We start from the raw sequence: 57,671 nt of genomic DNA on the forward strand, positions 1-57,671 counted from the left end.
GCTTTACATCGGAGCCGACCAGTTCCTTGGCATCGTCGCTCAACTCATATCGTTCCCGGCTGCCGTCCTCGTTTTCAAAATCATAAAACGCCGTACCTCTCGCAAACGCGCCGAAATGTTTACTCTTGAGCTCAAGGTCGGAAATAATCTTGAACATGTTATTGAAAATGCCCTTGTCATAGTTCAGATTGCCGTCATCAGCGTTGGGGTTGACATTGGTGCCGCCGGCCGTATTCGCAATGATGGATTCATCCTGATCCTGAACACGATACTGCAGGCTATAGGATAAGGTGGTGTCAAAGCTGGCGGTAAAATCTTCACTCTGATACAACTGCAGCGCACTGACCTGCGCGGGCTGGAAACAACAGCAAAGCATACCGGCGACAACAACAAGCAAGCGCAAGCGTTTTTTACAACTTGTCCCAAAGATAATAAAATTCATACTGTTTTCCTTTTCTTTGTCTCTGTACCTTCGTTAACGTCAATCATCGTGGATTATCTGCAAGCGAAATGAAGAACATTCTGCTATTCCGTTAAATAGGCCGGTACTTTCATCGGCATAAATTGGGCTACGGATACAGCAGCTTAAAGTTCATCGTACAAAGGGAACAGGAAGAAGGCAATCGGCGGCGGGGGGCCGGATTTTTCCTTCTCGTAACGTGATAATCGAAACATCTGCCCCTCATTATTATACGGTGGATTTAACCTCATCCCAAACGAATATTCATTCTTTTGCAGGTAAGGATGAGCAGTATCTAAATATTATCCCTGAAACTCAGCGTTCCTTTTTCAAACCGGTCGCATGTATATTCATAAACATTGGGAATCAATCTCAACCAGACCGCTCCGGATTTGGCTCTATTGGCGGTACATCGGCCCTGTATCGGGTTGGTTACATCAGCAGTACTCCAACGGCACTCTCTACAGGGCTTTTTCGTTCCAACTTCATGTCTCATGGTGATAGGTGATTTCGGAAATTCCATGTGCAAATACCTCCACTAATGTTGCCCGTCACCGGTTTTTCCCCCATCTTTGCTCAATGGAGGAAAACACCAAGCGGTGTTAAAGGGGACGCGCCGCTTAAAAGCGCACCCCCATTGGGCCGTTTTATTTTTCCGCCAATTCAACATCCAAATCATCAAATTGCGCCGCGCCAAACTTCTGATCGGTTCGGGCGATAATCGTGTTCTGACCATAGGTCGATACATCCACGAACCGCGCGCTGTAACCCGCCACCCTTACCAAAAGGTCTTCATGCTTCTCAGGCTCCACCTGCGCCGCTTTCATCTCCTCGGTGCTCACGCAGTTAAACTGCACATGGTCGATTTTCATATCATGCCAGGTCTTCATATACGCGTGCCAGATATCAAACCCGTGCTTGCTGCGCATCAGCGGCAGATTCAACCGCTGGTTCAACAGGTTGAACTTGAACTTCGAGGAATCAATCTTGCCAATAGATCTTAGCACCGCTGTCGGCCCCAGTTTATCTGTTCCCGCCATTGGAGACACCCCGCCGTCATCCAAGGCCTCGCCGCCAAACCGGCCGTCCGGTGTCGGGCCTGTGATCGAGCCCGTAATCATATACATGGCCACATGCTGGGTTCCTACCAGCGGATGCGTCCCGGAGAAAGTGACGATGCGTTTAAATTTACCCGCCATAATATCTTCAAAAACCGCTTTCACTATGGAATCCGCATAATCATCGTCATTGCCCCATTTGGGCGCATTGACGAAATCCAGCCGCATTTTTTCATAGCCCTCCCAATTCGCATGAAGGGCCTGAATCAACTGATCCATCGTGTATTTCTTGTCATCATAAATCAGCTTTTTAATGGCGATCAGAGAGTTACTCGCCGTAATACTGGCATGTGTCTGCATCCACGGATTCGGCAATTCCGTGATACTCACCGCGTCAATCCCGCGCTCCACGCACCCGTCATCCAGACTTGAAAGGAAAGGCAGCTGAAGATATTTCGTCTGAAGCTTCCGGGTGATATCTTTGGCACGCCAGAGGAGATCGTGCACATAATCATTTTGAATTCTAAATGCTTCCCACAGTTCTTCAAATGTCTTGAAAGTCCTTGGGTCGCCGGTTTTCGGCCCCATCTGCATGTTGGCATAAGACCAGTCAAATCCGTCGGCCATCGTGATCTCAAACACTTTTATCGTAAATGACCCACCCCCCCCCTCGGTTCTTACTTTCTGGGCTTTTCTCCGGCCGCAGTGCCCCGGAGACATGCATAGTACCAGCGCCCAGTCCCTTGCTTCCTCCGGAGTCGCTCCAAAATCATTCACCAATTGATTGATGCTCAACTCATCGTTCTTGATTGATGGATACCCCAAACCATCCCTGATACATTCGAACACCAGTCTTTTTGTTTTTTCCCGTCCCTGCTTGCTCCACCTGAAACCGATGGAGGGCTCGGTGGTCCGGATGTTTTTGGCAGCCTCCAAGATGGCATCGGTCATGTCGTTGCAGCCGTCCGATCCATCCGCGTTTGTACCGCCAACCGTCAAGATGAAAAGATCGTTTGATCCAGCAAAGGCCGCCCGGTACTGGCGGTTTTTGCCACATCCGTGCTCGGAAATTTTCAGTCGCTCACATTCCACCAGTTCTACGACCTCTGCATGGTTCATGGGCTGGGCCGATTTCTCGATCACACTCTTCTGATAATACGGCCAGAGCACCTTGTCTTCCTTGTGCGCGTATCCGGAGGCGTAACACTCGATGGAATGGCAGACGAGATAGGTGAACCACTTGGCCTGCATCGCGTCCCGAAGCCCTCTGGCCGGTTTCGCCGGTACATGCTGGCAAATATCCGCGATCATCAGCAGCTCTTCCTTGCGCTTGGCATCCGTCTCAAAGTTCTCCGCCACGATCTTGCACAACCGGCCATGACGCTGCGCCCAGTTGATCACCGCCTTGTCCACCGTGATCATCGCTTCCCAGTTGTCGATCTTATCGGTCAGCGGCAACCGCTCCGGACCGTTCCAGTCGGGAGCCGCCATCTCGGTCATCGCCCGCTGAATATTCTCCTCGCACATCGCGATGCGCTTCAACAATCCGTCTTCGTTCACCGTCTCGTACGGCGGCACCGTGCTGTTATACGCGTTGGCAAAGGTCGGCGCCTCCATCGTCGAAAACTGATACATCCGCTCCAGCTCTTCTTTCGTAAAATACCGCTCCCCATGCTGCGTCAGGCTGTATTTCGACCAATAATCCACAATCGCCATCGCCTCTTCTTTTTCCTCGGGGCAGTAGGGGCTGTTCACAAAATCCACAATATTCAAATGCGAGGTCTCCGGGAACAAGGGCACCTTCTCCGGATGCTCCGCATTAAAGCCCACGATCAACTCATCTTCCTGAAGCAATACCGTGCATTTATTCAATACGTTCGCGATCGCGTCCGCACGCCGCAGCACATACTCCTTGCCCGCTGACGCCTCAAACCCCTGCGTGAAATAACGCATCCGCTCAATGCCCGCCTTCAGGTTCGGGTTTACAAACTCGCCCGCGGCCGTGTGTTTGAGCCGACATCTGGCCTTTAACCGCCTGGTCCGCTCCGTGCTCGGACGCGCCAGCGTGCTCGTCAACCGGTCGTCCGGCACCTGAAGCTCTTCCGGGTTCTCCAAGGGAAATTCGATTGTCCGTCCTTTATACTCTACGGGGTCGGCTACTCTTGTCATACCTTACCTCCTGTTGCCCCCTGACCGGGGTTAGTTCTTGCTGAAGTTCCGGCACACCTCATCCCCCTCAAACACGGGCTTGGACTGCCAAAATTTGCCTTTTTCGTCCTTGTGCTCCGTTACACAGTCCCCTTTGCCTGGTTCATAGTCCTCGGCATCCTTAGGAACGCTAAAAAAAAACGCGCACTCCAAACATTTTCCCATTATTGTCTCCTTCCTTGTCGTATGTTGAGTACCGTGTTAGACAAAAGGCCTATCCCACTAATCAAAGTACCATTCAGGGGTGAATTACTTCTGCTGAAAATTTTCTTAAACGTGATGCCATACTGGCGATGCTGATAGACTGCAGGCAGTCCTTCCTCTACGTAACAGGAATGCCATTCGTTAAATTTGCTATCGGCTGACTAATGCAAGATATCTAATACCAATCAATGCTTTTTGGATTGACTCAAACTGCCATCATCCGACTCGTTTTAAGAAGGATCAAATTGGTGACGCCACTCTGCGGTTACGTCACACCGCAAGGGGTGGGCAAATATCCCAGGAAATAAACGATTAAAAAGCATTTGATTTTTTATTAAATTATAATTTATAAATTGAATTCATAATCTTAAATGCAATATACCTGCCAAAATCTATATCATTTTGTTTTTATTTAATTTATCTTAAATACAGGTATTCTAACGACTTAGATCCACAACAATTTGGGGATTTCCCCCAAAATTTTTTTGGCACCCCCAATATTGATAAACCTAAAAACCTGCCATCACTTAAACTGATCTTTGACAGTATTTCCCCATTTTCATGTTTTTAAGTAAGATAACTTGCTGATATTATTATAAGCGATGTTTTCTGAACCCAAAACGGTAGTGCCAACAACCTATACAGGGCAATCGCAAATGTTTTTTAACAGTTAAGTATTCTTAACAAGTAGCCATTTTCCCAAGCAGCTTTGAGTCTTTTGGATTTTATGCTGCCTTTGAACGATTTTTCCTGTTTGATCAGCTGTCAAAACCTTTGCAGTAGCGTTCGGCTTTGTGACGAAAGACCAAACTATGGAATTGTCCGCGATGAAATAAAGCAACCAATTGACTAAAAAGACTCGCATGTCGTACCATCGTGCTGCCTCCTTGTTTTTTGGCTAACGGTTTTGCTTGGCAGTTAAACCTGAGGGTGAAGACCTTCGTCGGGACTACCGAAAACGCCCTGTACATTCAGATTTGGACAGCATCAATCGCCATGCTGCTGATCAAGCTCCTTCAGTTCAAATCCAAGTTCAACTGGTCGTTGTCAAACCTGGTGGCATTTTTATGCTGGAATCTCCTTACCTATCGGGACTTAGGGGAATGGATCGATAATCCCTTTGATGTCCTTCCCATAACGCCCAGGCCTGTCCATGATACGCTTCCTTTTAAAGGACTTGGACAGCACATGTTAAAACCGACAACCTGATTTCTAAAATGCGCAGCAAGTGGCCATAACCTGCTGAAATTTATTTTAGCGGAAACCGTTTTTTAACTTATTTTGGACAGCAGTGTTACGCCAGTTTGATACCGTTTTTGGACAAGAGTGTAGTGAAAATTAATTTTCAGACTGTCAACGATCAGTTAAAACACAAGAAACCGAATGGTTATACCAAAAAGAAGCTTTCTCGGCATAAATTAACTGATTAAGGAAACAGCATTGATATTAGTATCTTTTTCAACGCGACTTAGAATAATCGGATAAAATTTATCTTCCAGCGGTTAATTTACTGCACGCACGTCAAGCGGCTGTTCCCGTTTTCCGGTAAAAAGCCCCCGAAAACTTTCCATCAGACCGGTCAATGCCGGCAATAAAAGGATGGCGCCGACCATGTTCACGATGAACATAAACGTGAGCAAAAGTCCCATATCCGCCTGAAACTTGATCGGCGAAAAGGCCCAGGTGGCGACACCGATGGCCAGCATCAATCCGATCAAAATGACAGGTTTGCCGGTCTCTCTCATGGCATGGCCATAGGCCACAAAGAGGGGCATTCCCGCTTGAAGATACTGCCGCATTTTAGCGTAAATATAGACGCCGTAGTCCACCCCGACGCCGACACCCAGCGAAATCACCGGAAGGGTTGCGACCTTGACGCCAATTCCCATCCGCACCATAACCAACTGGCAGAGCGCGGAGGTCAGCATCAACGGAATAATGATGGCAATCACGGCCCCCACCCTTCGGAAGGTCAGCGCCACCAGCCCGATCGTGGTGAGATAGACCAAAAACAGCATCGTATACTGGGCTTTGCCAATGACGATATTGGTCGCCGCCTCAATCCCGGACCCTCCAGCGGCCATTAAAAATTTTGAAATCTCGGTGTTGTTCTTGGCGGCAAAGTCTTCAACCAGGTCCACCACGGCTTGAAGGGTTTCCGCCTTATGATCTTTTAAGTAAATCACGACCGGTGAGAGGGTGCCTTCCCGATTGCTGGCGCTGGTGGGAACCTTGATGGCGGATGCGTTGAGCGTCTGCTGATTGCGCGGCAATCCTCTCCACTTGAGGTTTCCCTCATTATATCCAATCAGAAGTGCTTTCACGGCATCCACGACGGAACTGGTCGATTGTACCCCCGGAAGCTGATCGAGCCGCCACTGAAGATCTTCCATTGCGACTAAGTTTCCGTAATCACTGTTTTTTTCCGGCGGCGTGGTGACCATGAGAACAAAAATGTCCGAGCTCGCGGAGTAATTCTGCACCATGAACAGGTTATCCAAATTGTACCGGGAGTTGGGCCTGAGCTCGGGCGCACCGGGATCAAGATCCCCGATCTTCAAATCCTTGCTGCCGATAATCCCGAAGGCGAAAAGCCCGGCCGCCACCAATACCGCAACCTTGGAGACCGTTGGCCGGGTCATTTTGGCAAAGGTAGCCCAAATGCTATTTTGCTTCTCATCCGCGGCGGGAGGAGTGTGTCCGGCAGGCGCTTTTCGAACGCCCGCATACGACATCAGAATCGGCAACATCGTCAGGTTAGTGATGATCAGAATAATGACACCGATACTGGCGCCTGCCGCCAGTTGCTGAATCGCCGGAATTTGAATGACCGCCAGCACGGCGAACCCGAAGCCGTCGGTAATCAAGGCCGTGAGCCCCGGTATATAGACTTGGCGAAAGGCCCGTTTGACGACCAGAAGCTTGTCCACCCCATGCGCCGCTTCCCTGTGCATGGCCGAAATCACCTGCACGCCGTGGCTGACACCAATGGCAAATACCAGAAAAGGAACTAGCATGGAGTAGGGGTTCAGCCCCAGTTGCAATACACTTAACATCCCCATCTGCCACACCGCCGCAGTAACAGAACAGAAGATCAGAAGTAGCGTGCTCCGGATACACCGGGTATAGCCAAGCAAAATGATCAGGGTGATCAATACCGCCAAACCGAAAAACAAGACGATCTTGCCGGTGGCGTCCAGCATATCCCCCATTACCTTGGCAAAGCCGACGATGTGTATCTTGATGGTGTCGCTTTGATATTTATCCCGGACCAGCGTTTCCAGTTTGCCTGAAAACTCCTTGTAGCTTAACGGCTTTCCCGTATCGGGGTTTATTTCCATCAGGGGCACATTGACAACGGCGGATTTAAGATCATTTGCCACCAGCCTTCCGACGATTCTGGCCTTGAGGACATTGGCCTTCAGCAACTCAATTCTTGCCGGTGAGCCGTCATAGGTATCCGGAATCACGGCACCGCCCTCAAACCCCTGCTCGGTCACCTCAATCCATCGGGTATTAGGCGTCCAGAGGGATTCAATGGCGGAACGCTCCACACCGGGAATAAAAAATATTTCATCCGTAACCTTGCGCAGAACATCCAGAAACTCGCGCGTATAAATATCGCCTTGCGTGGTCTCCACCGCAATCCTAACGGTATTTCCGAATCCCTTCAAGTCCTCCTTGTGGGCAAAATAATTGACAATATAGGGATGTTTGGTTGGAATCATCTTTTCAAAATTGGCATCCAGATGAAGGCCTGTCGCCTTGTATCCAAAAAAACAGGTCGCCAATATGAAAACTACCAACAATGCCATACGATTTTTAAAAACGATCGTTTCCAACAAGGATGCTTCTTCATCCGTCGGTTTCAAAATCGCTTTTGCGTTGTCTTTTGCCACCATTTATTTGTCCCCTTGCTGATTATCGGCTATAGGTAAGCGTTGAGGCCCCCTCATTCCCACCATCACCACATTGCCATCCATTGCATCGGCCACGCCGATCCATCCGCCTCCGGATTTTTGCTGCGTAAACGTGGCGGTTTTCCCGGATCCGGTTAAAATCTCACCGGTATAGGAAACCATGATGAGTGTCCCGTCCGAACAGACCGCGGCGCCGCCAATGGTGCCGCCGGTTTTTGTTTGAATATGCCGCCAGTTTCCGCCTAAATCCGTGGAGTGAACCACATTACCGCCAAGCCCGTAGGCCAGCACATAAGGGTCATTGGGATACGCCACGATGCCGAAGAAGGTGCCTTCATAGGGGCATGACAGCTTTTCAAAATGCTCTCCCCCGTCCAACGAACGAAAGATGTTTCCAAATTCACCCGCGATAAAAAGGGATCCATTCGCCCCTGGAGTAATGGCGTTTAAATGATTTCGATCCGGATTGTCTATTCTATCCCAGCAGGCCGTCCACGTGTTGCCCCCGTCCACCGTGCGGCAAAATTGCCCATAAGCGCCGACGACCATTCCTTCCTTATCATTTTTAAACCAGACATCCATCAGCGGCTCGCAACAAATCTTTTTATCAAGGGACCGTTGAAAATCTTCAAGCGTATAACGAAGTGCTTCCAATTCGGTGTTTAATGCCGCTTGACTTTCCGGAACGGCAGCGGCCAACGCCGCTTCTTTTTCCGCCACCAGCGCCTTCGCCAGGGTCAAGCTGGCCTTGATAATCGCCATGCCTTCCAGTTGTACCGTCCAATTCAAGCCGCCGTCATTCGAGTGCAGCACCAGCCCGTCATGGCCGACGGCCCATCCGTTTTGCGCGGAAGGAAAATACACGGCGGTTAATGTCAGACTTGTCAGCACCTCAGCCTGCTGCCAATTAACGCCCTTGTCATCGGAATACACAATATGACCGCGTTCTCCCACGGCCACGATGCGGGTACCGGTATTGACCACGTCCGTGAGCATTGATGAAACGGACTTGCCGGTTTTCATGGCCGGCCGATGTAATAAATCCGTCACTGCAAAAAGCTGTCCGGAACCCAGAAGAGCGAATACGAATACTGCCGTAAAAAGCAGCCAACGGCGGTTAACAGGCCTTATGGTAAATGGAGTAGACTGGGTCATAGCACCCTCTTTTAAATTTTTCGAATAATGTTATCCGTCTCAATAAAAAAACAGTAGCGCTCTCTCGCGAAAGCTTAACAGCTTTCACGAGAGAGCCGCTTTAACATTACTGCCCCATTCTTCGAATTTGATCGGGCAGAAAGTAGGATTCATCTTCCCGCTGATCGGAAATAGGCATATTATCATAATCTGAATAATCATAATTGACGGAAGAGATACCACTGGGAAGATCAAAATGCAGATTCATAAAAATCTGAACTCCGGGAACCTCATACGCGTGAGCAGATACACACATATCGGAGCGCCAGAGCGCGCCACGAGCATCGTACACATCCTGGGTAACAATCCCCCAAAAGTCCTCATCGTATTGCAAAACCCGCTTAGCGTAACTTTGCCGGGCGCCCGGTTTTACGGTTGCTTCCACCAGGCATATCCGGTGAAGCTCAAAACGAAGATATTCCGGAGCAATGTGCCCCTTTTTGTACTTCGTGGTCGGCTCCACTTTGGCCATTGACTTGTAGGAGTTGTAGGGAATGATCATCTCTTTTGTCCCCCGAATTTTCAGTCGTATCGTTTCAGAGAGCCATTAGGGAATTAAGGGGCTATTCCGCTGTCTGATCGAGCTTCTTCCCCGATCTAAGCGCGTATGTTCCGATCAGGGCAATGCTGGCCAGGATCACCAGCCCGAGAATGAACAGGATGCGAAATCCAGTCCAGTCAATCAGGTATCCCCAGATAGTTGCGCCGAAAGCCGCCATGAGAGCTGAAAACATTGAAATGCGCGAGTAGATTTGGCTGTACTCGCGAACACCGAAAATGGACCGGGCCATCAGCGGCACCTGAACCACTGCGCACGCATAGAATGGGCCGAACAGGAATCCGGCGACCAGAACGATTGCAACAGACGTGGGCGCTACCCAGAGAAGCACCAAACCAGCCGCACCACAAATCAGAGCCGTCCACATGCCACCAGCGATACTCTTGTCGGCGATGGTACCCAGGCCGACTTTACCCAGGGCCTGCCCGGCCATCGCAGCCGAAGCCAGCAAGCCGGCAAGCCCGACAACCGTTGCGGCTAGCGGCAGAGAACTCGCATAGGAGGGCAGAAACTGATAGATAACGGAGTTAAATCCCACCAGCCCGGCAAAGGCCGCCGTCGCGAAAAACGGGCCGGACTTGAACGCCTTGGACGCTGAGACCCCCATCACGACGGGTGCGGCCGTCAAGTGGTCTTGACCGTTGTCACCGTAGGGAAGCAGCCCCTTGTCCTTAGGGAAGCTTCGAATCGCAAAGAGGGTGAACGGAAGGGCAATGGCAACGGCTAAAATTCCAAACACCCGATACCCCATCTGCCACCCATGGGTGGTGATAAGATAATCCCCGAGCGGATTGAAAAGCACCCCGCCGACGCCGGTAAACGCCATGCAAAGGCCGACAAAAAAGCCGACCCGCTGCTTGAACCATCGATTGATCAGTGTCGGCACGGCAAGGTAGAGTAAGATGGATTCCCCAAAACCGATGAAAGCGCCCGCAATGTAGAATTGCCACACGGCATTGAAAAATCCCATGGCAAAGAGCCCGCCGCCGACAAGGAGCACGGCCGTGGATAAAACGGCTCTCGCATCCCTTGCCGCCATGATTTTGCCCGCAAACGACAGGGCAAAAAACATCGTAAAACACAAGACCGTCATGTAAACGGCAAAGGTCCCCTTGCCGACGCCCAACGCCGTACTGACAGGGGTGTAAAAAATGCCGGCACAGCTGAACGCCAGCGCCGAGGGACCCATACACAACGCTATTCCGGTGGCTACTACGAGGTAGTGATTGATATTGGACTGCTTGTTGATTCCCACTGACACCTCCCCCAATCCTGTTAAGCGTTTAACCCTGTTACAAGGCGGCCTTTTGAAAAAAGCTTTCAGGTTATAAATACACTGCCGATTGACCCATCCCCACGTCCCTGTTAACAAAACGTTCGCGCAGCAGCGCATACCCTTGAAGAAAATTGATGTAGGAGAAAAACAATATTGGTACCACGTAGGTATGGTCCAAAAGGCTGCTCACCGTTATCTTTACGTCTATCAATACGTCGAGTTGTTGCTGAAGCATCGAAACATAAGGAGGAAGCTGCAAGCTGATATAATAAGTTTTCACATCCCACTTTGCGCTTCACGCAGCAATTTCTTAATGACCTTCCCGCTGGGCGATGTCGGAAAATGAGCCACAAACTCAAACAGCTTCGGTATTTTGTAACCACCAATCAAGTCCCGGCAATGGGATTTAAGCTCATCCGGTGTTACAGTTTCCCCTTCCTTTAAGATAACCAGTGCCTTTACTACTTCCCCCCACTTTTCGTGCGGCACACCGATAACCGCTACCTGTTGAACAGCCGGATGTTTCTGCAGGGCTTGCTCAACTTCAATTGAGTAGACATTTTCACCTCCTGATATAATCATGTCCTTAGTCCGGTCAACAATGTAATAATAACCCTCATGATCGCAATATCCAACATCTCCGGTTTTATACCACCCATCTTTTAACACCTCTGCGGTCAACTCCGGCTTACTATAATATTTTTTAAATACTAAAGGGGTTCGCAACCAAAATTCGCCGGGTTGACAAAATCCAACTTCTTTTCCATTGAAATCCATCACCTTAATTTTTACAAAAGGCAACGGCCGACCACAGGATTTCAGCTTCGCTTCATTTTTTAAATCATGCTCTTCTGGCCGCAATAACGTTATCCCTCCACCACTTTCCGTTGTACCGTATAATTGCATAAAATCGCACTTCATCTCGTTAAGCGCCCTTTGTAGCAATTTTAAACCAATGGGTGCCCCAGCATAGATAATCGTTTTCAAAGATGAAAAGTCTGCCGGTTCATTAATAGAGGCATCCAATAGGAGTTCAATCATTATCGGCACCAGGACAAGCACGGACACATGGTCCCGAACGATTGCTCTTCTCATCCTGTCTGCTCGCACCTCAGGAATTATGGACAGCTTCGTACCGTTGTATAATGCACTGATGGCAAACATAAGCCCCAACATATGAAAGTTCGGCGCTATAAATAGCATGACGTCTTCGATCGAATAGTTCACTGTTGGCTCCAGGTCTAGCAAGAGGAACCAATAATCTATCCCTCTAAAAGACAGTTCTACCCCCTTTGGTTTGCCAGTAGTGCCGGACGTATACAGCTGAATTGCGGTATCCTCACTATTTATATCAACCATTGGCCTATTATTTTCTGAAAATTCAAGCCATTTTTCAATCCCATTTAGTTGGCCTCCCCCAGTATTGAAATAAACCACATCAAATTGATACACGGATAATGCTTTGATTTTAGAAATTATTTCTATATATTCGAACTCGGCAAAAACAATGGGTGCACCCGCATCTTGTATAATAACAGATAGTTCAGCAGGAGAAAGCCGCCAGTTCAAAGGCGCAAACGTTCGTCCTGCCTTTATTGAACCAAATAAAACGTAGAAGTAGAATTCGGAGTTCTTACCGATAAAACCGATTCTCGAATGCCTGGGTATCTTTTTTTCTATCAAGGCATTTGCAATGCGATTACTTTCCCGTTCCAATTCGTTATATGTTACCGTTCGATCCTCTAACAAAAAAACGTCGTTATCCCCTCTATGTTTTGCGTGATAGCTGGGCACATCCGCCAGGGTCTTAATTTCAGGATAAATCCACATAAAAGAATACCTCCATACATATTCAATTAAGATATGCTTATTACCTTAATTGTGCAGTAAAAAATATGAAAAAGACACTGTCATTAATGCCAAGATTTTGGGCACCACTTTTGCTCTCTCAAAGTGCATGCCTTTGACTACTGAAAATATGCTAAGCTCGATTTTTTCTACTGCGTTGAGACCCGTGCCAGTATTTGCAGTATCGGCCAGTATCAATGTAATGGAATTTTTTTGTTTTCAACCCAGAAACATTCGCCAGCATCATTGATACAAAACCCTGCCAAACAGTCAGCAAAAAGACAACCAGTATCACCGCTGTATAAAAAAACAATCGACTGAGGCTAAAGAATGCTACCGGTAATTGCCTAAAAAAGCATACCATTTGCCTGAATAAAAAAAACTGATAGCCCTTCAGCAAAAGCAGCGCTTCCGCAGAAGGGCATATTTTAATTTAATTACCAAACCGCCTTATCTGATCCGGTAAAAAATAATCTTCTGGTTTTCTATCGTTGTAAACAGGCAATCTTTTATGATCTGAGGGGTCAAAATTAACGGAAAGATGGCCAGTTAGCAGATCAGAGTGTAAATTCTGAAAATAAACCACTCCTGGGAGATCATAAGCATTGGTGGTAACTCCCATGTTTGTTCGCCAGAGCTTTAGTTGACCATCGTAACTATCCGCGAGAATGAGCACCCAGCTATCTTCATCAATCATAAAGACTCGTTTGGCATAACTATGCCGATGACCGCTTTTCAAGTTACCTTCCACCACCCAAACCCTGTGAATCTCCCATCGAAGATAGTCGGGATTTATATGGCCTTTTTTATATTTGGTGGTTGGCGAAACCCGATCTAACGCTTTATAACAGTTGTAAGGAATGAGCATCTCTTTTTTACCCACGATTTTCCAGTCGTATCTCTCCAAGGAACCATTGAACAGCCATGCTTCATCAAAGGTAACTGTACCACTGAAGGAGGGGTTCGGGGTATCAAAGGCTATTGTAGGCGCCATTCTCACTCTGCGTTGGCCGGTCAAATACTGCCAAGCTCGCCGCCCTGAATTGGCCATATCGACCGGATCACGCACTAACTGAATTTCCCCTTTTCGTCTTGACGGTTGTAAATATTGATTAAAAAACAAGAAAAAATCTCCTTCGAAGGTTTCTAAACTACCGTCCTTGTAATAGTATGGGTACTGATCTTGCAGTATTGAACCACTGGATATAAGCACCTTACTATCTGGAGTTACAAGATATGCGGTATACTCTTGCGACCTTGATTCTCCCTGCCATCTTAAAATATGATTCCAGACAATTTCCGCGCCGGTTTTTGGAATTGGAAACGGGATGCCGCCATATGCACCCTGCACATTAAGTCCTCCATCAGCCAGATCTGCCCGGGTGGCATTTTTCAGCGTGTTCTCATAAATCCACTCGGGCATGGCGTGGGATCTTCGGGTCGGATAGACATCCAGCCTGAAGGTGTCAGAATATTTTTGAAGAAGTGCCTGAGTTCCCGAAGATAGATTATCTGCATGGTTTTGCATGTTCCCGGCGTTGATACTGAAAAGTATTTTATCGCTCTCATACGGATTCACATACCGGCTGCCAGGTCCCTGGTAACCAGCCGGCGGGGTGGTCATTCCGCCATCCCACGCAGGTATTGTTCCGGCTTCATTGCCGGCTCGCTCCGCGCCGAACGGTGTTAGGGTGGTTTTCAGCTTAGCAGCTTCTTCCGCGGTCACCTTGGCCATCGCAAGCGTTGCGGTCGCCATTATTACGCCGATGAAAAAACAAAAAACAAGCAGTATTCTTTTATTCATTTTTACCTCCGTAAAAATTATGGAAAAACAGTTAGTGCCAAACGGCTTCACTTAATCCGTATTCTCCGGGCTGATAGCTGCAAGCTCGTAGCAGTTCGCATGAACGATCAGAATGTATATTTTACATAGGCAGCAACATAATCTCTGTCCGCTTTGGCATAATCTTCGGCATCGCCCAAAAATTCCGTGTAACTGACGCCGAATTTCAAATCCAAATCGAACGTGAAATCAAATCCGACGGCGATCTCGTTTTGATCTTCCGTCCAGGTTCCGGTCAGAGCTGACATACCATTGACCTTATGCTTCCATGTAACCGGCACTTCCATGTCATAACCGGGGAAAATATTGTTAAATTTAAAAGTGAATTTAAGAAGATAGCCGCATGCGTCGGTATCAATAGTGGCCGCTAGGTTTTCCGCGTCCATGACCGAATTGTATCCGCCTTCCAACAGTACCAGCGTCTGATCGATAAATAAAAAAGGACCGTAAGATTGATAGACGTTCAGAAGATACTGAACCACATCAAATTCCTTGAACTTCCCGCCTACTACCGAAAGCGGAAGATCTTGTCGATAGGCTATTTCTCCGCCAATGTTGGTTTCACCAATCAATGTGCCGAAGCTGGCGCCGATAAGTTTAACATCCTCGGCATATGCGAGGCGATAGGTGCCATCGGACGGATTTGCTCTGAACATCGGAAATTTCTCGTGATAATTGATATAGCACAAGTTCATTTCGGTATAGTTAAGCGCTCTGGCAAGATAACGAAGATTAACACCCCATTGGCCGCTATCGTCCGGCTCATCATCATGTACGCGTGTGTACAGAACCTGACCCGGGCCTCTCAAAAAATAATGTCCCCCCTTGTCCAATAAGTCCGACGTGCTGAAAAATGAACCGGCCGCGTCAAGAACATTCTTTTTATATTCCCATTGGTAATAGGCGGCCACGCTAAAATCTTCAATGACATCCATTTGCATCATGGCTTGCCCGGAGGGCAAATAAACGTCTTTAAGCTCAAAACCCGGCACGTTAACTTGTGTCGCGTCGGCATAACTCATTGCGTTGCCGATTGAACCAAAGGTCGCAAGTGCCTCGCCCCAGGTAACCACTTGTTTACCGACGCGAACCATTAGATTCCGATCTGCGAACCGAAAGTCGCCGGAGACGTATAGATCGCGAAGGTTAACCCCTCTTCCATGAATTTCCCGGGTATCATCATCAAACTCATCATGCTTAGAGGTTCTGCCGCCGACGAAATTATTATTGGTCAATGGAGAATCGTTATCATTATCTTGCGTGTACGCCTGATCGTAAAACCCGTACACGGCTGTGTAAAAAAGAAAATTTTTAAGGGTATAGGCTACCTCGGTGGATATCGAGGCTCTATTGGATGTGAGTGTTCCCTCATCAAAGTTGCGATTCCCGTCATCGCCGTTAATATTTCTAAGATTGAACGAATCCGGTTCCGTCGCGCGGTAGGATATTCCATAATTCAAAGTGGTTTTAATATTAAGTTTGGAATCCTCCGACATTTCAACTTCAAATGCTTTGGACAATGTCGGCAACATGCCGGTAAGCACAAGGCTGCACATCCCCACCATAACGAATTTGATTCCCCTCCTCCAAACCTGTGCCAACACCGATTTCTTTTTTTTCACCATGCTCTTTCTCCTCTTCATGTTATGGGTTGATAAATTGTTCTATATTCTCCTTAAACACACGGGCCTTGATAATCGCAACTTGCCTTTTCATGTTTACGCTCAGTTCCTCCCTCCTTACCCGGCTTATAATCGTCGGCACCCTGAAGAGCGCTGAAGCAATTACGCACACTCCACACATCTTCCCATTATTGTCTACTTCCTTGTTTTATGTTGAGTCCCATATTATACAAAAGGCCTATCCCACTAATCAAAGTACCATTCAGGGGTGAATTACTTCTGCTGAAAATTTTCTTAAACGTGATGCCATACTGGCGATGCTGATAGACTGCAGGCAGTCCTTCCTCTACGTAACAGGAATGCCATTCGTTAAATTTGCTATCGGCTGACTAATGCAAGATATCTAATACCAATCAATGCTTTTTGGATTGACTCAAACTGCCATCATCCGACTCGTTTTAAGAAGGATCAAATTGGTGACGCCACTCTGCGGTTACGTCACACCGCAAGGGGTGGGCAAATATCCCAGGAAATAAACGATTAAAAAGCATTTGATTTTTTATTAAATTATAATTTATAAATTGAATTCATAATCTTAAATGCAATATACCTGCCAAAATCTATATCATTTTGTTTTTATTTAATTTATCTTAAATACAGGTATTCTAACGACTTAGATCCACAACAATTTGGGGATTTCCCCCCAATATTTTTGGCACCCCCCAATATTAATAAACCTAAAAACCTGCCATCACTTAAATGGCGCAACACCTTCCGAGATTTCAGATTTTGAGGTTATTACGAAAGGACGTATCAGATGGAGATCAAGGAAATTACGCTAATGGCGAACAATGTGAATTATAATTGGGGAGAAAAAAGTGACCTGATATTATCTTTGCCTATGTTCGGTTAAACCGCTACACCCCCTTACCAAAAGGGCAGTGCGGATAGGTGCAGGTATCGCAGTCATGGCAAAGCCCGCCGTGACCCAATGCAGCCAGTTGCATTTTTCCGATTTTCTCTCCCGCCAGTATTCGCGGCAATATCAGATCCAGCACCGTGATGCGATGATGCAGCCCGCATGCCGGCATGCCCAGTACCGGTACGTTTCCGATGTAGGCAACTAAAAACATGGCGCCGGGCAACGCCGCCGCGCCGTAGTAAATTTCATCGGATCCGGCCTTTCGAATCCCGGCACGCGTGACATCGTCCGGATCAACGCTCATGCCGCCGCTGGTTAGAATCAATTCACATCCGGCCTTGATGTGATCTTGAATGACGTCTGCAATAATCTCCACGTTGTCCGGCGCAAGGGCCGAAGCAATAACGTCCGACCCAAGGGCATGAATTTTTTGGGTAAGAATGACCTCATACCGGTCTTCAATAAGACCGGTAGATACTTCATTGCCGGTAATCACAAGTCCGGCCTTGAGATGACGCAGCGGTTTGACCGAAATCGTCGCGCCGTTCTGCCTGGCGATGGCTGCGGCGCGTTCAATGGCGGCTCGTGTCATGACCAGTGGAATAGCGCGTGTGGCGGCAACCTGGTCCCCTTTTTTGACGAGTGAATGGGTATGTCGTGTAGCGCACATCACTTCATCGACCATATTAAAGGCGATCAACGCTGTGGTATCCACAAACAAAAGACCGTCTCTACCCGCCAAGAGTTTTATCTTCCCCTCATGCGGTTGCTCGTCATAAACAATGCCGTCTCCGGCCAAGGCTTCCGCGAGGATGACGGCAGCCTGATCTTCGTGAATGTCGCCTTCTTTTATCTCAAGCTCATACAGATGGTTTTTCCCAAGTCGCTGTAACCGGCAGATATCCTCATCGCAAACCATATGCCCCTTTTTAAAAGCGGCGCCTTTGAATTCGCCGGGGCGAATTTCGGTAATGTCGTGCGCAAGTACGGTGCCCACGGCATCTTTTAATGGGATCTTCTTATGCATAATATCTCTTTGATGGGCTGTATTTCATCTCTTTCGTCCAGGCACATGGTTGCGGCAAATGGTTACGCCACGGTTTTCCCGGGGATCCAGTTCATATCGGGCCAGCTTACTTCATGTGAATTTTTGAAATAGGATTGTCCCGCGCAAATTTTGCATAAAATGTTTCCATCCTTTTGCACTTCGCGGTGATCCCTCACCATCTGCCCGCATTGACTGCAGATTACCTTTCGCCGGGTTGGACCTGGAAAATCGTATTCACTCAGCATGACCTCTACTTCATGAACCCGGAACAGAACACTATCCGGCATTCGCTTGTAAGCTTCGATCTGCTGATCGGGATATTTTAAAATATCCGGTGCATAAATCGGCACCAGGTCCCGGGATTCTTCCGTGGATACGATTCGGAACGCCTTTCGGGTTTCAAGGTTTAAAAAAGTAGCGGCCATAATGCCGAAATCCATATGCTTCAAGGATCGACGGCCGAGCTTGACACCGGTGGTATGCGCCACGGCATCTCCCGTGCAGCGATCCATCTCTACATAGATAATCAGTTTTTTGATCTGGTCGTGACGTTTCGGGTCATCCAGCCCGATCAGCCGGCAGCCAAGAACAGCCATGCGCACTCCAACGACCTGTCCCGGGCACAAATGCCCGTGTGCCTCAACTGACGAAGCCAATAATTTATGAAAGGGTTCCAACGTATTTCCACACACCGCTTGGCAAGTTATATCAATTCTGAAAACGTATGGTATTGAACAGGTATACTATCATCCGGCATACAGGCTTCTGCCGCCGCACACATAAAACACCTGCCCCGTGACAAAACTGGCTTTATCATCGGCAAAAAACATCACTGCATTGGCGATATCATCCGGTTCCCCAAAGGTGCCGGTCGGCTGCTTTTTTAACAAGCCGGCAATCTGTTCCGGAGATGCATGGTCCCACATGGGGGTATAGATCAATCCCGGTGCAATGCAGTTGACCGTAATATTTTTTCGTCCCAGTTCAAGGGCAAGGGTCCGCGTCAACCCGACCATACCGGCCTTGGCTGAAGAGTATGCGACCTGCCCCGCTCCGCCTAGCCAGGCTCGGGAAGCAATATTGATGATCCGGCCGTGTTGTTTATCTACCATATGGCCGTGAACTGCTTGGCTGCACAGAAACGCGCCTTTTAAATTCACCTTGACTACCAGATCCCAGTTTTCTTCCTGGACCTTCCGCAACGGCGCAAGAATCTCCATCCCTGCATTATTGACCAGGATATCGATCTTGCCAAAGGCGTCGACCGCCGCCCTCGCCATGGCCTCTACCTGCGCCTTATTGGAAATGTCCGCCACCTGCCCGATTACGTCAAACCCGGCTGCCTTGAACTCCTTCACCGTCTCTTCAACTTTTTCGACCACCACGTCATTGATAACCACCTTAACGCCTTTTTCCGCCATTCGTTGGGCGGTCTGTTTTCCCATACCACTTGCAGATCCGGTGATGAGTGCGACCCTATTTTCAATGCCCATTTTATATTCCTCCATTATTATCGGATAGTTTTGATTTACGATGCATCATATCGACATAGAAAAATGGATGCATTTTCCGCCGCAAACAAAGAGTGTCTGCCCCGTAATGTATTTGGCGGATCGCGATGCAATAAACTCAACAGCGTTATCAACATCCTCGGGCTTGCCGAGCCGCGCCATCGGAATGCTGCCCTTCAGCTTGGCCGTTTCCTCTTCGGATAAGCCGGCATCCGCCATATCGCCAACGCCGATAGAGTTTACCGTGATATTGTCGATGGCGGTTTCAAGCGCCAACGCACGGGTAAAACCGTAAATTGCCGCATTCGCGGCGGAAAGACTCGCCACTTTCGGCCATCCAAGATAGTATAGGCTGCCAATATTAATAATTCGCCCATATTTCTTTTCCCGCATGACCGATACGGCTTCGCGGCAGAAAAGAAACAACGGGTCCGTGCCGGATGTTACCGTCTTATTCCAGTCGGCCTGGGTCAGATCGGTCGTTTTCTTGCCCTGTAGTACATTGGCCTTTACCGCAATATTGTTCACCAGCACATCGAGTTTTCCATAAGTGTCAACAGCTTTCTTCACCGCCGCCTTCACCTCACCCTCATTGGATGGATTCACAACACATCCGATCGCTTCTCCTTTGGCCTCTTTGATCTGCGCGACGGTTTGGTCCACCGAATTCTTATCACTGCCGACAACCACCACTTTTGCGCCTTTTTTCCCGAAGCTCAAACCAATGCTTTTCCCAACTTCGTCGGAGACTCCGTTTATAAGCACCACTTCATTTGATGTGTTTTGCATCATTACGCTCCTTCAATGATCGAAAAAAGATTTTAATATATCCCAATTTCCAAACGTTTCAATTCCCCCTTTTTCACTTTTCCCCAAGCCGTCATCGGTAGAGAATCAACAAATTGAACATGCCTTGGAAACTTATATCGTGCCACCTTTCCCTTTAGAAATTCCAGCACCTCTTCTTTGGTCAACGTTTCATTTTCCCTGCAAACAATAAAGGCCTTTCCAGTCTCCCCCCATCTCTCATCCGGCACGCCGATGATGGCGACATGCGCTATTTTGGAATGATCCGCCAATATACGCTCCACTTCGGCCGGATAAACATTCTCGGCGCCGCTTCGGTACATGTCTTTTGCCCTGTCGGCAATGTATAGAAAACCGCTCTCATCCATATACCCAAGATCCCCTGTGAAGATCTTGCCGTTCACGATGGTGGCGGCGGTTTCTTCCGGCATGTTCCAGTAGCCGGTCATCACGTTGGGACCGCTCCCAACGATATGGCCGATTTCCCCCGCGGGCAATCGATCGCCCTTTTCATCTTCCACCCACATGTCCGAAAAGAAATTGGGCAACCCGCAAGCACCCATCTTGGGGAAAACAAATTCTTTCGGCATCAGCGTCATCGCGGAATTTTCCGTCAGCCCGAAACCCATTTGTAAATACAGCCCTTTTTCAGCAAGCTTTTCGAACAACGTGACCGGCGTCCTTTCCCCGCCGCCGAGCACCACCCGCACACTGCTGAGGTCCACCCGGTCCAGCACACCGGTTTCCAGAACAAAGCGAAACATGGTCGTTAGACCAAAAACAATGGTTGCGCGGTAAGTCTCAATGTCCTTTCCAAATCGCTCGGCATCGAATTTTTTACGCATCAGCAGTGTAACGCCCCGGCACAATCCCGTTGTCGCCGCACCCGCGAGCCCCGCCGAATGGCAAAGGGGCGCCTGGGATAAAAACACATCGTCCTCTCGCATGTCGGAGAAAAAAATATACTGAAAGCTCTTGAAATAGGTTTGGCCGTGTGAAATGACGGCGCCTTTGGGGTCACCGGTGACTCCGGAAGTATACAGAATCAGAAGGGGATCATCCAAATCAATCGGTGCATCCGGCACAGGTTCCGTCTTTGGATACCCGCTGATAACGTCGTGATAATCCATCGCCCATTCGGGAGGGGTATCAAAATTCGATCCGAAAGATCGCAGCCAGACGAACTTATCCGAGTCAACCGCGACAGAAGATCGAATGGGCGCTACCTCTTCTTGCGTCTCATCATGAAATAGGAGCATTCTGCTGTCACAGCTATTGATCTGATAGGCCAATTCCCCTGAAACCATCCGGAAATTCAATGGGACTAAAATGAGCCCCAGTTTTGCTGCGGCAAAGTAGCACGCCAAAAATTCAGGACAGTTAAATAGGTTCACGGCAATGCGATCCCCTTTTCTTAACCCTTTATCCTGGAAAAAATGTGATAGCTGATTAACCTCATCGTTCAGCGCCCGGTATGAAACGGGTTCATCTTCAAATATGACGGCTGTTTTTTGGGGCGCCAGCATTGCCCGTTTGCTCATTATTTTTCCAACGCTCCACTGCATAACCTCATGTCCTCTATTTTTTTCGGATTCGGCAAAGCAATGCCCGCATTGATGGGAAGCCGGTTATGGGGTCAGCCGGGCTGTTATCCGTCAGCAAATTTACATTGGCGCTCCACCCATGCGTTATCGCGATAACACCCGGGAGAATGTCGTCAGCGACAGCGGCGGCTATCTCAATCTTGCCTCTTTTGTTCTCAACGACCATCATATCGCCATCGCCAATTCCGTACTCAGCAGCCGTATCGGGATGGATTTCCGCAACAGCCCCTTTCGCCGCGTTTCGCAGCTTATCGATGTTTCTATAGGCTGAGCCGTGAACCGGTGCAGCTCTGGCGCCGGTTGTCAGGATGATCGGATATTCCCTGAACAGTTCGGGGGTGGAGATGGGACTTTCCGGCGGTTCTTTGTATGTGGGCAAGGGATCATGCCCTAGTTCCGCCAGTGTTTCTGAATAAATTTCCACTTTTTTGGATGGTGTGTAAAAATACCCGCGGCCTTCATGGTCTTTGTATTTCTTTTTACCCAGAGGCATGCCTTCAGGGGGGCCTTCCGCCATTTTACCAATGGAAAGCCCACTGGGCTCGAACATATAGTCTATCACCTCATCCGTATTCTTCCATGGAAAATATTCCTCAAAACCCATCCTTTTCGCCAGTTCCAGATAGAATTTCATGGCAGACCAGCATTCCCCTACCTGCAGTACTTTCTTTCTCAACATCGCCCACGGAAGGCCAAACAGCACGTTATAAAAATCAAAGATGTCCTGGCGTTCAAACCCGGTGGCACCGGGAAGAACAATGTCCGCAAGCCGCGTCGTGTCGGTCTCAAACATTTCCATCACCACCAAAAAATCCAGTTTCTCGAAGGCCTGACGAACCTTCGCGGAGTTCGGCCAACTCAGCAACGGATTGGATGATGAGACGATCGCCGCTTTGATCGGATAGGGTTCTCCGGCCAGTATGGCGTCCGGAACCAGCATGGTTTGCCCTTCACCTTCGCCCAGCAGTCTTCCCCATACGCTATGGAAAAGCGGGTAGATATCACATCCCAAAGGCTTTTCATTCAACATTTCTTCCAGTCTGATCGGACTCCTGCGGACGCCCGATAACACAATATCGCCGCCGGGAACGCCAAAATTCCCTGTAATCGCCTGCAAAATCGAAATGGCACGATGGTTCTGAACCGCATTCCCCGATTCTTCGATGGCGTTATGAGGCGAAAGAATGGTTGCGGGTTTGATAGAGGCATACATCCGCGCAAGATCTTTGATTTGATTGGCCGGTATCCAGGTAATCTTCTCCGCCCATTCCGGTGTAAAGGAGTCCACATGCAGTTTCAGTTTATCGAATCCGTAGGTCCATTTCTCGACAAACGCCTTATCGTAAAGGCCTTCGGTTATGATAACGTGCATGAAGGCCAGCAACAAAGCGCCATCCGTCCCCGGCCGAATCATGACATGAATATCCGCTTTTTTGGCCGTTTGGGTCCGCCTCGGGTCAATGACGACCACTTTGGCGCCTTTTTTTTGCGCTTCAAGAATCTGCCGCCCGACGGTTTGCTCGGACTGGTGGGGATTATGCGCCCAAACAAAGATACATTTGCTCTCATCCAGATCCTGAACCGCATAATTTCCAAATGTCAAAATGCTTCCGACCAACCGGCTTCGCCAACACATGGCGTCCACGGAAAATACGCTGGGTGTTCCGAAGGCGTCGCAGAATCTTCGAATGAAGCTGATCGTGGAGGTACCCTCAACCAATACGGGATAACCAAAGATCACGGCCAGGGATTTCGCGCCGAACTGTTCCTTGATCGGCCTCAGTCTGGCTGCAATGGTATCCAATGCCTCATCCCAACTGATTCTCTCCCATGATCCGTTCACTTTTTTCATCGGATATTTAATTCTGTCCGGATGATGGACCCATTTATCGGCATTACCGGCCCTGGCGCAAACGACCCCTTTACTGTTGGGATGACTCTTGAGACCCGTTACTTTATCTATCCTGCCGTCTTTAAGCGTGACATTGACACCGCAGCCCTGATGACACATCGGACAGACGGTGGTCACCACATCATCGTTCTGCGCTGTAGCAACTGCGTCTCCTGCCATAACTCCCCCTATGATATTAGAAATTAAAGTTATAAAAATCAGACCTTTATCTGGTAGAAAAGTGATTACGATAATGGACTTATCCGGCAAAGTAACGCCCGTATGGACGGGTAGCCCACAACTGGATCAACTGGTTCATTATCGGTGAGTAAATTAACGTTCGACTGTGGCCAACCATGCGTTATACTGACCACGCCGGGAAGAATATCCTCTGTAACATCGGCCTTGATTTCTATTTTGCCTCTTTTGGTCTCCACCTGCACCATAGCCCCATCTGTTATTCCATACTTATGTGCCGTCTCCGGATGTATTTCGGCTATCGGACCTTTGGTAAGATTTTGCAATTTTGATACATTCCGATACATGGAGTGAAGTACCGGTCTGAGCCTGGCACCGGTGGTCAGAATGATGGGGAATTCCCCATACAGTTGCGGTGTGGAAAAAGGGCTTTCGGGTGGTTCTGTAAAGGTGGGCAAGGGATCATGGCCCAATTCCTCAAGCGTGTTGGAGTATATTTCAACCTTCCCCGAGGGTGTGGGAAAGCGCCCTTTGGTTTCATGCACCTTGAACAGTTTTTTGCCAAAGGGCATTCCTTCAGGCCATTCTTCCATGAGTTTTTTGATGGTTAACCCTGTCGGCTTGAACATATAATCGAATACCTCATCCGTGTCTTTCCACGGAAAATGGTCTTGGTAGCCCATCTTTTTGGCTAATTCCAGGTAAAATTTCATATCAGACCAACATTCACCAATATCAACGATTTTCCGTTTCAACATGACATAGGGAATACCCGTAAGAACGGAGTAAAAATCATATATCTCGGTCCGTTCAAAACCGCTGGCCGCCGGTAGAACAATATCAGCCAGCTTGGCTGTATCGGACATAAACAGGTCCATCACCACCAGAAAATCGAGGTTTTTAAAGGCCTGGCGAACCTTTTGGGAATTAGGCCAAGTCATCAGCGGATTAGAGCCGGAAACAATGACGGTTTTTATCGGATAGGGATCTCCTTTTAAAATAGCATCGGGTACCAGCATGGTCTGCCCCTCGCCCTCGCCCAGCAGTCTACCCCAAAAACCGTGAAAAAGCGGATATCGGTCCATCCCCAGCGGCTTTTCTTTTAACATTGCTTCGAGCCTGATGGGGCTTCGTGGGGACCCGGAAAAGGTCACGTCACCTCCCGGAACACCAAAATTGCCGGTTATAGCTTGCAGAATGGAGATCGCTCGATGATTCTGGGTCGCATTGCCCGACTCTTCAATCGTGTTGTTGGGCGATATGATTACGGCCGGTTTTTCGGAACTATATACTCGCGCCAATTCTCTGATCGTTGTTGCCGGAATCCAGGTAACTTTTTCAGCCCACTCCGGCGTATACTGTTTCACATGCGCTTCCAGTTTGTCGAAACCATGAGTCCACTTCGAGACAAAGTCCTCGTCATAACGTTTTTCCGAGACGATGATATGAAGCATGGCGAGGAGCAGCGCACCATCTGCGCCCGGCCTCATTTTGATATGCATATCCGCCTTCTTGGCCGTTTGAGTTGTTCTTGGATCAATGACGATCAATTTGGCGCCTTTTTTCTGCGCTCTAGAAATTTGCGCCATAACTGGCCAGGCGGAATTGTGGGGATTGTTTCCCAATACAATGATGCATTTTGACTCCTCGACATCCGGCATAGGATATTTCCCAAAGGTCAAAAGTGTCCCCACCAAACGGGCACGCCAACACATGGCGTCCACCGAAAACACACTTGGTGTACCGAAGGCATCACAAAACCGCCGGATGAAACTAATGGTACCGGTACCCTGCGTCAAAACAACCATGCCAAAGCAAATAGCCAAAGAACTGGCGCCATATTTTTCCTTGGTCAGCTTAAGTTTATCCACGATGGTCTCCAATGCCTCATCCCAGCTGATTCTTTCCCATCCCCCATTCCGCTTTCTCATTGGATATTTAATTCGATCCGGATGATAAATGAACTCCCGGGCACGCGTCGGCCTAGGGCATATCCCCCCCCTGTTTAGCGGATGGCTTTCTATCCCGACGACATTTTCGATCTCGCCGTTTTTAACGGTTACCTTTACCCCGCATCCCAGTTGACACATACCACAGGCTGTTATTACCGTTTCTGTGTTTTCATTTTGAGAAACATTTTTTGTTTCCATAACCCTACCTCCAACCTTTTCTCCGGCTCAGCCAAGGGGAATGTTGTACTATTCGCGGTTCGATATGTTTTTCTCGCTCCTTCTTTAGGGCTGCGGAAAAAATAATATATTCCAAGTTCCATCCCCTGCCGACGTCGTATTTGCCCCTTTTTCAATAGAAAAGTCCCCAAAATAGATCTTCTATTTCCGCACTTTTTTCGATTTCAGATCGGACAACTCCACCCTAACTATATGCGTACTTTGGGGTATTTTATTTTTTCCGAAAGCCTTTAATCCCTCGACGTAATTCCTTTATATCCCGATGTATTAACCTGGCAATTTAATACCTGAGCATAGAAAAGCATTTTTTAGGCTAAAGCATCTAAGCACAGGCATCTTTGGAAAGATTGTTATATTTTCTGTTTTGTAATTGGTTGCCGGGTTAATATTAAACTTTTCTTCGATCTACCATAAAACCTACTTATTCATCCCCCTTAACCGCCGCACAATCCACTTACCAGGCACTTACCAACATGTGCATGGTGCATGCCGCGTGCTCGGTTCCGGAAAGCCCGCCTCCGGTTACATGCGTCATGGCTACCTTGGGGATCGGCTCCACCTGATAACCATCGCACTGTCCTCTCATCTGCTTCACGCTCGCCGCAATCTGCGCAGCCCCGGTGGCACCGATCGGATGGCCATACGCCAAAAGCCCCCCGCGCGGGCTGACAACGCATTGCCCGCCATAGGTGGATTGCCCCTCCCGGAGAAACTTCAACGATTCTCCTTTTCCGCATAACTGCATGACTTCATAGTACAGTACCTCAGCGATGGTAAACGCGTCATGCAACTCAACGATTTGAACCTCTTTGGGGCCGACACCCGATTCTTCATATAATTTCTCTACGGTCATTTCTATGATATCATCGCCCGTAATGTCCCTGGGGCGGTTGTGATAAGGGCCTGAACACAACACGGCGCCGGCGACCTTTACCGGTTTTTCGATACCCAATTTTTTTGCCATCTCCTTTGAGCAAACCACGACGGCGCCGGCACCATCGGAAATCGCGCAGCACTGATGCAGTGTCAACGGCGAAGCAATCTTTCGGGAGTTAAGCACCTCCTCAACCGTAATATCACCTTTGAACAAAGCGTACGGGTTATTCTTTGCATGCTTTCTATTTTTAACCGTAACCATCGCAAGATCTTCGGGGGTGCCGCCTGTCTCATACATCCATCGCTGCGCTCTTAAGGCGTACTTTCCGGTCATAACCGCGCCATGCCTTCCCTCGATATCCGAAGGATGCACGGCAAAAGCGAATCCGGATTCTCTGTGAAGGGTGTGATTTTCAGTCCCGACGGCAAGTGAAATATCGCTCAGACCGGTCGCCACATCTTTTACAGCGCAATAAACCGCCATGGCACCGGCAGAGCAAGCGCTTTCAACATTGATAATGGGCAAATGGCCACACAATCCTAAATCTTTAAGAACGGTCTGCCCGGTGACGAGCCCATTGGTCGCATTACCGACATAAGCACTCTGAATCACACCGGGCCGGTCAATATGGGATGATTTTATCGCCTCAAGCGCGGCAATCCGTCCTAATTCGTCATAATCTTCTTTATGAAACCCAAAAGTGGTTTCCCCGACACCGGCAATATAAACTTCTCTGTCCAACCTCATATGCGGCTCTCCTTATTTTTGCCTTTTAATTCGAAATCTTTTTGAATTTATAACTTGTTATCGGCAATCCATCGTTGTTCGCACCGATAACCCCGGTCGTCACTTCCACCGTTTCACCACATCTGAATGTTTCCACTTCACCCTCAAGCTGAGCAAAAATTCTCACATTCTCCGGGAGATCAATATATCCAAAAATATAAGGTGTCTTAACACGCGGTGAGCCGACATAAATATCCGTAAAACTATATAATATACCTTTTCGGCTCAGTGGTGTCATCTCGTATTCCTTCCCCCAGCAATTCGGGCAAGTATCCAGTTTGGGAAAATCCAATTGGCCGCATTTTTGACAGCGGTATCCTTTCAGATAGGGCGGAGAGCCATCCGTTGGCACTTCCAGTAAATCCTCTCGGAAAAAAATAATATCCGGTTCTTTTTCTTTTTTTTTCTTTTTTAATGTTTCCTCTTTCGCTGACATGGATATTTCCTTTCATGCTATTCATTGATTTATCCGGCTGCCAATTCACAGATCGCATGCCAATGTCACTTCTTTTTCACCGCCTACGCAAAGCCGTTACCAAGGGCAATGGGCGGTTTGCCACATCGTTATAACAGGCAGCAGGGTGTCGGTTCGCCTTAAACAGAATGACGGCCAAACCATCGGCAGGAAGCGGTGATTTTATTTTTTATTTTTTTCGTACAGAACCTTGGCAAAAAGAGCGGCTCCCAGAGCACCGGCGATTTGATAATCGACCTTCGTCTTTAAGGCTTTCACGCCGATTTCCCGTTCGATTCTCTCCACAACGCCTCTGTTTTTTGCAATGCCGCCCGTGATGACAAAGTCCTCTTCAACACCCATCTCTTTAATCTGCGCGCTTACGCGACTGGCCATGGCGCCCGTGTATGCCGCCAAAATCTCATTGATGGGAATTTTATTATACAGCATGCCCATCACTTCCGTTTTGGCAAACAGCACGCAAATATTGGAAATTGGCGGCGGCTCTTTATCCACCTGCAAAGACAGCTCACCAATATCCTGAATGGGAACACGCAACAGGTCCGCGATTACCTCCATCCCCCTTCCGGTTCCCGCGGCGCACTTTTCGTTCATCGAAAAATTGAGCACCTTGCCCCGGTCATCACACTTGATGACTTTCAAGTCCTGTCCGCCCATGTCCAGCACCGTGCGCACCGTCGGCCCATACATAAAATTGGCACCGCGCGCATGGCAAGCGATCTCGGTCACGGCCTTGTCGGCAAAGGGAACCTTGGCCCGGCCGTAGCCCGTGCCGACCGTAAAATGAATTTTCTCAAGCGTGAGTCCGGTCCCTTCCATGGCCCAATTGATCGCATTGATCGCACTTTGGGGGCTGTTGTGGCCGGTGCGCATACTAGCGGTCGCATAAAGCTCTCCATCCAATAAAATCACCGCTTGCGAGCTCACCGAGCCGACATCAACGCCGGCACTGATGACCTTGGCATCTCTCCAGTCTTTATCCTCAGCCTTCCAGTTGTATTCGTCCCATCTCCAAAATTCTTTTTTTTCTTCTTTTTTTGCCGCATTTTCCATGTGTTTTATCTCCCTTAACCCGGCTTTGCCGGAAGCTGTTAGCTGTGAGTTCATCGCTTCAGCCATGCTGATCCAATCTGTTAGAGTGACCGCCTTCTATTATGCTTTTTGAAGCGTATCCACGGCCAACAGCGCGGCCCCATAGGCGGCTATATATTCCGGATTTTCCATGCGGACAAAGTCCATTCCCAATTCTTTTTTCAAGGAATCCAGCATCCCTTCGTTGTACGCCACCCCGCCCGTAACGGTCACGGGCGCCTCGACTCTCACGCGCCTTGCCATCGATGAAATCCGGCCGGCCATGGCATCATGAACCGCTCGGCAAATATCATTTCGGGCCGTCTCCTCATGAATCAGCGATACCACTTCCGATTCCGCGAAAATAACGCATTGCGCATTGATGGGAATCGATTTGGTGGACTGCAAGGAGGCCGTCACGAAGTCTTCCAATGAAACCTCCATCGCCCGGGCCATGGCCTCCACAAAAGACCCGGCGCCGGCCGCGCATTTTTCGTTTACCGCAAAATCAACGACCTTGCCGGTGCCATCGCATTTGATGGCCATCGCGTCATTGGCGCCGATATCGATAATCGTGATAATCGAAGGGTCAATTGCATGCACACCGCGGGCGATGCTGGTCACCAGCGTCGTATCCTTGGCGGCGAAAACCGCACTTTTGGCGCCGGCGCCGGTCGCCAGAATATAATCGATTTCCTTTTCCTTGAAACCGTTCGTTTTCAACGTATCCTCAAAGGCATCCCGGATGGATTTTTCCCGGTCCATTTCCATCAGGCCGCTGCCCTTAGCGACAATCTGATTATCTTTCAACGCAACGACTTTAACTTTTTTGGCCCCGACATCTACTCCGACTGTTATCATTTTTCTTATCCCTTTCGTTATGATCTCGTAAGTTATTCTCCGGGCGCGGGAGAACCCGCCGCACGTTCTGTCTTAAATCTTCGGGATTCATTCGTTACAAGACCACCCCTTTAGGCCCTTTACCAGAAACATGCACGCCTTTGCGTGTATGCTCGCCGAAGGTGAAAGATGGCTTTTATGCATCCCAGCATCCCAGCATTCCAGTATCCGGCTTTGCCGGATTAGATTTAGATGGTGTGATATTACTTCAAGCCCAAGGTCTCCATGAAGGTGTCGATCCGCTTCATTGTTTCGGTTTCGTCGAATTCGCGCTCATCCCCCATATTTCCTTCATAGGTCATCACCGGTACCCCCTGGCTCACCAAGGCCAGTCTATGTTCAGCCACATTCAGCGATAATCCCTCGCAGCCACGATTATAATGGATCATAACGCCGTCGCAGTGCCATTGATCATACATCTGTTTCATGACATAGGCCTTTAATCTATGATCCTGCATGTTTTGACTCCAGAACTGCGTCATTAAATACCTTACCAGGATCTCCAGGCACTGGTCACGGTCTTTGATCTCTATGCCCATCTCCCTTGGCGTCTGCCGTTTTCGCATGATGCCGTCTTCTCCGATATCCCACGAAAACATCAATCCCATACTATAAAAGGAACCGATGCAGATGCAGCCATATCTTTCAAGATATCTGAAAATCTTGAGGAAGCCCCATGGCGGTTGTATATCATCCATGACACGGGACCTTTCGGTGGCCAGCATGCCGATACCACGGTCCACCCGGTCCTGAACTTCATCGCGGAGTTCCCGGTAAAAATCGGCGTGAGCCCTCGAGGCCTTGTCCAGGGTTGAGAGCGAATATAGGGTAAACATGCTCTTGGCATCGAGCGGCGCTGGAATTGCTTGATTGAGTATACATATTTCAGGCCATATGGTAAGGATATCAAAATAGTTTTCCGCTGCCTCAAACAGCAGTTCATCCTGAAAAGGGCGTTTCAATATTTTTTCTAGTTTTTCAATCTGCTCATGAATCTGATCGACGATATACCGTATGCCGTTTTCAGGGGGATCGTAATAAAAATGACCGGTCTCTTCATTTTTCTTCCAGCAAGGGCCTATGGATAGATCCGTAACCAGAACAGGTTTGTCTTTTCCCTCTATTCTGGACACTTCCTGATACCATTTCCCGTGGCTGCAGCACATATGAAACTGCCAGTAAAAATCCGGTTCCGGGAACGACCCGCCAAATGCATATTGGTTTAACAGTTTGGATCCAAGATAATTCCGCATGTAGGCACAAAGATCCCTGGGATACCCCGCCGCTTCCGCAGCCGCATGACACTTGGAAGCAAAGGGTTTATCAAAAGCGACACTGGCCCCATAGGGCTCGCCCGTCAACGGATAGACTTTCTTTCCAAATCCGGCCGGAACCGGATCCAGCCCGTGAGCGCCGCCGGACCATAAGATGCCGCCGTTTTCGCGGGCGGTTGCAGCATTTCGATAGTATTGGTCCCGCAGTTCTTTTGCTTTATTCCAGCACTTAATGGGCTCTGTCGGATATTTTATTTCCAGATCCAATTGCATGTTTTTATCCTCCATTTTGGCATATCAATTCCAATGATAATTTAATTCTAAAAAAGATCTTCCCCGGCCAAGGTTTCCAAGAAAGCGTCCACCCGGATGCGCATCGGTCCCAAGGGAACTGTTACATCAAACTCAAGACAGAGGGTGGGGATATTGTTTTGCGCAAACATATCCAACAATGCCACCTTGTCCGTTTCATGCGGATCACAGAATTTCTGTTGTACAATAATGGCACCGTCCACATGGTAGTCTTTTGTGAATTCGAGAATTCTGTCAAAACGCTTTCTTAATGGCCAGTCCTTACTCGGGCACGGGGTTCGGGCGATATACCTGTCGGCAATCGCCTTTAGAAGATCGGAACCCGGGGGCACTTCATCCCAGAAATATCTGCTTCCTGTGCAATGATCATCAATGACAATCGTCGATCCGACGCTTTCAACCATATTCATAAATTTAAAATCGTCGTTTTCGCTTCCCAAAACCATCAGCCTTTTTCCAGTATTTCTCTGCTGAAGCCGGTCGTATAGCTCCCTTTCAAGGAGTTCAGAGACAATTTGATTGTGCGCCTCCTTGTCCATCAACTGGCTGGCAACGACCATGTACATGGATTCCGTCCCGGTCATTGGCGGGCATTCCGCTTTTCTCAGGTTATACACCGCTTTCATCAATTTTCTGTTTCCGTTCACAATTTCAACCCCCCGGGTCAAATCATCTTCCGTAATCTCTTTACCTACCCACGCCTGAACGGCGTCTTTGAACTTGATCACTTCTTCTTTATAAAATTTAGCCGCGCTTTTGCTCTGAACCGCGTTGGGCATGGGGATCAGATAACTGAATTCGGTGGGCCTGTGTTCCCGCCAACTGCTGAAAGTCTGCCGTATATGAAGGCAGGATTGGGCAATCACAATGCCATCCAAATAATCATATTTTCCTTTGAGTCCCTGTGCCAAAACATCCCGGCAGAAAGGGCAGTACATGGCGAATAGGTGCGGCTCTGTTACGCTTTGAGGCGTGTGGTCTCCCAACAGTCTCACGGGAAGGACATTGGCGGCATATAATACTTCCTCCGGTACATAGGTGCATAAATACCCCATCACCTTTCCACCAGTTCTCTCTTTCCACTTCCTGGCATATTCATGCCGATTCTCATAAACCTGCTGAAATTCCTCAATCATCAGACACCTCCATAAACCTTTGGAAATAAAACGTTCGATCCGCCATTAAACGGTAGTTACGATGGTTACGATAACAACGAATAGAAGCAAATACCCTGCCAAATTTTTAACATGCTGTTATAATGCAAAAAAATATTCTTAGCGCCATCTGCTCAGGACAAATCCACAATATTTTGTGTTTACCCCCCAATTATTGTGTTTTCAAATTTTAAAGCTCATGTTAAAAAGGCAAAAGCGCGCATGACTCGGTACAACCAACTCTCGCCATGCCGGATTCGGTTTTTATTATTTTTTGCCGGGGGAAATTAAAATGGATACGAAAGCGTTTGCTATTCTCTTAAGCGGGTTAGATCAACAAAGCCTGTATTCCCTGCAAGTAGCGGCTCTTTTAGGGGATACCTTTTCATTGGATCATGTGTTGGAACTCACCAACATCAAACCCTCAAAGCTCTTAGTGCTCCTTGATGAAATGCTCAAACTGGGTGTTATGGGGGAAAAATTGGAGTTGGGAAAAGGCAACTATTGTTTCATCACCCCAAACGCCATCAAACCCATCTTAAAATCCATGACGGACGAACAAAAAATATCCTGCCAATCCGGCATTATCGATTATCTGGAACGAAACCTGCCCGACGATGAAAACAAACCAATCATTCTATCGGAACGTTACCTCCGTTTCAGGGGGCGCAAACAAGACCCCCATTATATGAAAAAAGCAGCGGACCATTTAATTGCCGGTCATAAAACGGCTGAGGCGCTTATACTGTATGACAAAATCATCACCGGTCTTTTGGGGAAAGACAGGAACACACTGGAGGACATGTTATTAATTGAATCCGTTATGTCCTATGCCCCCATTGCGGTCAATCTTCACCCGGCTGAAAAGATTTTCCCGCTTATAGAAAAATCAATTTTAATCGCTGAAGCACGAAAAAACATCAGAGCAAGGGCGATGCTGGAATTGTGCCTCGGCCATCTCCATCAATCTCAAGGCAACAGCCTAAACGCATCACCTCATTATGATGAGGGTTGGCGCTTGGCACAAGGGACAGGGGACCAGGATTTAATCAGAACGGCATCCAAATTTTTTGCCTTATCGTTGTTCTGGCAAGGGAAACTGGAAGAGGCCATCCACATGTACGAAATTACACTTGGAAACGTGGAGCAGATTTCACCTGACCTGCGGGATCTCTGGGCCAATCTTATGCTGGCGCATTGTTACGGCAAAACGGGCCGCGTTGCGCGTGGCGTGGGCCTGGCCGAAGCCATCAGAGAGCGGGCGGCAGCTAAAAATCATCTTAAAACACAGGGCTACGCCCATGCCGTGATTGCCGCGATATTATTGGAGGCGCGCCAAATTGAAGACGCCGAACCGCATATCCGCAAAGCATTGTCCATAGGAGAAACGACCGGCAGTGATCTGATACTCCGGATGGCCAAAGCATGCAGAGCGTATGAATACTTTTCTAAAGGGAATCTACCAGAAGCCAAAAGAGAGCTGGTTTCGGCAATTCATCTTGCGATGAAATTGGGCCAGCATCACCACCCGTCCTCATTAATTATTGAGATTTTATGGTCTCTTCATAGAGCCGACCTTGATATCGAGGAATATTCTTTTATCTCTGAATTAAATCGATTGCTCCATTGGCCGGATATTACCATGAGAGGAGTGGCATTAAGATATCAGGCAATCGTAAAGCAGATGTCCGGAGCATCCGTTGAAGAGATTGAACCGCTGCTGAACGAAAGTCATGACCTTCTCAAAAAAGCCGGTGCCCGCATCGAACTGGCGAAAACACAAATCGAACTGGCCAGATGGTTTGTTGAAAAGGGGGATATCCTCAGCGCAAAAAAGGCCGCCAATATCGCCTATCGCTCGCTGACGGAAATCGATATGGATTGGTTCCCTTCAGGGTTATTGTTCCTGGTTCAAGAACAGCCGAAGGAGATGCGCCTGTCTTATGGCATTTCAAAACTGGCCGCTGCCACTGATTCCCTGCCGGACTATAATGCCTATTTGGGAAAAGTGGTGACCATTCTAACCGATATGTTCGGGGCAGAACGTTCGGTTATTTTGTTAAACGATGGTGAAGGTTCGAATGTCGTATTGAAAATTGCCGCCGCTCGTAATTTTATCCCGGAAGAGCTTGACTATTTCAATAAAAACCCATTGCCAAAGTTTATAAGCACCGTTTTGAAACGTGAACGCCCCTTAATCATTTCCAACCTTAAAACAAACTCGAAATTTTTCAACCTGTTCCAGGATACGACACCCATAAAGTCGCTCGCGCTCTTGCCTTTGGTGTTGAACGAAAGCGTTTTCGGTCTGATTTATACGGATAACCGCCTCCTCAAAGGCGTCTTCCAGAAAAAAGACCTGGTGTTGATGACCGCAATCGCCACCCAAATAACACTTGCCCTGAAAAGCGTGTCTCTTGCCAAGGAATTGCAGCACATAAAAGATAAGGGCCGGGAAAATTCTTTTTTTGAAAAACAAACCTTAACGCACAAGGACTTCCCCAGACTGATTGGCGCCAGCAAAGCGATTACAGACGTGTTGAATAAAGTCAGAAAGGTTGCGGACACAGATGCCACCGTGCTTATTCACGGCGAAACCGGCGTCGGGAAAGAATTAATCGCTCAATCCATCCATCATCTGAGCAGACGGGCGGACGGGCCTTTTATCGCCGTCAACATTTGCGCTCTCAATGAAAACCTCCTACAAAGCGAGTTGTTCGGCTACGAAAAAGGCGCTTTTACCGGGGCGGAACGGTCAAAGGCGGGACGATTTGAGATGGCCGACGGGGGCACGATTTTATTGGACGAAATCGGCGATCTCTCCATGGAATCCCAGGTTCAACTCCTCAGGGTTCTGGAACAAGGTGAGTTTGAACGCGTGGGAGGCACCCGGACCGTCCGCTCCGATTTTCGCCTGATCGTGGCGACCAATCGAAATTTGCAGGATATGGTCGCCAGGGGGAATTTTCGTTCCGACCTGTTCTACCGTATCAGCACCTTTCCCATTCATATTCTTCCATTACGGGAAAGGAAGGAAGACATTCCAGGCCTTGTACACCATTTTCTAAAGAAATACTCCGAGCAGCACCGGAAAAAAATCAAAAGCATACCGGACACCGAGATGAAAAAGCTTCTCGACTACTCCTGGCCCGGAAATATCAGAGAGCTTGAACACTACACCGAACGAGCGGTGATACTTTCAGCAAATGAGCGCCTCACCATTACCGATTTTGCCGAGACCCGGCCCGTTTCGCATGAAAAAGAGGCCCCGGCCCAAACCGAATTGCGGTCCCTTGAGGAAATCGAACGAAACCACATCACAAGCGTTTTGGATCATTGCAGGGGCAGAATCCGGGGGGAACAAGGGGCCGCCAAAATCTTGGGGATGAAGCCCTCTACCCTCGAATACCGTATTAAAAAATTGGCGATAAAAAATAAAAACGGTCGCTGACAAGATCACCTATTTCAATTCTTACCAACAGCCCTGTTATCTTCTCCCAACCGCTCTTTCCAATTCACTTAAGGATATCATGCACCCGTAAAGCGCGTGATAGTAGTTGGTGTCCGCCTGGGTCAGAAATGCCCGGGCGTCCAGCACTTCAGTAGAGTTTACCACCTGCTGATCGTACTGGAGTTTCGTGATCCGCCAGTTTTCTTCGGCCTGTTCCAGGGCTTGTTCCGCGGTTTGAATGTTGTTGCGGGAGACGTCAAGATCCAGATAGGCTTTTTGAATTTCGAGCCGGACCCCGTCTTCGACTTCGAGGATTCGTTCCGCCAGCGCGTTTTTTGCGTGCAGCCCCCCGGACACCCGGAACCGGGTTTTTCCCCATTCGAAAAAGGTCCATTTTGCATAAAACGCAATGGCGGCATTATGCGGGTTACTGAAATCATTGTTCGATTCCGCCCAATCCTCGCCGTTTTGTTCAACCATGCCGACCAGGGAGATCTGGGGATAGTAATCGCTTCTGGCCAATGTCACGGCGGATGCCTGGTTCTCCAACCCCAGCCGCAGCGCTTTGAGCAGGGGCCTGTTTTTCAGGCCCTCTTTAACCAAGGCATCCATGTTAAAATTGAAAACGGGGCCGATCTTGCGTTCTGCAAGCGTTCGTTCAGTATTCATGTCGGTTGCCATGAGAAGATTCAGACGGGATATCGCCAGGATTACGTCCGCTTTTGCCTTTTCCTGCTGCTGGAGGGCATTGGCCAGGGCCACCTGAGATTTTAGCAGATCGTTGTGCGGAATGATGCCCTGGTCGTAGTATTTTTTGGCATCCTCGGTGTGCCCGCGCAGGGCGCTTACCTGCTCTTCCGTGACATTGCGTATCTTTTCAGCCAGCAGCGCATTTAAAAAGGCCGCCTTTACCTGTTGAACGAGATCGATCAGGGTCTGCTCCCGTTCACAGGTTTCAATTTCCACATTGTTTTTGGCGATTCTATATTGGGACGATAGTGCAAATCCGGTGAAAACCGGCTGAACAAGTGAAACATCCCAATGGTTCAGCCGGTCATGGGCCGTCTGTATTTGCGCGCCGCCGATGAGAACATAGGGGGCGTTACGCATCCGCGTATAGCGGTAATTGGCTTCGGCCTTGGCAAAAAAGTCGGAGATCGCACTTTTTTTGTATTCTATCGAGCGGTTCCGCTGTTCTGTGGCATCCTTGATTCGGGAATTATGTTCAACTGCCGTTTCGACAGCTTTCTGAAGCGTGAGGGCCGGAAAGGGTATGATAGCTGATTTTTGCGCTTCCGCACCGGCGCTTGTTGATATTGCCAGAATAACGGCGATACCGGTTACCAAAATCTTGTTCATGCGATATTCTCCTGTCTGAAAAAGAGGGAATAGAGCACCGGCACCACCAGGAGCGTCAGCAAGGTCGCAAAGGCGAGGCCACACATGATGGTGACCGCCATGGAGCCGAACATGGCATCGCTCACCAGAGGAATCATCCCAAGGATTGTCGTCATGGAGGCCATCATCACCGGGCGCATGCGACTGGTGCAGGAATCCATGATGGCCCGGTCCGGCGCTTTACCCGCCTTGATTTCCACAGTGATCTGGTCGATGAGCACCACCGCGTTTTTGATGAGCATGCCGATGAGGCTGTAAACTCCGAGCATGGACAGAAAACCGAAGGGCATTCTGAATACCAGCAGCCCGAGCGCAATCCCCACAATGGACAGGGGGACGGTGAGAATGATGATCAAGGGTTTTCGAACGGAGTTAAAGAGGAATACCAGGATTAGGCTCATGCCGATAAGGGTTGCCGGCAGAAACTTCTGAAGGCCTGCGATATCCCTTCGTGACAACTCATCTTCCCCCTCCCAGCTCAGGGAGTAGGCCGGCGGTAGCGGGATCGCCTCGATGGCCGGCCGCAGGCGTTTTAAAAGGGTGTCCGCGGTGACGCCCCGGACCGGATCACATTGCGCGCGGATTACCCGCCGCCGATCGTATCGCCAGATGATTGGATCCTCCCAAATGACCGTCTGCCGGTTAATTACCTGGCAAAGGGGGGTGCTGGCGGGCTTATTCCCCCAGACCGGAAGAGTTTCCAGGCTCGTCGATTGGATCGGGTCGAAACGGACTTTTACGGGGATCAGATCGTCCTTTTCCCGATACAGCCCCACAGTCAGCCCTTCTTCCAACCCCAGGAGGGTGTCGGCCAAGTGGCGCCGTTCCACCCCGGCGGCCCGGGCCTTTTGCTGGGCAAACACCGTTTCCAAGACCGGAACCCGTTCCCGCCAGTCATCGCAAATGTTCCTGGCGCGGGGATCTTTTCGCATAATCGCCTTGGCCTGTTCGGCCAGGTGACGCAACACTTTGGGGTCCGGTCCGAAAAAGCGGACCTCCACCTTGTAATCGGCCGTGGGGCCGGTGATGTGTTTCCACATATGGGGCTCGCCGTCCGGCAGATGTTCCATGAACCAGCTTTCCAGGTGTTCGATGAGGACGTCTATGTTGTTGTAATCATGAACATTGACCACCATCTGTCCGAAACAGGCTGCCGGCGGGGGCGGGGTGAGGGGGGCGGTAAAGCGGGGCGCCCCCTGGCCGATACAGGCCGCATATTCCTTGACCTCGGGCAGGGAACCCAGATGGGCTTCCAAAATCGCAAGGTCGTCCGCCATCGCCTGAATCCGGGTGCCTTCGGGACGGCGATAGTCGATAAAAAACTGGGCTCTGTCCGATTCGGCGAAGAACCATTGGGGGACTCGCTGAAAACCGAAGCCGCCGGCGGCCAGTAACCCGGCCATAATCAGCAGGGTCAGGGTCCGGTGCGTCAAAGCCGTGCTCAAAATCCGCTGATAAAGGCGGTAGGAAAGCCCGGAGTGCGGGGCTTTTGAGCCCTTTGTCGGCGATACCTTGAGAAAATAATAGCAGAAGACCGGCGTCTGGCTCATGGACAAAACCCAACTGATCATGAGCGCGATGCTCACCACGAGGAACAGGCTGGCGCAGTATTCCCCCGCATTGACGGGCGCCACGAAGATGGGCAGGAACGCAAGACACGCAATGACCGTGGCCCCCAACAGCGGCCATGCGGTCATCCGGGGGGGCTGAGCGATGGCATTCCAGCGCAGTTCCCCCTGTTGCAGTCGGGTCAAGGTGGCGTCGGTCACCACAATGGCGTTGTCCACGATCATGCCCATTACGAGGATGAGCGCCGCAAGGGAGATGCGCTGCAGTTCGATACACCAGATCTGCATGACCAAGAGCGTCCCCAAAATCGAGAGGATCAGATTCCCGGCAATGATCAGACCGCTGCGAAATCCCATGGAGATCAGAAGCACCGCGATCACGATGCCCACGGATTCCAGAAGATTGGTCATGAATTGTTTGATGGCGCCCTTGACGAGCCGCGACTGGTAGTACACCCCCTCCAGAGCGATGCCGACGGGAAGATCCGCCATCAGTTCATCGATTCGGGCCTGAATGGCATCTCCCATGGTGACGACATTGGCCCCTGAGGCCGCCGCAATGGCGATGCCGATGGCCGGCCGGCCGTTGAACCGCATCATGGGCTCGGGCGGTTCCACATAGCCCCGGGAGATGTCGGCCAGATCTTTTAGTAATATCTGGCTGCCCGTCCGGTCCTGGATGAGCAGTCCGGCAATGTCGGCCGGCCCGCCAAAGGCACCGGTGGTTTGAATGCGCAGGCGTTTGGCATCGATCTCCATGGAACCGGCGTTCACTAGTTCATTTTGCGGGTTGAGCACGTTGATGATTTGTTCCGGTGCGATACCGAGGCCCGCGCATTTAGCACGGGAAATTTGAATGGTGATTTGCTCGGTTCGGTTGCCGAACAGTTCGATGCGCTTGACATCCGGCACCAGCATCAATTCCCGTTTGATGAAATCGGCGTAATCCTGCAACTGCGCGGTGGTAAAACCCTCGCCCGTCAAAGCCAGAAAAATACCGTAAACATCGCTGTAATCATCGTAGACCTGTGACGGCCCGGCCCCGGGCGGAAGCCGGCACCTTTGGACATTGCGGCGGAGCATGTCCCACAACTGCTGAATCGCATCGGCACGATTATGCTCGTACATGTCCACATAGACCATGGACACGCCGGCCCGGGAAAAGGAGCGGATATGCTCCACCTCGTCGGTGTTCTGGACCGCCGTTTCGACCACGCGGGTAACCTGCTGCTCCACCTCATGGGGAGACGCACCGGGGTAGGGTGTGACGATCAGGGCGGTCTTGATGGTAAACGCGGGATCTTCCATTTTTCCCAATCGAAGGTAGGCATGCAGGCCGCTGATCAAAATCGCCGCCATAACGACCATCACAGTGGTCCGGTTGTTCAATGAAAAGTCGGATATATTCATTATTACCTTGCTTTCAGTCGAGAGTCGCGGGTTGCGTGTGCCATAGCGATGTCAAAAGCATCCGGCGGCCCATCCAAGGCCGAGGATTCCCTGATGTCAGGGTTCCGCTCCCACGTTACTTAAACCGGGAGGCTGAAGCAGGCGAACACGCTGGTGGTTGGTCAGGTAATGAACCCCCGCGGACACCACCCACTGGCCGGCTTTCAGATCCCCGGTGATGGATAGGCCGTGGTCCGTCACGCCGGTGACGGTCACGGGGTGATGTTGTACCGCCTGCTTCTCATTATCCAGAAGCCAGACAAAGCTTTGGTGATCCGAATCATTGGCAACAGCCGTCACCGGCACCATAAAGCATCTTGCGTCATTATCATTGCAGGCGATGGTAATGGTCACTTCAGCGGCCATGCCGGGCCGCACCTGCGGAACGGTACGCGCTTTTCCCGGTTCCAGAACCAGGGTCATGGGGTAAGTCCGGGTGGTGGCGTTCGGCTGCTTACCAACCTCCTTTAAGCAAGCGGTAAATGAGGCGCCGGGAAGGGCGTCAAACCGGCAGGAAAAGGAACGGAATTGATTCACTATAGGCAGAAAATTTTCGGGAAGGGCGACACCGACTTCAATGGCGGACAGATCGACCATCGAAACTACCGGTTGGCCGGCAGCGACGGTCTCATAATTTTCCACGTACTTGTGATGAATATACCCGTCATAGGGTGCCGAAAGCGCGGTGTCGCTCAGGGCATTGCGGGCGGTTTCCACTCTTCGGGTATCCTCGGCGACCTGGGCTTGAGCCGTTTCATAGGCCGCCTTTACCCGATCATAGGTGGCTTTGGCAGATGCCTTTTCCCTGACGAGCTTGGCGTATCGCTCAAACTGAAGGGTCGCTTCCTCCAGGCAGGCCCGGGAGGCGGCCAGCCGTGCTTGCGTGGTGTGCAGTTGCACCTCGAAATCCCGGGAATCAATCCGGGCGATGATGGTTCCTTTGGCCACATGGCGGCCGGTTTCGGCCGCCAGTGTCACCAGGGGGCCTCCCACTCTGAAGGACAAATCCGTGTCACGCAGGGCTTGGGCGGCGCCGGGAAAGGTTCGGTGCGACACCCCCGCGGCGGACACCAACTGAACGGCTTGGACCGGCCTGGGCCGTTCCCGGGGCGTAGCCGCCCCTGCGCTGTCCGCGCGGTCACAGCCTACGGTGAACGCGAGTATCAGGCAGATCAAGCCCCCTATGCCGAGTGAAGCGGCGAGGGTGCTGATTCCCCGGTGATAAGCCGATGTATTACCCATTTTCGATTGCATGATCATCCTCCTTGCGCCACCGGCGTTTGGGTACGGCTTTGAACCGATACCCATACCGCATGGTGGGTACGGCCCAGGGGGCGAAATGATTCCGCCAGCGAAGCGGCCGGAATTGACTTGTCGACAGTGGCGCATCCCGCTGACCGTTGAACCAGAACCAGCCAATCGTTGGGGATGACGGGATTTTGAAACAGTTCGAAGTGGACCGGTGGTGTTTTACCAACGCTCTGTAATAAAATGATCTTTTCCAGGGTGCTTTCTACGAGTGGGCCGTCCTTGCTGTTGTGGAGTCGAAGACTGATTAATTCTATTGCCTGCATGGCCTCTCCTTGTCTTGCAATGATTCAGGGGGATTTCCCGATGAATCTGTTTTCCCTGACATCACTCTGAGCCAGAAATGTGCCATAATTTATTTATTTGTTATAACAGTTAGATATGTTTTTGTGTTGGCATTAAATATCATATATGGTAGTTAAAAGTATCTTATTAGATATTTTAATAAAATAGTGTCGCATATGGTGTTTTGAGGGGTTCAATGAATCAGGATGACATGAGATTTTTTCACCAGGCCACCCGACTGATCTGCGGCAGCCTGGATATCGACACGGTCGTGGAGCGGTGTTTTGGGTATTTAAAGGATTTTTTCCCCATCAACACGTTGATGATGAGCCTTTACAAACCCGAGAGCGGGACTGTGAACGTCATCGCAATGGTGACGAACGGCCAAGTCCGCCGGCACGAGGCACCTATTGTTCTCAGCCGGGCTTCCCGCCGGGAAATCGACATGATCCACAAGCAGATACCCGACACGGATGCCCGGCAAAGCGGGGCGATGTCGCCCATGTCATCATTTGGCGGCAGGGTAGTGATACACGAAGACTCCCGCAACCATATCAACGCCCGGGAGGTGACGTCCGCTCTGGGTTTCGGGGCCGTATCGGACATGGTGCTTTACCTCAAGATGGAGGGGGAAATACTCGGGGTTGTGGGGGGCATCGCCGACGGACGCCATCGCATAACGCCGGCCCATGCCCGGCGTTTCGCCCTGCTTCATGATCCCTTTGCCATTGCCATGTCCAACGCCCTCAAACACCGGGAAGTGCTTCGCCTCAAGGAATTGCTCACGGACGACAACCGTTATCTGCGCGAAGAACTCCATCGCATTTCAGGGGAGGATATCATCGGCGAGAATTTCGGTCTTCGCGACGTCATGGAGATGGTCGGCCAGGTGGCCCCTCTGGACAGTCATGTCCTTTTGCTGGGGGAAACCGGCGTGGGCAAGGAAGTCATCGCCAACGCGATCCATTATGCATCGCCCCGGCGAAACGGCCCGCTCATCAAGGTAAATTGCGGAGCGATTCCGGAGATGCTTCTGGACAGCGAGTTGTTTGGTCATGAGAAGGGGGCCTTCACCGGCGCGGTGGCACTGAAACGCGGGCGGTTTGAACGGGCCAACGCGGGCACCCTTTTTTTGGACGAGATCGGGGAACTGCCCCAAGCCGCCCAGGTGCGGCTGTTACGGGTTATTCAGTTCCGGGAAGTAGAGCGGGTGGGGGGTATCGGCACGGTGCCTGTGGATGTCCGGATCATCGCCGCCACCCATCGCAACCTGGCGGAATGGGTCAAAAAGGGGGATTTCCGGGAAGATCTCTGGTTTCGGCTCAATGTATTTCCCATTACCATTCCGCCGCTTCGGCATCGAAAGGCCGATATTCCGGCGCTCCTGCACCATTTTATCGAACGCAAGGCTCGGGAAATGAAGCTGCGGTATCTGCCGGTGCCGGCGCCCGGCGTGGCCGAAAGATTGCAACAATACAACTGGCCGGGAAATGTCCGGGAATTGGAAAATGCCGTGGAACGGGAACTCATCCGGCATCAGGCCCGGGGAGCGGGACATCCCCTGGCGTTCAAGGATGTTCCCGGGAATCCCGCCGCAACGCCGTCTTTGCCGCCGACGCCGGTGACCGGCAATTCCCTTCTGCTAGCGGATATGGAACGCACCCATATTCAGCGGATCCTGGAAATGGTGAATGGAAAGATCCAGGGGGCCGACGGTGCGGCCGCCCGTCTGGGCCTACATCCCAGTACGCTTCGAAATCGCATGCGCAGGCTTGGGGTCGCCTTTGGCCGGGAGGTGATGAATTGAAAATAGCCGCCATTGTATCTTCAATTTAAGGGCGCGCGCAGTGTCGCGCAAAAGCTGCCCACTCACCATCGGCGAGATGACCCGGGGCATGGAAAAATCGTCATAGCCGGTGTTCGATCGTCGTGAATGTTCGATCGTCGTGAATGGACTAATTACTTTTATCCCGGTAATATTTCAGTTCCCCCTTTTTCACTTTTCCCCACGCCGTCATCGGCAGGGAATCAATAAATTCAACATGCATCGGGAACTTATATCGTGCCACCTTTCCCTTGAGAAATTCCAGCACCTCTTCTTTGGTCAACGTTTCATTTTCCCTGCAAACGATAAAAGCCTTTCCAGTCTCCCCCCATCTGTCATCCGGCACGCCGATGATGGCGACATGCTCTATTTTGGAATGATCCGCCAATACTCGCTCCACTTCGGCCGGATAAACATTCTCGGCGCCGCTTCGGTACATGTCTTTTGCCCTGTCGGCAATGTATAGAAAACCGCTCTCATCCATATACCCAAGATCCCCTGTGAAGATCTTGCCGTTCACGATGGTGGCGGCGGTTTCTTCCGGCATGTTCCAGTAGCCGGTCATCACGTTGGGACCGCTCCCAACGATATGGCCGATTTCCCCCGCGGGCAATCGATCGCCCTTTTCATCTTCCACCCACATGTCCGAAAAGAAATTGGGCAACCCGCAAGCACCCATCTTGGGGAAAACAAATTCTTTCGGCATCAGCGTCATCGCGGAATTTTCCGTCAGCCCGAAACCCATTTGTAAATACAGCCCTTTTTCAGCAAGCTTTTCGAACAACGTGACCGGCGTCCTTTCCCCGCCGCCGAGCACCACCCGCACACTGCTGAGGTCCACCCGGTCCAGCACACCGGTTTCCAGAACAAAGCGAAACATGGTCGTTAGACCAAAAACAATGGTTGCGCGGTAAGTCTCAATGTCCTTTCCAAATCGCTCGGCATCGAATTTTTTACGCATCAGCAGTGTAACGCCCCGGCACAATCCCGTTGTCGCCGCACCCGCGAGCCCCGCCGAATGGCAAAGGGGCGCCTGGGATAAAAACACATCGTCCTCTCGCATGTCGGAGAAAAAAATATACTGAAAGCTCTTGAAATAGGTTTGGCCGTGTGAAATGACCGCGCCTTTCGAGGCGCCGGTAACCCCTGAAGTATACAGGATAAGAAGGGGATCATCCAAATCAATCGGTGCATCCGGCGTGGGTTCTGTCTTTGGATACCCGCTGATCGCTTTGTGATAATCCATCGCCCAGTCGGGGGGACCATCGAAATTCGTTCCAAAAGATCGCAGCCACATAAACTTATCTGCCTCGACTGAAACAGAAGATCGGATCAGCGCCACTTCATTCTGCGTCTCATCATGAAATATGAGAAGCCGGGCCCCGCAGCTGTTAATCTGATAGGCCAGCTCTCTGGAAACCATTCTGAAATTCAGAGGAACGAAAATTAGGCCCAGTTTTGCGGCGGCAAAATAGCACGCCAGAACCTCCGGGCAATTAAAAAGATTCACGGCAATGCGATCCCCTTTTTTCAGCCCCTTGTCTTTCAAAAAGTGAGCGACTTGGTTCACCTCATCGTTCAGCGCACGGTATGAAATGCCTTCATCTTCAAATATGACGGCTGGTTTTTCGGGCGTCAGCGATGCCCGTTTGCTCATTATTTTTCCAACACTCCAGTGCATAACTTCAAACCCTCTGCTATATTTTTCTCCATCGCAACCAATAGGCCAAAAAATAATATTTCCCCATTATATGCAGATATGCTAAACGCTGTAAAAAAACAACCATTCGCAACCTGCTTCGGCCTTTTTCGGGCAGAAGCGCAATTGAGTTGATAGGCTGAGCCGGCATTGAATATCATCAAGGTTGGCACCGCTTCATTTTAAAGGGGGAATATGCGTTGGATCATGGGTTTCATGTTATTTTTGGTCGCAGTACCCTGTTGGGCCGGCGGGCAGGATCAATTCAGAGAGGCTGAAGACTTATGGCAGAAATCAGAAAAAGAAAAAGCCGTGACAAGTTATCTGGCCGCCATTAAATCCGGCGAGCTTTCCGAGCCGCAGCGTATCATGGCCCACTATAACGTCGCGATCTTCTATTTTTTGGCTGAAGATGCCAAAAAGGCCATCGAAAACACTGACAAGATTTTAATATCACAGCCCAATCATGTCGGCGCACTTAGCCTGCGCGCCAATTGCTATGATCGGCTTAAAGATGATGCGCACGCCCTTGCCGATTGGGACAAGCTCCTTGAGATAGATCCCAATGATGCCTTGGTATACAATGACCGCAGCTATTTTTATCTGGATAGAGGGGATCTTAATAAAGCCATTTCAGAAATGGAAACCTATATCAAAATGCAACCCGACAGCCCGGAGCAGTTACAACAGCTTGATAAACTCAAGGCGAAACGATCGCAACAGTCTAAGGCGTTATAGGCCCTTTACCTGAAAACATGCACGCCTTTGCGTGTATATTCGCCGAAAGTGAGAGATGACTTTTATGCATCCCAGCATTCCAGCATCCGGCTTTGCCGGATTAGGTTAAAGCGGATGCCTCCCATAAGAAAGTCGCCCGAATAAGGATAATCCCGATTCGTGACAAAAGGAACGCTGCGTTTAATGCCTGAAAACGCTTTTTTCCGTCGGGACGGGAACCGGCGTTCGATTCGACTCGCGGCGGCTGCCTTGAGCCGCATAGGTCAAATAGGGGATAATGGCCTCGTTTTTGTTGCCGCCGCTGCCGTCATAGGTGATTGAAACGACGGGCACTCCCGTAAGACGTTCTATTTTTCCGGCCATGGCCTCGGTGATCAGGCCGGGGCAGCAAAAAGACGGGCTGGCATGAACAAACAGGGCGATATCCGGATATTGCTTCAGCAAATAATGAACCTTCAGAATGTTGTCCATCGTCTCGCCGGTGTGCTCGATGCGCATGTTGTAACGGGATAAAATTTCCTCGGCCGATTCATCGTAAACGGGTTCCGGTTCGTTCAAAATCCGTTCAAAATACAGGTAATAAATTTTTTCCTTTCGCCTTAAGGAGGCCATCCATACCGATGAGGCAAAGGCATCCCAGAAATGCCCTTCAATAAACCATTTCCGGTAATAAAGCTTTGAAATCATTTTAAGGTATTCGCTGTATGGCAGGGTGATCACCTCCCCGCCGTGCGCCTCGATAAAATGAATCAGGTTCTGGTTGATAACGGGATTGTCCCTGACATATAAATCCCCGAAAATCGCTACTTTCGGCCTTTGATTCGATGCCGCCGAGTGCGTGGTGCCGATTTTTTCAAACCGGGACACAAGGTTCGAAATCACCGCTTCTTTTGAGTCGTCTTTAAGAAAGGCCTCGGTCAGAAGGGACACGGCGTCCGCGATAACCCGGTCGGTTTCGCCCACCGTTGTTTCAAAGGGTCTGATGTTACATCCCATTTTTCGAATGTACCCACCGAACATGTAGGCAAAATAATTATTCATGGGCAAAAAAAGCGCGATGTCGATCATCGACAATCGGCCGACACACACCTCGGCCCGCTCCATACCGTGGCCGTAGCTATTTAGAAGTGTTTTAATATGATGCGGATATAATCTTAAATTGCATGCAATCTGACCCACGGGCAACCAAAGCATGGTCCGGCCGGGATCCAAATCGTGGGTTTCAATATAATCCGCAAAATTCTGGGCGATGATGTTCAGGGGAAGGCATTGTCCTGTATTATGCTTCAAACTGTTACGAATGGTTGATGCACTTTCTTCCAGACAGCGGGCGTCCAATCCGGCGCGCCTGAGGTTTGCCGCGATCAATGGGCAGCTCAGCGGATCCCAGTTGGGTATCAGCAGGGTTTTGTCGTGACTGTCTTTTACATCACGCAAATCCGGTGCCGGCAGGGCCGTTTGGCAGGCGTTGCTTCCATGCAGCGCATGGTGATGATGAAACGACCGGCACGCGGCTTCAATCCGGGTTTCATAGCCGACCCTCGAATCGTGCTCGTCCAGTTGCAAAATGAGGTAGGGTTTTCGATGCGCGCTCATTATCTCTTTAAAATAGTCGATCACAAACGCATCCGGAGAACACCCGAAGGCCGTTACCAGCACGGGGTAAGCGCCCGGTGTCTTTGCCGTCACTTCGGCGGCGGCCAGAATTTCAGCGGCATAGTGCCAGTGAATTTCCTGAAGCAAGGGGGCGATTGATGTTACATCCGCGTCGGTAACCGAGAGCATATCCTGGTAAACGGCCTTGACGCCCAGCGCGGCAAAAAGATCGGGAATGCCCTTATTCATGGTCTTGGAAAGAACCATGTACGGCCGGCCCAGCAATACGGCATGCCATTCCTCCTGCGCCGCACCCGCCATCGATTGATAGGCCGCTTTTAATTCGGACCGGCATGCCGCCATGAACGCCCTTGCCTTCTCATAAGCGGCCGAAACTTCCAAAAAGCTGATGGACCGATTTGAAACCGCTTTAAGCATGCGGTAAAGCTCAGCCTTCGTAAAAAAGCTGCTGTACAGATAGTGTACCATGGGGGTGAGCAGGCGCTTTCCGTCGGTAGCCGTGCCGCAAGAAGCGGCCAACGCGGTTGAAAATTGGGTGTAATAGCAATATTGCCGGCGCAGTCCCTTCTGCTCGGCTTTCTGCTCTAAATAGACGGGCATAAACACGTAATCCGCCTTTTTCAGCAGCCAGTCGACATGACCATGCATGGCGGTCATGGGCGCGCAGAATTCCGCGCCCGCCAGTCGCTTTCCATCCCGAAGCCCGGTGGCCAATGGTTCACTGGTCAGGGTGCGAATGTTAAGGGAGTGAAAAAAATGTTCCCAAAGCGGCATATCCGCTACCAGGTGAAGGACGGCCGGAATCCCGATGGTAATCCCCTCTTTCGCCTTCGGTTGTGAGGGAAGGGAAAAGGTCTTTTTCCGGTCTTTAAGCAAATCGTATCCGGAACGGTTGTTGCTCACATAGTTGCCGGTATCGTAGTCCCTGCCGCATAAAAATCCGTACGCCACCGTCGCGCCGTCCACTTGCGCCACGGTGATTTTACAGTGATTGGTGCAGTACTCACACACCTCCGAACGAACGGGAATATCGAGTTCGCTCAACTGCAGCCCCTTGAATCCGCTTTGGGTCACGGGTTGCGCCGAGAGCATCAGCGCGACCCCCATCGCCCCGGTAAGATGGCAATAGCGGGAAACGCGAATGGGTTTTTCAAGGCGTTGCTCGAATGCGGCCACCAGCGCCCGGTTTTTCGCAGTAGCACCCTGAAAAACAATATTCTTGCCGATCCGGCGCTCGACGGCGACCTTGGTCAGATAGTTATCCCGAACCGAGTGCAGCGTGGCGGCCAGCAACTCGTTGACGGCATATCCTTCAGCCAAATATTGATTGATGTCCCTTTCCATGAAAACCGTACATCGATCACTGGCAAGCGGGGCCGCGACGTTCTCCGCGGCCGCCGAAAAATCGGCCAGGGGGCACCCGAGCCGTTTGGCCTGCTCTTCGATAAAACTGCCCGTGCCCGCAGCGCACACATTATTCATTGCGGAAAAGGTGACCTGACCGTTTTCCAGAAGGGTGAATTTTGCGTCCTGCCCGCCGATTTCGATCAGGGTGTCCACGTTCGCATCCAGTTCAACAGCAGCCAACGCATGCGCGGTGATTTCATCCACAACGAGATCCGCGCCGATGAGCTTGCCGATAAATTTTCTACCCGCGCCGGTTGTCCCGGCAGCAAGTAGGTTAAAGGATGCCCCCGATGAGGCCGCCATATGCCGAATCGCGGCAAACAGGGCCTGGGTCGCCCGAATCGGCGCGCCGGCGGTTCGCGTGTAAAACCCGGTCAGCACGGTCTTATGTTTGTCCATGAGCACGGCTTTGGTGCTCGTGGAACCGATATCGATGCCCAGATAAACCCCCTCGCCGACCGGGGGGCGAGAATACCGATCCACCGCCACTGTCAGCCGGGATCCGTCTTTTTCATGCACATATTCATAGGCATCCTTGCTGAAAAAATCCGGATACGATGACAAGAATAGTTTCAGGGGACGATAGGCGTATACGCGCCTTGTTTGAGAGGGGAGAAACAACTCATCCACGGCGTGCAACCGCATCGGCTCGGCCGCATCCTTTTCGCTCAGCAGGTTCAGGGCTGCGCCAAAAGCACCGTAAAACAGCGTATCGGCAGTAATCACCTCTTTTCGGGTAATGGCCTTGATGTGGTTGACCACGGCTTCATTGAGGCTGACTCCGCCCGTAAACAGAATGGGGTCCGGCGTGTCTTCATGAATCTCCAACGTATCGACGATGTTTTTGGCGAGACCACGACAAAGCCCGTCACAGATGGCGGGCAGCGAAAACCCCATCTGCTGCGCATGCGCCAGATCGGTTTTGGCAAACACCGCGCATCGCGTGGCGATTCCGGGAACAGGGCCTTTATTCGAAAGCGCCATGCGGCTGAGCGCCTCTGTATTCGAAAGGACCAACCGTTCGGCCTGCTGATCCAGAAAGCTGCCGGTTCCCGCCGCGCAACCGGTATTGGTCATCAATTTCCGGTAACGGCCGTCCGCATCAAAAAGAAGAATGCCGAACTTTTCCCCGCCCACAAAAAGAATCGAGCCGAAATGGAGGTAAAAATGGCGCGCGGCGCTGATCATCGATACCCGGTTATCCACCGTTCGGGTGCAGCGAATGATATCCGGCGTGGAGGAGGTGACGGCAATGCCGCAAACGCTCGATAGATCACGGCCGGCGAGGATTTTATCTCTTATCGTGCCCTTAACATCGCCGTGATGGGGTGCATACGCCCTGTAAACAATGTCCTTCTCGGGGGTTATTTCAACAAGGCAGACCGACACCGAACCGATATCGACACCAAGTAGCCCGCGGGTGGATGACATGGCAACCTCCCTGTTATGATCACGGCATTTTTGAGAGAACGATAACATAACGGATAATCGAATCGCCGCTTTTTACAATTTATCCGCTTAGGGGCGAGTATGCAATCTCAAAGATTTTTTTGGAGGAGGGTACTGCTCAGGCCATATGGTTATGTGTTTCAGAAGACCGTTAGTTTGACATAAAAAGCTAATAATGATACATCAAGTTAGGCTAAAATAAATCCAACACCATTAGCTGATAAATGTACAGCATAAAAAGCTAACAGGAGAACATGCGAGATGGCCGATCCACATAAAAAACTGGCGGAATCCCTTGAAATCCTGCGTGCGTTGCAAGAGCTCGGTATCGTCGCCATACGTTCGCGCGATATTACCCGAACGCACCGTGAACGCCTGATTAAAAACGGTTTTCTGCAAGAGGTGATGAAGGGGTGGTATATTCCGGTCCACCCGGACGAGGTCGGGGGTGACAGCACGGCGTGGTATGCATCGTACTGGCGCTTCTGCGCGGGCTATCTTAAGGAGCGTTTCGGCAAAAACTGGGGCCTCTCTCCCGAGCAGTCGCTGTTGTTGCACGTGGGGAATATGACGGTCCCGCGACAATTGCTTGTACGCTCTCCGAAAGCGCGCAACAAGATCACATCATTGCCGCATGGCACGTCCCTGCTCGATGTGCGCGCGGCCCTGCCCGAAGCCGGGCAGGTTGTAGAGAGGGATGGCCTGCGTCTGTTCTCCGTACCCGCCGCGCTAGTAGGCTGCGGACCCGGATTTTTCCTTCAAAACGCAACGGACGTTCGTGCGGCGCTGGTGATGGCGCGCGATGCATCCGATCTGCTGGGATTGCTTCTCGAAGGCGGGCGAACTACCATCGCCGGCCGTTTGGCGGGTGCATTCCGAAACATCGGGCGTGACCGCATTGCCGACGAAATTATAAAAACGATGCGAGCAGCGGGCTTCGATATACGTGAAAAAAATCCTTTCGAGGACTCGGTAGACTCGATTCCGCTGGGCCGCGAACGGTCGCCGCACGTAAACCGCATCCGCCTGTTGTGGCGGCGGATGCGGGAACCCATCCTGAGACAATTTCCGGCCGCCCCGGGCCGGCCTTCCAACATTGCCGCCTATCTCGAGGAAGCCGATGATAAATACGTCACGGATGCTTATCACTCGCTGTCCATTGAAGGGTACCGGGTCAGCCCCGAACTGATCGAACGGGTCCGAAGCGGAGAGTGGAATCCGGACGAAAACAAGGATGACCGCGAACACCGGAATGCATGGACTGCGCGCGGATACTGGCAGGCATATCGGGCGGTTCGGAAAAGCGTACGCAATGTCCTGGAAGGTGAAAACCCCGGTACGGTCTGCGAAAATGACCACCGGGATTGGTATCGCGAGATGCTCGGACCAAGCGTGACGGCCGGTCTCTTACGGGCCTCCGACCTCGCCGGTTACCGGAACGATCAGGTATTCATTCGCGGATCGATGCATGTGCCGCCGCGGTGCGAAGCGGTTCGGGATTGCATGCCGGCGTTCTTTGATTTGCTGCGGGAAGAACCGGAGCCATCAGTGCGTGTCGTATTGGGGCATTTCGTGTTTGTCTATATCCATCCCTACATGGACGGCAACGGCCGTATTGGAAGATTCCTGATGAACGTCATGCTTGCCGCGGGCGGATACCCCTGGACAGTAATTCCGGTGGAGAAACGAAACGACTATATGGATGCGCTGGAAAGCGGCAGCGTAAAACAAGATATCGCTCCATTCGCGGCTTTTCTCGGGCGCCTCCTACCCTCTTACCGAAGATAGCCCGTTGCAGTTTTCCAATCGTCGTTGTTATAGCAATCGATCGCATGTCGCAGATAGTGTGCAGCGCCATCCCTAAACCGGCAAAGCCGGAAGCTGGGCGGCTGGGCTGCTGGGATGCTTGGCAGTTAACAACCTTCTCCAATGATACACGATTTTTCGTGCATGTTTCTGATAAAGGGCCTAATACCAAACCCGGCTTGACAATCCACCACCGGTGGGCCATGATATCGCATCGTTTTACAACACCAAAGGTTATCAACGGGTCAATGTGGTAATCCTTGGTGATTTAAGCCAACCAATCGGTTAAACTCGCCAAACCAATAAATTGGTTTTCTCGAGAGGTGAAGCAACAACAAATGACGCCCATGGCTAGTGGAAAAGATAAACGGTTAGTCCACCGGGAAGTGAAACGTTATATTTCTCTGTTACGAGAGCAGGATATTACTGTTATTCAGGCCTATCTTTTTGGTTCCTATGCCAACAACAAAGCTGACGAATGGAGCGATATCGATGCGGAAAGCGGATTGTATAATCGTAAAATGCAGTCTCATGTGTTGAATGATGAATTTAAAGGTCTGCTGGTATAAAAAACTCTACCTCGCTCTCTTTTATGTGTTTGCGCGCACAACGCCCCGATTTTGGCAGCAATGGCAAAACGCGGCGGTCTCCCCTTTGTTTTTTCTGTTTTGGCCACGCATTCGCCGGGCGCTTGCCCGCAACCTGTCAGTGATCCTCAACCGTCCCGCCGATGACCCCGTGGTAATTCAGACCGCTCGCCGCGCGGTTTCTAATTACGGCCTTTATCTAACCGATTATGTGCAGATGAACCGGCTTAAACGGCACCTGTTGCCCGAACAATATGGGGCGCACCACATGATGGCGGCATTAAACGAGGGCAACGGCGCCATTTTGATCACCCCTCACCTGGGCAATTGGGAGCTGGGAGGGGTAACCTTTGCCGCACGGGGAAAATCGATCTATGCCCTGACCCTCAAGGATACCGAGGCAAATGTGCAGGATTTCCGGGATTCGATGCGCGCTTCTCTCGGCATCAAAACCGTTCATATCGACACGGTGGACTCCTGGGGAACCAGCATCAAATTGGCAACCCTATTGCGGCAAAATGAAATCATCGCCATGCTCGGGGATCGCTGGGAAGGCGGCAAACAGGTGACGGTGCGGTTTTTCGGTAAAAAGACCCTCTTTCCTTCCGGTGCCGCGGCCCTGGCCCTGGCTACTGGGGCACCGATCATTCCGGCCTTTACCATTATGAAACCCCGGGGGGATTACCTTGCCTGGATGGAAGCACCCATTTGCGTTCGAAGAATACCGAATGTGAGCACGTTAACGCTTCTGACCGAAAAAACGCAGGAACTCGCCGCCGTATTTGAGCGGATTATTGCCCGGTATCCAGATCAATGGTACCACTTTTTTGATTTTTGGGAAAAATATGGCTGCTAATCTGCTTCTCATCGATCCGCCGCACAAGGTTTTCGGGGCGCTGCGGCTCTGGATGCCGTCTCCCGGATTGATGGCATTGGCGGCCTATCTGGAGGAAAAGGGGATTGACGTCGATCTGGTGGACGCTACCACCCTGAGACAGCCCTGGACAGAGCTCGAAGCCCGGCTGAAGCAAAACCGCTACGAGATCATCGGCATTACCTGCTCGGCCGCAACCTTTCACCATGATGCGATTCATACGGTTCGACTGGTCAGGCAAACCCTTCCCGATGCGCTGATTGTGAGCGGCGGCGGGCATTTCACGCTGAATGCCGAGGCCATTTTAAGGGAGGTGCCGGAACTCAACGTCATGGTGATGGGCGAGGCCGAGGAGAGCTTTCTTGAACTGTTTCAATGGGCCAAATCCGGTCGATCCGGCCATCCCGATACCATCCGCGGCCTGGCTTACAGAAAGGATCAAGGGATTCATTTCACCTCCCCAAGGCCCCTGATCGCCAATCTGGACTCCCTGCCCTTTCCCGCCTACCATAAAATCGATCTATCCAGCCCGACCTATTCCATGCACGGCATGGGCAAACGCACCATCGGGCTTTCCACCTCCAGAGGCTGCGGGGACCGGTGCGCCTATTGCAGCGAAGCGGTGCTCTGGCAGTCTTCCTGGCGCGGCCGCAGCGGACCGCTGGTGGTGGAAGAGATGCGCCGGCTTCACCGCGACTACGATAAATCCCTTTTCGTTTTCAATGAAAACTCCTTCAACCAAAGCCGACAACGAAATGAAGCGTTCCTGGAAGCGCTCGGAAATTCAGGGCTTAAAGGGGATTTTTGGTTTCAGTCCCGGGTCAAAGACATTCTTCGGGACAAGGATCTACTCAAGGAATTTAAACGCCTGGGGTGCTATGAGGTGATGCTGGGGGTTGAAAGCATAACGCCGGAAACGCTTAAAAATTATACGAAAAATCAATCCTATGAGCAGATTCGGGAAGCGGCTTCTCTGCTTCGGGAAAACGGCATCATGGTCATGACCAACGTCATGTTCGGCGATATTCATGATACCGAGGAATCCTTGAAGCAAATTTACCGGTTCGCCAAGGAGATCGGAGACTTTCTGGTCTTGTGCATCACCACCCCGCTGCCCGGCACCCGCTATCACACACAGGCGGTAAAAGACAACCGCATCGAGGAAACTGACTTTTCACGCTACAATTTCATGACGCCGATCATGCCCAATGCGGCTTACACGCGGGCGCAAATTCTGGCACTTCAAAAAAAATACCTACGATTGTACTACACAAGACCGGTTATCTTTTGGAAAATGCTTTTTTCCGCCAACCCGTTTATTCGCATGGCGTATCGGCTGATCATGCGCTACGCTTGGTATGAAGCGAGAAACCGGGAGTGGGTACAATCTAATTATGAGCCCGTTCCGGAACGCCTTTTGAGAAAAGAAAAAATATAAGGACAGCATGTTGATAGCAGATAAGACATATCGATGGGCATTGTCCGGATTAAAGGGAGTTCTTGGCGTCGGCATCCCATTGCTCGTTGCAGGTATTTTCTTTTTTGGCTGCGCGGTTACGCAGCTGCCACCCCCTGAAAAGGATTCCGGTATTCGTTGGGAAGGAAAAACCGCGGCAGAAGTTTTCGCCGACCTTGATCGGGCGCAGCAACAAATCAGGAACTTCACCGCGGCCTTTGCCATCTCCATGACCCCGCCGCCCAAGGGCCGGCCGTCATCTCTTCAGGGGGTGCTGTTTTTTCAAAAAACCCCGGCCGGCCCGATGGTTCGAATTCAGGGCACGGGGCCTTTCGGTCGAACGGTATTTGACATGGTGCGGCGTTCCGACCAAATTGAAATCTATATTCCTGCAAAAAAAACGCTATATCGCGGGCCGGTGCCGACGCATACCGGCGACCCCTGGGGAAATCTCTTTGCTGGCATGTTCACGGATTTTTCAAAAACAGTCCTTAAAAGCGATTCTCCGCTTCGAATTGACGCCGACACGGTTCGTCTGAACCTTGTAAACGGATTTTTGATACTGGACAAACACACCGGGCTTCTGAAAAGCCACCACCAAAAGGACCAAATCGTCACTTATGATGCGTTTGTTCATCAGGACGCGCTGCCGAGCATTCCCGGCCATATTCATTTGGAGAAAACGGACGACTCCCTTCGGGTGGAGTGCCGATTGGATCAGATTCAAGTCAATACCGACCTGGGCAATGCCTTTGACTTATCCCGTTACATCCCGAATTCCGTTCGGAATATCAGTGAGTTGAACCGGAACTGACGTATGGGCGATCTCTCAAAAAAACCGACAAGTGCTCTCTTTCTCTTTCCCGGGCAAGGCGCTCAGCATGTGGGTATGGGAAAAGAGCTGTACGGGGCCTTCGCTGCGGCTCGCGACATTTATGATCAGGCGGATTCACTGCTCGGTTTTCCCTTGAGCAGGCTTTGCTTTAAGGGACCGGAGGCCGAATTATTCCAAGATATCAATGCGCAACTGGCCGTATACACAACCAGTTGCGCGATCGCGGACGTACTGCGTGCGGCACATATTTTGCCATCCATCGTTACCGGCTACAGCTCGGGATTCTATGCAGCGGCCTATGCGGCCGGCAGCTTTGATTTTAAAACCGGGCTTAAGATTGTCCGCAGCGCCGGGGAAAATCTACTTGAAGAAGGCGGCAAAACAGACGGCGCCATGGCAGCCATTTTCGGCCTGAGCCGGGAAAAGGTGGCGGAAATATGCCGGCAAACGGGAAACGTCGTCATCGCCATCGCAAACACAGCCCATCAGATAGTGATTTCCGGTCTGCGATCGGCCATCGCTTCGGTCATCGAAACATGCCGGGCAAAGGATGCCCTGGATGCCTATTTTCTGCCGGCCCAAACAGCCTATCACTCCCCGTTTGTCGCGGATAGTTGCGAGCGATTTTTAAATGAAATTCCGGATGATTTTTTTCGTGCCGCCACCGTGCCGATTTTTTCCTATTCATTTTTGCGAAAAGTGCAAGCG

The 57,671-nt window shown here is 50.5% G+C and carries 41 protein-coding genes (1 of these 41 running past the window's edge); 10 read left to right on the forward strand and 31 right to left on the reverse strand.

What is annotated here, in order from left to right:
• The 5 genes from RBT11_05070 to RBT11_05090 all read right to left on the reverse strand — a co-directional run.
• Positions 1 to 442, reverse strand: a 442-nt coding sequence (locus RBT11_05070) for a DUF1302 family protein (protein ID MDX9786118.1), incomplete at its 3' end; no start/stop codon positions are given.
• Positions 443 to 755: 313 nt separating this feature from the next.
• The gene (locus tag RBT11_05075; GenBank protein ID MDX9786119.1) at positions 756 to 983 is read right to left on the reverse strand and encodes a benzylsuccinate synthase beta subunit family protein; all 228 of its coding nucleotides are present in this window, start codon (positions 981 to 983) and stop codon (positions 756 to 758) included.
• A 124-nt stretch (positions 984 to 1,107) separates the two neighbouring features.
• Entirely contained in the window at positions 1,108 to 3,687 is a 2,580-nt protein-coding gene (locus tag RBT11_05080) for a pyruvate formate lyase family protein (protein ID MDX9786120.1), read from the reverse strand.
• A gap of 30 nt (positions 3,688 to 3,717) precedes the next feature.
• Positions 3,718 to 3,891, reverse strand: a complete 174-nt coding sequence (locus tag RBT11_05085; protein ID MDX9786121.1) for a benzylsuccinate synthase gamma subunit family protein — start codon at positions 3,889 to 3,891, stop codon at positions 3,718 to 3,720.
• A 797-nt stretch (positions 3,892 to 4,688) separates the two neighbouring features.
• Entirely contained in the window at positions 4,689 to 4,901 is a 213-nt protein-coding gene (locus RBT11_05090) for a DUF4372 domain-containing protein (protein ID MDX9786122.1), read from the reverse strand.
• On the opposite strand from RBT11_05090, the gene RBT11_05095 reads away from it, so the two are divergent.
• Entirely contained in the window at positions 4,861 to 5,139 is a 279-nt protein-coding gene (locus RBT11_05095) for a hypothetical protein (protein MDX9786123.1), read from the forward strand. The genes RBT11_05090 and RBT11_05095 overlap by 41 nt on opposite strands.
• A gap of 293 nt (positions 5,140 to 5,432) precedes the next feature.
• On the opposite strand, the gene RBT11_05100 is transcribed toward RBT11_05095, so the two are convergent.
• From RBT11_05100 to bzdN, 20 genes are all read right to left on the reverse strand, one after another.
• Positions 5,433 to 7,832 (reverse strand): MMPL family transporter, encoded by a 2,400-nt coding sequence (locus RBT11_05100; protein ID MDX9786124.1) that lies wholly within the window; start codon positions 7,830 to 7,832, stop codon positions 5,433 to 5,435.
• Entirely contained in the window at positions 7,833 to 9,005 is a 1,173-nt protein-coding gene (locus RBT11_05105; protein MDX9786125.1) for a YCF48-related protein, read from the reverse strand.
• Between the two features lie 106 nt (positions 9,006 to 9,111).
• On the reverse strand, positions 9,112 to 9,576 hold the full coding sequence (locus RBT11_05110) for a DUF1329 domain-containing protein (protein MDX9786126.1): 465 nt from the start codon (positions 9,574 to 9,576) through the stop codon (positions 9,112 to 9,114).
• A 31-nt stretch (positions 9,577 to 9,607) separates the two neighbouring features.
• Positions 9,608 to 10,858, reverse strand: a complete 1,251-nt coding sequence (locus tag RBT11_05115) for an MFS transporter (protein ID MDX9786127.1) — start codon at positions 10,856 to 10,858, stop codon at positions 9,608 to 9,610.
• Between the two features lie 297 nt (positions 10,859 to 11,155).
• Positions 11,156 to 12,709 (reverse strand): AMP-binding protein, encoded by a 1,554-nt coding sequence (locus tag RBT11_05120; protein ID MDX9786128.1) that lies wholly within the window; start codon positions 12,707 to 12,709, stop codon positions 11,156 to 11,158.
• A gap of 451 nt (positions 12,710 to 13,160) precedes the next feature.
• Entirely contained in the window at positions 13,161 to 14,531 is a 1,371-nt protein-coding gene (locus RBT11_05125) for a DUF1329 domain-containing protein (protein MDX9786129.1), read from the reverse strand.
• A 107-nt stretch (positions 14,532 to 14,638) separates the two neighbouring features.
• Positions 14,639 to 16,195 carry a DUF1302 family protein gene (locus RBT11_05130; GenBank protein ID MDX9786130.1) on the reverse strand — a complete coding sequence of 519 codons (1,557 nt, stop codon included), beginning with the start codon at positions 16,193 to 16,195 and terminating at the stop codon, positions 14,639 to 14,641.
• Between the two features lie 914 nt (positions 16,196 to 17,109).
• Positions 17,110 to 18,141: a molybdopterin-binding protein gene (locus RBT11_05135; GenBank protein ID MDX9786131.1), complete on the reverse strand. Its 1,032-nt coding sequence runs from the start codon at positions 18,139 to 18,141 to the stop codon at positions 17,110 to 17,112.
• Positions 18,142 to 18,203: 62 nt separating this feature from the next.
• Entirely contained in the window at positions 18,204 to 18,854 is a 651-nt protein-coding gene (locus RBT11_05140; protein ID MDX9786132.1) for an FmdE family protein, read from the reverse strand.
• Positions 18,855 to 18,908: 54 nt separating this feature from the next.
• Complete coding sequence (fabG, locus tag RBT11_05145; protein ID MDX9786133.1) at positions 18,909 to 19,655, reverse strand: 3-oxoacyl-ACP reductase FabG; 747 nt, start codon at positions 19,653 to 19,655, stop codon at positions 18,909 to 18,911.
• A 45-nt stretch (positions 19,656 to 19,700) separates the two neighbouring features.
• A complete protein-coding gene (locus RBT11_05150; protein MDX9786134.1) occupies positions 19,701 to 20,465 on the reverse strand; it encodes an SDR family NAD(P)-dependent oxidoreductase in 765 nt (254 codons plus the stop codon).
• A gap of 29 nt (positions 20,466 to 20,494) precedes the next feature.
• Positions 20,495 to 22,021 (reverse strand): AMP-binding protein, encoded by a 1,527-nt coding sequence (locus RBT11_05155; GenBank protein MDX9786135.1) that lies wholly within the window; start codon positions 22,019 to 22,021, stop codon positions 20,495 to 20,497.
• Between the two features lie 37 nt (positions 22,022 to 22,058).
• A complete protein-coding gene (locus tag RBT11_05160) occupies positions 22,059 to 24,155 on the reverse strand; it encodes a molybdopterin-dependent oxidoreductase (GenBank protein MDX9786136.1) in 2,097 nt (698 codons plus the stop codon).
• Positions 24,156 to 24,220: 65 nt separating this feature from the next.
• Positions 24,221 to 26,323 carry a molybdopterin-dependent oxidoreductase gene (locus tag RBT11_05165; protein MDX9786137.1) on the reverse strand — a complete coding sequence of 701 codons (2,103 nt, stop codon included), beginning with the start codon at positions 26,321 to 26,323 and terminating at the stop codon, positions 24,221 to 24,223.
• 493 nt (positions 26,324 to 26,816) lie between these two features.
• Positions 26,817 to 27,986 (reverse strand): thiolase family protein, encoded by a 1,170-nt coding sequence (locus RBT11_05170; GenBank protein MDX9786138.1) that lies wholly within the window; start codon positions 27,984 to 27,986, stop codon positions 26,817 to 26,819.
• A gap of 25 nt (positions 27,987 to 28,011) precedes the next feature.
• On the reverse strand, positions 28,012 to 28,461 hold the full coding sequence (locus RBT11_05175; GenBank protein MDX9786139.1) for an OB-fold domain-containing protein: 450 nt from the start codon (positions 28,459 to 28,461) through the stop codon (positions 28,012 to 28,014).
• 201 nt (positions 28,462 to 28,662) lie between these two features.
• Positions 28,663 to 29,553 carry a benzoyl-CoA reductase, bzd-type, subunit Q gene (gene bzdQ, locus RBT11_05180; GenBank protein ID MDX9786140.1) on the reverse strand — a complete coding sequence of 297 codons (891 nt, stop codon included), beginning with the start codon at positions 29,551 to 29,553 and terminating at the stop codon, positions 28,663 to 28,665.
• A gap of 99 nt (positions 29,554 to 29,652) precedes the next feature.
• Positions 29,653 to 30,432, reverse strand: coding sequence for an acyl-CoA dehydratase activase (locus tag RBT11_05185; protein MDX9786141.1), 780 nt, complete (start codon positions 30,430 to 30,432; stop codon positions 29,653 to 29,655).
• Positions 30,433 to 30,674: 242 nt separating this feature from the next.
• Entirely contained in the window at positions 30,675 to 32,018 is a 1,344-nt protein-coding gene (bzdO, locus tag RBT11_05190; protein ID MDX9786142.1) for a benzoyl-CoA reductase, bzd-type, subunit O, read from the reverse strand.
• Positions 32,019 to 32,065: 47 nt separating this feature from the next.
• A complete protein-coding gene (gene bzdN, locus RBT11_05195) occupies positions 32,066 to 33,193 on the reverse strand; it encodes a benzoyl-CoA reductase, bzd-type, subunit N (GenBank protein MDX9786143.1) in 1,128 nt (375 codons plus the stop codon).
• Positions 33,194 to 33,503: 310 nt separating this feature from the next.
• Here bzdN and RBT11_05200 point away from each other — a divergent pair, with 310 nt between their 5' ends.
• Positions 33,504 to 36,662: a sigma 54-interacting transcriptional regulator gene (locus RBT11_05200; protein ID MDX9786144.1), complete on the forward strand. Its 3,159-nt coding sequence runs from the start codon at positions 33,504 to 33,506 to the stop codon at positions 36,660 to 36,662.
• 36 nt (positions 36,663 to 36,698) lie between these two features.
• Here the strand turns inward: RBT11_05200 and RBT11_05205 are convergent, their stop codons facing one another.
• The 4 genes from RBT11_05205 to RBT11_05220 all read right to left on the reverse strand — a co-directional run bounded on the left by RBT11_05205 (position 36,699) and on the right by RBT11_05220 (position 42,651).
• Positions 36,699 to 38,021, reverse strand: coding sequence for a TolC family protein (locus tag RBT11_05205; protein MDX9786145.1), 1,323 nt, complete (start codon positions 38,019 to 38,021; stop codon positions 36,699 to 36,701).
• Entirely contained in the window at positions 38,018 to 41,038 is a 3,021-nt protein-coding gene (locus RBT11_05210; protein MDX9786146.1) for an efflux RND transporter permease subunit, read from the reverse strand. Before RBT11_05210 ends, RBT11_05205 begins: the two co-directional genes overlap by 4 nt.
• Before the next feature lie 96 nt (positions 41,039 to 41,134).
• A complete protein-coding gene (locus RBT11_05215; protein MDX9786147.1) occupies positions 41,135 to 42,331 on the reverse strand; it encodes an efflux RND transporter periplasmic adaptor subunit in 1,197 nt (398 codons plus the stop codon).
• 2 nt (positions 42,332 to 42,333) lie between these two features.
• A complete protein-coding gene (locus RBT11_05220; GenBank protein MDX9786148.1) occupies positions 42,334 to 42,651 on the reverse strand; it encodes a hypothetical protein in 318 nt (105 codons plus the stop codon).
• A gap of 230 nt (positions 42,652 to 42,881) precedes the next feature.
• Between RBT11_05220 and RBT11_05225 the strand changes: the two genes are divergently transcribed.
• Entirely contained in the window at positions 42,882 to 44,477 is a 1,596-nt protein-coding gene (locus RBT11_05225; protein MDX9786149.1) for a sigma 54-interacting transcriptional regulator, read from the forward strand.
• 148 nt (positions 44,478 to 44,625) lie between these two features.
• On the opposite strand, the gene RBT11_05230 is transcribed toward RBT11_05225, so the two are convergent.
• Positions 44,626 to 46,152 (reverse strand): AMP-binding protein, encoded by a 1,527-nt coding sequence (locus RBT11_05230; GenBank protein ID MDX9786150.1) that lies wholly within the window; start codon positions 46,150 to 46,152, stop codon positions 44,626 to 44,628.
• Between the two features lie 258 nt (positions 46,153 to 46,410).
• Here RBT11_05230 and RBT11_05235 point away from each other — a divergent pair, with 258 nt between their 5' ends.
• On the forward strand, positions 46,411 to 46,932 hold the full coding sequence (locus RBT11_05235; protein MDX9786151.1) for a tetratricopeptide repeat protein: 522 nt from the start codon (positions 46,411 to 46,413) through the stop codon (positions 46,930 to 46,932).
• A 180-nt stretch (positions 46,933 to 47,112) separates the two neighbouring features.
• Here the strand turns inward: RBT11_05235 and RBT11_05240 are convergent, their stop codons facing one another.
• A complete protein-coding gene (locus RBT11_05240; protein ID MDX9786152.1) occupies positions 47,113 to 51,387 on the reverse strand; it encodes an acyl-CoA dehydratase activase in 4,275 nt (1,424 codons plus the stop codon).
• A gap of 279 nt (positions 51,388 to 51,666) precedes the next feature.
• On the opposite strand from RBT11_05240, the gene RBT11_05245 reads away from it, so the two are divergent.
• The 6 genes from RBT11_05245 to RBT11_05270 all read left to right on the forward strand — a co-directional run.
• Positions 51,667 to 53,193, forward strand: a complete 1,527-nt coding sequence (locus RBT11_05245; protein ID MDX9786153.1) for a Fic family protein — start codon at positions 51,667 to 51,669, stop codon at positions 53,191 to 53,193.
• A 356-nt stretch (positions 53,194 to 53,549) separates the two neighbouring features.
• Positions 53,550 to 53,780: a nucleotidyltransferase domain-containing protein gene (locus RBT11_05250; GenBank protein MDX9786154.1), complete on the forward strand. Its 231-nt coding sequence runs from the start codon at positions 53,550 to 53,552 to the stop codon at positions 53,778 to 53,780.
• On the forward strand, positions 53,752 to 54,654 hold the full coding sequence (locus RBT11_05255) for a lysophospholipid acyltransferase family protein (GenBank protein MDX9786155.1): 903 nt from the start codon (positions 53,752 to 53,754) through the stop codon (positions 54,652 to 54,654). The genes RBT11_05250 and RBT11_05255 overlap by 29 nt, the downstream gene beginning before the upstream one ends.
• On the forward strand, positions 54,644 to 56,110 hold the full coding sequence (locus tag RBT11_05260) for a radical SAM protein (GenBank protein MDX9786156.1): 1,467 nt from the start codon (positions 54,644 to 54,646) through the stop codon (positions 56,108 to 56,110). The genes RBT11_05255 and RBT11_05260 overlap by 11 nt, the downstream gene beginning before the upstream one ends.
• 7 nt (positions 56,111 to 56,117) lie before the next feature.
• Positions 56,118 to 56,942, forward strand: coding sequence for a hypothetical protein (locus RBT11_05265; protein ID MDX9786157.1), 825 nt, complete (start codon positions 56,118 to 56,120; stop codon positions 56,940 to 56,942).
• 3 nt (positions 56,943 to 56,945) lie between these two features.
• Positions 56,946 to 57,671: the 5' portion of an acyltransferase domain-containing protein gene (locus RBT11_05270; GenBank protein MDX9786158.1), read on the forward strand. 225 nt of this gene lie beyond the right edge of the window; 726 of the gene's 951 nt are visible here — the first part of the coding sequence; its start codon is at positions 56,946 to 56,948; the stop codon falls past the right edge of the window.

Source organism: Desulfobacterales bacterium (assembly GCA_034003325.1).
In the GTDB taxonomy this organism is placed as follows: Bacteria; Desulfobacterota; Desulfobacteria; order Desulfobacterales; family JAFDDL01; genus JAVEYW01.

Excerpts from the sequence above, each read along its gene's own strand:
- RBT11_05235 (MDX9786151.1), top strand. The coding sequence starts at position 46,411 with ATGTTATTTTTGGTCGCAGTACCCTGTTGGGCCGGCGGGCAGGATCAA.
- RBT11_05220 (MDX9786148.1), bottom strand. The coding sequence starts at position 42,651 with ATGCAGGCAATAGAATTAATCAGTCTTCGACTCCACAACAGCAAGGAC.
- RBT11_05165 (MDX9786137.1), bottom strand. The coding sequence starts at position 26,323 with ATGGAAACAAAAAATGTTTCTCAAAATGAAAACACAGAAACGGTAATA.
- RBT11_05120 (MDX9786128.1), bottom strand. The coding sequence starts at position 12,709 with ATGTGGATTTATCCTGAAATTAAGACCCTGGCGGATGTGCCCAGCTAT.
- RBT11_05245 (MDX9786153.1), top strand. The coding sequence starts at position 51,667 with ATGGCCGATCCACATAAAAAACTGGCGGAATCCCTTGAAATCCTGCGT.
- RBT11_05150 (MDX9786134.1), bottom strand. The coding sequence starts at position 20,465 with ATGATGCAAAACACATCAAATGAAGTGGTGCTTATAAACGGAGTCTCC.
- RBT11_05250 (MDX9786154.1), top strand. The coding sequence starts at position 53,550 with ATGACGCCCATGGCTAGTGGAAAAGATAAACGGTTAGTCCACCGGGAA.
- RBT11_05170 (MDX9786138.1), bottom strand. The coding sequence starts at position 27,986 with ATGAGGTTGGACAGAGAAGTTTATATTGCCGGTGTCGGGGAAACCACT.
- RBT11_05210 (MDX9786146.1), bottom strand. The coding sequence starts at position 41,038 with ATGAATATATCCGACTTTTCATTGAACAACCGGACCACTGTGATGGTC.
- bzdO (MDX9786142.1), bottom strand. The coding sequence starts at position 32,018 with ATGCAATTGGATCTGGAAATAAAATATCCGACAGAGCCCATTAAGTGC.
- RBT11_05205 (MDX9786145.1), bottom strand. The coding sequence starts at position 38,021 with ATGAACAAGATTTTGGTAACCGGTATCGCCGTTATTCTGGCAATATCA.
- RBT11_05260 (MDX9786156.1), top strand. The coding sequence starts at position 54,644 with ATGGCTGCTAATCTGCTTCTCATCGATCCGCCGCACAAGGTTTTCGGG.
- RBT11_05105 (MDX9786125.1), bottom strand. The coding sequence starts at position 9,005 with ATGACCCAGTCTACTCCATTTACCATAAGGCCTGTTAACCGCCGTTGG.
- RBT11_05085 (MDX9786121.1), bottom strand. The coding sequence starts at position 3,891 with ATGGGAAAATGTTTGGAGTGCGCGTTTTTTTTTAGCGTTCCTAAGGAT.
- RBT11_05185 (MDX9786141.1), bottom strand. The coding sequence starts at position 30,432 with ATGATAACAGTCGGAGTAGATGTCGGGGCCAAAAAAGTTAAAGTCGTT.
- RBT11_05175 (MDX9786139.1), bottom strand. The coding sequence starts at position 28,461 with ATGTCAGCGAAAGAGGAAACATTAAAAAAGAAAAAAAAAGAAAAAGAA.
- RBT11_05155 (MDX9786135.1), bottom strand. The coding sequence starts at position 22,021 with ATGAGCAAACGGGCAATGCTGGCGCCCCAAAAAACAGCCGTCATATTT.
- RBT11_05230 (MDX9786150.1), bottom strand. The coding sequence starts at position 46,152 with ATGAGCAAACGGGCATCGCTGACGCCCGAAAAACCAGCCGTCATATTT.
- RBT11_05240 (MDX9786152.1), bottom strand. The coding sequence starts at position 51,387 with ATGTCATCCACCCGCGGGCTACTTGGTGTCGATATCGGTTCGGTGTCG.
- RBT11_05080 (MDX9786120.1), bottom strand. The coding sequence starts at position 3,687 with ATGACAAGAGTAGCCGACCCCGTAGAGTATAAAGGACGGACAATCGAA.
- RBT11_05125 (MDX9786129.1), bottom strand. The coding sequence starts at position 14,531 with ATGAATAAAAGAATACTGCTTGTTTTTTGTTTTTTCATCGGCGTAATA.
- RBT11_05135 (MDX9786131.1), bottom strand. The coding sequence starts at position 18,141 with ATGCATAAGAAGATCCCATTAAAAGATGCCGTGGGCACCGTACTTGCG.
- RBT11_05200 (MDX9786144.1), top strand. The coding sequence starts at position 33,504 with ATGGATACGAAAGCGTTTGCTATTCTCTTAAGCGGGTTAGATCAACAA.
- RBT11_05130 (MDX9786130.1), bottom strand. The coding sequence starts at position 16,195 with ATGGTGAAAAAAAAGAAATCGGTGTTGGCACAGGTTTGGAGGAGGGGA.
- RBT11_05090 (MDX9786122.1), bottom strand. The coding sequence starts at position 4,901 with ATGTACAGGGCGTTTTCGGTAGTCCCGACGAAGGTCTTCACCCTCAGG.
- bzdQ (MDX9786140.1), bottom strand. The coding sequence starts at position 29,553 with ATGGAAAATGCGGCAAAAAAAGAAGAAAAAAAAGAATTTTGGAGATGG.
- RBT11_05160 (MDX9786136.1), bottom strand. The coding sequence starts at position 24,155 with ATGGCAGGAGACGCAGTTGCTACAGCGCAGAACGATGATGTGGTGACC.
- bzdN (MDX9786143.1), bottom strand. The coding sequence starts at position 33,193 with ATGATTGAGGAATTTCAGCAGGTTTATGAGAATCGGCATGAATATGCC.
- RBT11_05215 (MDX9786147.1), bottom strand. The coding sequence starts at position 42,331 with ATGCAATCGAAAATGGGTAATACATCGGCTTATCACCGGGGAATCAGC.
- RBT11_05100 (MDX9786124.1), bottom strand. The coding sequence starts at position 7,832 with ATGGTGGCAAAAGACAACGCAAAAGCGATTTTGAAACCGACGGATGAA.
- RBT11_05225 (MDX9786149.1), top strand. The coding sequence starts at position 42,882 with ATGAGATTTTTTCACCAGGCCACCCGACTGATCTGCGGCAGCCTGGAT.
- RBT11_05265 (MDX9786157.1), top strand. The coding sequence starts at position 56,118 with ATGTTGATAGCAGATAAGACATATCGATGGGCATTGTCCGGATTAAAG.
- RBT11_05075 (MDX9786119.1), bottom strand. The coding sequence starts at position 983 with ATGGAATTTCCGAAATCACCTATCACCATGAGACATGAAGTTGGAACG.
- fabG (MDX9786133.1), bottom strand. The coding sequence starts at position 19,655 with ATGGGCATTGAAAATAGGGTCGCACTCATCACCGGATCTGCAAGTGGT.
- RBT11_05255 (MDX9786155.1), top strand. The coding sequence starts at position 53,752 with ATGATGAATTTAAAGGTCTGCTGGTATAAAAAACTCTACCTCGCTCTC.